The organism is Pseudonocardia lacus, from assembly GCF_018531445.1.
Classification (GTDB): Bacteria; Actinomycetota; Actinomycetes; order Mycobacteriales; family Pseudonocardiaceae; genus Pseudonocardia; species Pseudonocardia lacus.
This window is the reverse complement of record NZ_JAHDTH010000005.1, coordinates 1-56,151: the sequence shown is the minus strand read 5'-3', so window position 1 is coordinate 56,151 and position 56,151 is coordinate 1. Positions and strand designations below refer to the sequence as shown.

Here is a 56,151-nt window from a genome sequence, read left to right as displayed (position 1 = left end):
CCGCAGAGGTGGCCGTCGCGGGAACTCCCGACCGCGGCCGGCGAGGGACGAGCACATCGTTGCGATAGACAACATGTTCATGCTATGAATCTGCAAGTCCATCTGATGGACATCGAAGGTCTCTCGGACGCAGTGCTGCTTCAGACTCCCTTCGACGACGGGAACAACGTGTCGACCGCTCGCTTCAAGCTCGTCATCAAGTGCACGTCGCTGATCGCCGTCGCCTGCCTCGTGCTGGCCGGCTGCGGGGCCGGAGGCGATACCGACCCCGGGGCCGAGCAGGGCGGCACCCTGGCCGTCGGATCGTTGGACACGCCGCTCAACCTCGATCCGGCGACCGGCCGGGCGGGTACCGAGTACTCCTACCTCAAGGCGATCTACGACACCCTCATCTCCTACGACCCCGCGACCCTGCTCCCCGCGCCCGGTCTCGCCGAGTCCTACGAGTTCCGCGGCCCGGACCAGCTGGAGTTCGTCATGAAGCTCCGCCAGGGCGTGAAGTTCCAGGACGGCACGACGCTGGACGCCGCGGCGGTCAAGGCGAGCCTGGAGTACTACAAGGGCGCGGGCGTGCGGAAGGACCTCGACCCGGTCACCGCCATCACGGTGGAGGACCCGAGCACCGTCGTGCTGACCCTGAAGAGCGCCTACTCGACGCTGCCGGCACTGCTCGCCGACCGCGCCGGAATGATCATCTCGCCGGCGGCGATCGAGAAGTTCGGGGACACGATCGCCGACAACCCCGTCGGTGCCGGCGCCTACGGGGTGAAGAGCTGGACCAAGAAGGTCAGCCTGGAGTTCGCGGCCAACCAGGAGTACTGGCGCGGTGAGCCCGGCTACGACACCATCGACGTGCGGTTCTTCGAGGACGAGGGCGCGATGATCAGCGCCCTGACCTCCGGTCAGGTCCAGTACGCCTACCCGGTCAGCGCCGAGCAGCTGCCGGTGATCGAGGCGATGCCGAACCTGGACGTGACGACCCAGCAGACGCTGGCCTTCCGCTTCCTGCGGGTCAACCAGGACAAGCCCCCGCTCGACGACAAGCGGGTGCGCCAGGCGCTCAACCTGGCCATCGACCGCCAGTCGCTCGGGAAGGCCGCGCTCGGCGACCTGGACGTCGTCGAGGCCACGGTGCCGGTGCCGCCCGACTACTACGCCTACGGCACGGGCACCTACGGCTACCCGCACGACCCGGCACGCGCCAAGGAGTTGCTCGCCGAGGCGGGGCACGCCGGCGGGCTGTCCATCCAGGTGTGCCCGTCGAGCTCGACCCCGGAGAACCTCAAGGAGATCCAGATCCTGAGCGAGCAGGTGGCCCGGGTGGGGATCACCCTCGACGTCACCCAGGTGCCCGGCCAGGGCTGCATCGACCAGTTCTACAAGGGTGACTGGTCGCTCATGCTGACCGGCCACACCGGTCGGGTCGACCCGTGGTTCACCTACTCCGAGGCCTGGTCCGGCGGCGGGGCCAACAACATGAACGGCGGCCGGCCGATCAGCCCGGTCATCGACGAGCGGCTCACCGAGATCCTGTCGATCTCCGACGCCGAGCAGCAGAAGGCGAAGTACACCGAGATCAACGAGGCGTTCCTGGAGGAGGCGCCGATGGTCGGGCTCTACTTCAGCCCGACCATCACGGTCAAGGACGCGCGCGTCGACGGCCAGGTGATCGACCTGCAGGGCAAGGTCATCCTGGCCGGGCTGAAGCCGGCAGCGGCGAAGGCGCCGTAGATGCTGCGGATCATCGGCCGCCGCCTCGCCCAGCTCGTGCCGACGGCGCTGCTGGCCACGATCGTGACCTTCGCCCTGCTGCAGCTCACCCCGGGCGGCCCGGCCACCACGATCGCCGGGCCGGACGCCTCGCCGGAGTCGATCGCGCAGATCGAGTCCGAACTCGGGCTCGACGAGCCGATCGCGCTGCAGTACTGGACCTGGCTCACGAACGCGGTCACCGGCGACCTCGGCACGTCCTTCATCGACCGCGCCCCCGTCACCGAGACGCTCGCCCGCGCCGCCCCGGTGACGCTGGAGATCGCCGGGCTCGCGCTGGTGATCGCCACGGTGGTCGGTGTGCCGCTGGGCGTCGTGTCCGCCGTGCGGCGGCGCTCGGTCCTCGACGAGTCGATCCGCAACGCCTCCGGGCTCGGGATCGCGGTGCCGGAGTTCTGGTTGGCGATGATCGCGATCTACCTCTTCGCCCTGCAGCTGGGCTGGTTGCCCTCCGGCGGCTTCGAGCCGCTGTCCGACGGTCTCGGCGCCAACCTGGAGAGCGTGATCATGCCGGCCGCGGTGCTGGCGACCTCCGGCGCCGCGATCCTCACCCGCCAGGCGCGCAGCGGGATGATCCGGGCGCTGGACTCCACGTACGTGCTCGCGGCCCGCGCCGCCGGCGTCCGGCCCGGCGACATCTACCTGAAGCTGGCGGTGCGCAACTCGCTGATCCCGGTCGTCACGGTCATGGGGCTCGTCGCCGGCACCCTCATCGGGGGGAGTGTGCTGGTCGAGAGGGTCTTCGTGCTGCCGGGCATGGGCAGCCTGCTGATCGACAGCGCGCTGTCCAAGGACTACCCGGTGACCCAGGGGGTCATGGTCGTGCTGATCGGCCTGATCCTGGTCATCACCCTGCTCGTCGACGTCTCCTACGGCCTGCTCGACCCGAGGACGCGGCGCTCGTGAGCGTGGGACCGGCCGCGGGGGGCGTCGACCGCCTGCTGGCGCCGCGCGGCACCAGGGCGGGCAGGACCGGTCGGCGCCGGAGCGTCGGGCTGGCGCTGGCGATCGGGTTCCTCGCCCTCCTCGTCGTGGTGGCCGTGGCCGCGACCTGGATCGCACCCTTCGTGCCCAGCGCGCAGGACCTCGAAGACCGGCTCAGCGGACCGACGATCGAGCACCTGCTCGGCACCGACTACCTCGGACGCGACGTGCTCAGCCGGCTGCTGCACGGCGCGCGCCCTGCCCTGATCGGAGCCGTGGTCGCGGTCGTCGTGAGCTGCGCGCTCGGCGTGCCGTGGGGACTGCTCGCCGGCTACTACGGGGGCTGGCTCGACTCCGCCCTCATGCGGCTCGCCGACACGGTGCTCGTGTTCCCGTCGCTCGTCTTCGCGATCGCGATCACCGGGTCGATCGGCGCCGGCATCGTCACCTCGATGGCGGCGTTCGGGCTCGCCATCTCCCCGAGCATCGCCCGGCTGGTGCGCGCCGGCGTGATCGGCGAGCTGCACAAGGACTACGTGCAGATCACCAGGATGTACGGCTGCTCGTCGGGGAGTCGCCTGGTGCGCCACATCCTGCCCAACTCGTTGGAACCACTCGCCGTGCAGGTGACGATCTACGCCGGCATCGCCGTACTCGCCCAGGCCGGGCTGGACTTCCTCGGCCTCGGCGTGCAGATCCCCGAGCCCAGCTGGGGCGCCGATCTCTCGCAGGCGTTCACCTACATCCTCGTCGATCCCGCCGCCACCCTGGCGCCGGGCGTCACGATCATGCTCACCGTGCTGGCCGTCTACCGCGTCGGCGACGCGATCAGGGACCGGCTTTGAGCGGCGCAACCCACCACCTGGACCGAAGCGACCCACTGAAGAGGGCTGACGAACAGATGACCGACCGTTCCGGTACTGCTGACTACACCCAGATCGTGCTCGAGCGGGTCGACAAGGTGGCCATCATCAGGATGAACCGGCCGCAGTACCGCAACGCCCAGTCCAGGATCCTGCGCGAGGAGCTCGACGACGCCTTCGCCCGCTGCCAGGACGACGACTCGGTGAGCGTCGTCGTGTTCACCGGCGTGGGCGACCACTTCTCCGCGGGCCACGACCTGGGTACTCCCGAGGAGCTGCGCGACCGCGAACTGCGTGGGTTCCCCACCGATGCGCGCGGACGGCTCCGGCGCATGCACGAGTTCAACGTGGCCAACACCATGCGCTGGCGGGACTTCCGCAAGCCGACCATCGCGGCGGTGCACGGGTACACCATCTTCGCCGGGTGGCTGGTCGCCTCGGCCATGGACGTCATCGTGGCCGCCGACGACACCACGTTCCTGCCGGAGTTCGTCCAGTACTTCTCGATGCCGTGGGACGTCAACACACGCAAGGTCAAGGAGATCCTCTTCGAGGGCCGGTTCGTCAGCGCCCAGGAAGCGCACGAGATCGGCTTCGTCAACCGGGTCGTGCCCAGGGCGGAGCTGGAGGACCACGTGCTGGAGCTGGCCCACCGCTTCGCCGAGACCGACCTGCTGCGCCTGGAGATGACCAAGGAGGCGATCAACGCGGTCGACGACGTCCGCGGCTTCCGGTCGAGCATCGAGACCTCCTTCCTGCGCTGGTCCATGCTGTCGGAGGCCGAGCGGGCCCAGGTCGGCGAGGACGGCATGACCAGCGACGCGACCGGTCGACCGCGGCGCCCGCGGGCCCAACGCGCGTTCGACCGGCTGAAGGGTCGGCGGTGAAGGACGCCTTCAGCGGGCTCTCGGTGGTCGACGCGACGGGCTCGATCGCCGGGAACTACTGCGCCAAGCTCCTGGGGTCGCACGGCGCGGACGTCACGATGGTCGAGCCCGTCGGCGGCTCGCCGGTACGGCGGTGGGGCCCGCCCGGCGGGCGCGCGGATGGGCCGGAAGATGCGGCGTCGCCGCTGTTCCGCCACCTGAACGCGGGGAAGCGGTCGGTGCCGGTCGATGTCGCGACCGACACCGGCCGGCGCGCGGCGCGCGGGATCGTCGAGGCCGCGGACGTCGTCCTGTACGACCAGCGGGCCGAGGATTGGCTCGACCCGGGTCCGCTCGCCGAGCGCGCGGTCGTGTGCCGGATCACCGACTTCCCCACGGCGGGCCGGTGGGCGGGCTGGTCGGGCAGCGAGATGATCCACCAGGCGCTCAGCGGCGTCATGTACGTCACCGGCTCGCCGGACCGCCAGCCCCTCTACGGCGTGGGGCACCGGGCGTACTTCGCGGCCGGGGTCTCCGCGTACATCACGGTGACCAGCGCGCTGCTGGAGCGGGGGAGGAGCGGTCGGGGGCAGCGGACCCGCACGACGGTGCTGGAGTCGTCCGCGGCGATGGCGCAGAACTTCGTCACCCAGTACGCCTACAACCGGACGTTCACCACCCGCCGGCGCTACCCGGGCATGCTCTCCATCCTGAAGTGCCGCGACGCCTGGGTCATCCTGTTCGCGCTGCGGCACTTCGACGGGCTCTGCGAGACGTTCGACGTGCCCGAGCTGCTGACCGACCCGCGGTTCGTCGACCCGGTCGTGCGCGGCGCCAACTGGCACCTGGCCAGCGACATCCTCGCCGCCGCCGCTGCCCGGTTCACCGCCGACGAGCTCGTCGACCGCGGCCAGCGGCGCAAGGTGAGCATCGAGAAGGTCCACTCCATGGCCGACCTGCTGCGCTCCGAGCAGGTGCGGGTGCGGGGGATGGTGGTGCACGACAACGGGCGCACATCGCTCGGTCCGGTCTTCCGCTCGGTCGTGGCGTCATGAGCGAGCTCGCGAGCGGATCCCCGACACCGCAGGACATCGCCGGCCCGCTCGCCGGCGTCCAGGTCGTCGACTTCACCTCGGCGTGGGCCGGGCCGATGACCACCAGGTCGCTGGCCTTCCTCGGCGCGACGGTCATCAAGATCGAGTCGCCGGTCACGATGGACTCCTGGCGCGGCTCGGTGCACGGCGCCGCGCCCGAACGCTTCCCGGACCTGGTCCCGGGGGAGCGGCCCTACAACCGCAACAGCTACTTCAACACCCAGAACCACGACAAGCTGTCGGTGGCGCTGAACCTCAAGAAGCCCGGCGCGACGGACGTCGTGTACGCGCTGGCCGAGACGTCCGACGTCGTGATCGCCAACTTCTCGCCCGGCGTGCTCGACCGGCTGGGCCTGGGCCACGACCGGCTGTCGGCGATCAACCCGCGCATCATCACCGTGGAGATGCCGGCGTTCGGCTCCGGCGGCCCGATGACCCACCACGTCGGGATGGGCATGACCATGGAAGCGGCCTGCGGCATGACCGGACTCATGGGCTACGGCGACGGGAAGCCGGTGCCCACGGGCACGGCCTACATGGACCCGATCGGTGGCCTGCACGGGGCGGCCGCCGTGCTCACCGCGCTGGTGGACCGGGAGCGCACCGGCGTCGGACAGCGCATCGAGGTCGCCCAGACCGAGGCGGCGATGCACTGGATCGGCGACGAGCTCATCGCCGCCGCCGAGGGCGGCGAACCGTGGGAGCCGCGCGGCAACCGGGTCCGGGACGCGGCACCGCACGACGCCTACCCGTGCGCCGGAACCGACGAGTGGGTCGCGATCGCGGTGTTCGACGACGACCAGTGGCGGGGCCTGTGCGCGGAGATCGGCCGCGACGGGCTCGTCGACGACCCCCGCTTCGCCACGTCCGACGTCCGCTGGCAGAACCAGGACGACCTGGCCGACGTGATCGGCGCGTGGACGTCCGGGCAGGACAAGTCGGCCGTCGCGCAGCGCCTGCAGCGCGCCGGTGTGCCGGCGGCACCGGTGCAGAACGGTGCCGACATCTGGGGCTGCCCCGGCCTGCGCGAGATCGGGTTCCTGGCCACCCTCGACCACCCCGAGGCGGGCACGCACGACTACCCGGGTCTCGCCTACCGGCTCGAGCGCACACCCGGCGCCGTGCGCCGCGCGGCGCCGCGCTTCGGGGAGCACAACGACCACGTGCTGCGCGAAGTACTGGGGTTCGGCGCCGAGCGGGTCGCGGAACTGCGGGCGTCGGGTGCGGTGGCCGACCGGCCGGCGAGCTAGGTGTGACCGGGGCATGGTGCGGGAGGGTGGGCGATCGATGAAGACCGGATCGACCGGCGAGCCGGTGCTCGAGGTCCGGGACCTCCGCGTCTTCGTGAAGCGGGATCCGGGCGTCGTGCTGGTCGACCGGGTGTCGCTGAGCGTCAGCGCCGGCGAGTCCGTCGGCATCATCGGCGAGACAGGCAGCGGCAAGTCCCTGACCGCGCTGGCCGTCGCGGGGCTGCTGTCGCCCGAACTCGGCGTCGAGGGCAGCGTCGAGTTCGGCGGGCTGGATCTCCTGCAGCTCCCCGAGCGCGACCTGCGGGCCATCCGGGGGGCGCGGATCGGGATGGTGTTCCAGGACCCCAACGAGTCGCTGAACCCGGTGTTCCCCATCGGGAAGCAGCTCGGGTACGCGATCCGCGCGCACGCCGGCGGCCTGTCCGCCGCGGCGGTCCGCAGCCGGGCGCGCGAGCTGCTCGACCTGGTCGGCATCCCCCAGCCGGCCGAGCGCCTCGGCCAGTACCCCTACCAGCTCTCCGGCGGCATGCGGCAACGGGTCATGATCGCCATGGCCCTGGCGTCGGATCCGGAGCTGCTCATCGCCGACGAGCCCACCACCTCGCTGGACGTCAGCGTGCAGGCCGGCATCCTGGAGCTCATCGAAGGGCTGGCCCGGGACATGCGGCTCGCGACCCTGCTCATCACCCACGACCTCGGCGTCGTCGCCGGCCAGTGCGATCGGGTGCTCGCGATGTACGCCGGCCAGGTCGTCGAGTCCCGCCGGACCCGGGACTTCACCGCCGCCCCGGCGCACCCCTACTGCCAGGGCCTGCTGCGCTGCGTGCCCGACCCGTCCGAGCTCGGGGTGGTCCGACCCGGCATCCCCGGGACCCCACCGGCTCCGGGTTCGACCGACCAGGGCTGCCGGTTCCGCGAGCGCTGCGGGTACGCCACCGACGGCTGCGAGGCACCCCAGCAGCTCCTCGACGTCATCGACGGCGACACGGCGGGACTGGTGCGGTGCTGGCGCGCCGGGGGACTGCCGGGACCGACGATCGCCGCGACGTCGACGGGGGCGAGCGCATGAACCGCCGGACGCGATCGGAGACCCCGGTGCCGCACGAGATCGGCGACGGCGACGTCCTCCTCGAACTCCGCGACGTCAGCGTCAGCTACGGCGCGGGTGCCCGGGCCGTGCGCGCTGTCGACCGCGTCAGCCTCGCCGTTGCCGCCGGGGCGACGATGGCCATCATCGGGGAGAGCGGGTGCGGCAAGTCGTCCCTGGCCAAGGCCATCTGCGGGCTCGTGCCGATCGAGGCGGGCGAGATGACCTTCGCCGGTCAGGCCATCGGCACCGGTAGGGATCCGGCCGAGCTGGCCGGCCGCCTCGGCATCCAGATCGTGCTCCAGGACCCGACCGCGGGCCTCGACCCGCGGTGGCCGATCTGGCGCAGCGTCGCGGAGTCCCGCCGCCGGTTCTCCGAGTCGCGTCACGGGGCCCGCAGCCGAGCCCTGGAGGCGCTGTCGGAGGTGGGCATCGACGCGCACATGGCCGACCGGCGGCCCGCGCAGCTGTCCGGGGGCCAGCGCCAGCGGGTGACGATCGCCCGCGCGATCGCCGCGGAACCGCGGCTCATCGTGCTCGACGAGGCCGTCTCCGCGCTCGACGTCTCGGTGCGCAACGAGATCCTGGTGCTGCTGCAGGGGCTCAAGCAGCGGCACGGGCTGACGTTCGTGTTCATCACCCACGACATCTCGGTGGTCACCCAGTGCGCGACCGACGCCACGGTCCTCTACCTCGGGCGGGCGGTGGAGACGGGCACCGCGGCCGAGGTGCTGCGGGGCCGGTCGCACCCGTACACGAGGGCGCTGCTGTCGGCCGTGCCGACCCTGACCGGCGACCTCCGCGATCGCGTGCGGATGACCGGCGAACTGCCCAGCCTCGCGGCTCCACCCTCCGGCTGCCGCTTCCACACGCGGTGCCCGTTCGCCCAGCCGGTGTGCTCCGACGTCGAGCCGGACCTCGTCATCCGCGCCGGCGGCCATCCGGCGGCCTGCCACTTCGTGGGCGAGCTGCGCCCGGCGGCATCGGACGCGGTGGCGGAACCGAGCGCGGCCGGCTGAGCCTCAGGAGGCCGTGAGGCTGTCGCCGTCCGGCGCGTCGGGCGACCCGAGCCCCGACGCGACGCGGGCGAGCATGTCGTTGGTGCGGGTGGTGACGTCGAGGCACACCTCCCGGAAGGCGGCCAGCCGCTCCGGGGAGTAGCGGAAGGCCGGCGCGGACACCGACAGCACACCGATCAGGGCGCCGTTCGACAGCACCGGCGACGCCACCCCCCACGACTCCTTGCCCACCGACTCGACCACGCCGTCGCGCAGGGCCCGTTCGCAGTCGGCGATCAGGTCGGCGACCGGACGTGGTCCGCCCGAGCGCGTTTCGTAGTTGCCGTCGGCGTCGGTGATCGAGGGCAGGGTCTTCTTCAGCAGCCCGTGGGCGAGCAACATGATCCCCGAGGCCCCCTGGTGCAGGGGGAAGCGGCCGCCGACCGGCACCACGCGCCGGATCTGGTCCTTCGTCTCACCGACGGCGAGGCACTCGCGCATGCCGTTGCTCTCGACCATGAACAGCGAGGTCTCACCCGTCCGCTCGTTGAGCTCGGCCACCGCCGACTTGATCAGGCGCCAGACGAGGCTGTCGGGCTCCAGCGCGAGGAACATCCGGATGATCGCGGGCCCGGGGCCGTAGCCGTCGGCCCCACGGGAGACGAAGCCCTCACTTTCCAGTGAGTTGAGCAGCCGCACCGCTGTGGGCCCCGGCACATCGGCCGCCTTCTGCAGTTGCCCGGTCGACCGCACCCCTTCGCCCACGGCCTTGAGAAGCTTCAACGCCCGGACGACCGACCGCACAGGGGACGGTTCGGACCTGCGCGGCTGGTCCACGTGGTGGGCCCCTTCTTCCATCTGGTGACGACGACGAATATACCGGGGCGTAGGGGCGCGACGATGACGCTCCGCGACGACCGTTGGACGGAGGCGGAGTTCCGGCGACCAGTTCATCAGCTCCTGGTGCAGGCGTTCGCTGAGCCCGAACTCGGCCCCGGGGGTCGGACACCCCACCTCGTCCTACGATCCGCGCGTGGATCTTCTCCGACGGGTCGCGGAGGGTGGGGGTGAGCTCCTGCTCTTCGCGGTGACGCCGCCCCGACGTGAGGTCACCGCCGAGCGGGCCCAGCAGATCGCCGATGTCACGTTGGAGCGCCTGCGCCCGCTGGGTCTCGACGGCCTGGTGCTCTACGACATCGACGACGAGAGCGACCGGACCTCGGCCGAGCGGCCGTTCCCGTTCCTGCCGACCATGGACCCGGCGGACTACCTCGCCCGGCACCTGGCGGCGCTGGACGTTCCGGCCGTCGTCTACCGGGCGGTGGGCAAGTACTCCGAACGGGGCCTGCGGTCCTGGTTGGGCGCCCAGGACCCGGAGCGGGTGGCGTCGGTGTTCGTCGGGGCGTCCTCACAGGACAAGCCGGTGGCCACGTCGCTGGTGCGGGCTCAGCAACTGCGGGCCGAGACCCGGCCGGGGCTGGTTCTCGGTGGGGTCGCGATCCCGGAGCGCCACTCCCGTGGCGGCGACGAGCACCTGCGGATGCTCGCCAAGCAGGGCGCCGGCTGCTCCTTCTTCGTCACCCAGGTCGTCTACGACGTCAACGCGGCGAAGGACCTGGTCTCGGACTACCGCTTCGAGTGCGCGGCGCGCGGCGTCGCCCCGGCGCCGATCGTGTTCACCTTCTCGGTGGTCGGCTCGACGAAGACCCTGGAGTTCCTGGGTTGGCTCGGGGTCGACGTGCCGAGGTGGATCCAGAACGACCTGCGGCACGCGGAGGACCCGCTCTGGGCCTCCTACGAGCAGGCGCTGGCGATGGCCCGCGACCTGATCGCGTACTGCCGGCGGGTGGGGGTGCCGTTCGGGATCAACGTGGAGAGCGTCTCGATCCGGCAGGTCGAGATCGAGCAGTCGGTACGGTTGGCCGCGCGACTCGGGCAGGAGCTCCGCCGGCTGGGCTGACCGAGCGGGCCGCCCACCGGGTGCCCACCCCGGCGGCCGCCTCACCGCACGTCGAGATGACTGTTGACCGCACGACCCCCGCCGGCGGAGCCTCGGTCCCGAGCGGGGAGGGGTCCGGATGAAGATCACCGAGCTGGTGCCGTGGTTGGTGGGTTCCGCGGGCACCGGGTGGGGCGAGTACCTGTTCGTGGAGGTGCGCACGGACGAGGGGATCAGCGGCTGGGGCGAGGTCACCACCACGACGCCGACGGCGAACCGGGGCGTCGCGGCGCTGGTGCGCCAGGCGAACGACCTGCTCGTCGGCTGCGACCCGGCACGGATCGAGGACACCTGGCACAAGGTCTTCCGGGCCTTCACCTACATGGGTAGCCGTGGGGCGGGCACGAACGTCGTGAGCGCGGTCGACATCGCGCTGTGGGACATCCGCGGCAAGGTCCTCGGCCTTGCGGTGTGCGAGCTGCTCGGCGGCCGTGTCCGGGACGACCTGCTGATCTACACGCACCCCGACCAGCGCCGCTTCGACACCCCCGAGGGGGTCGTCGAGGAGATCCGCGGGATCGTCGGGTCCGGCCACACCGGGATCAAGTTCGACCCGTTCCCGCACCGGCCCGGGGTGTCGCCGTTCGAGGACCGGTACCTCGACGGCGCGCTGAGCCGGGCCGACGAGCGGCGGGCGATGGAGCTGACGGCGCTGGTCCGGGGGACCGCCGGCCCCGATGTCGAGCTGCTCATCGACGCGCACGGCCGGTTCGACGTGCCGACCGCCATCCGGCTCGGCCAGGCGCTGGACGAGCTCGGTGACATCCACTGGTACGAGGAACCGGTGCCGCCGGAGAGCTACCCGGCGCTCGCGCAGGTGCGCGAGCGCGTGCGCGTTCCGATCTCGGTCGGCGAGCGGTTGCACACCCGGTGGGACTTCGTCCCGGTGCTGGAGAACCGGCTGGCCGACTTCGTGATGCCGGACGTGACCTGGACCGGTGGGATCTCCGAGCTGAAGAAGATCGCCACCATGGCCGAGGCCTACTACGTCCCGATCTCGCCGCACGACGCCGCCGGCCCGGTCAACCTGGTCGCCGGCGGGCACGTGATGGCCACGGTGCCGAACTTCTACCGGATCGAGTCCAGCCGCCACGACCTGAGCAGCTACAACCAGTTCCTCACCACTCCGCTGGACAACACCGGGGGCAGGCTGCGGCTGCCCCCGGGACCCGGTCTGGGACTGGACTTCGACCTGGAGTACCTGCGCGGCAACGCCCGCGACGGGTTCCACGGCTGACCGCGCGGGAGCGCCGCGTCCGAACGGCACCATCCCCGTCGCCGACGCATCGGCGTCGACTCGCCCCCGGCATCGTCCGGGGCGGACGATGCCGAAGGAGATGGACGGTCCCTAGCGTGTGCACCACGGGCGGTCGGGTCGGGGACGCCTACACCGGCACGCGAACCGAGCTCATCCACACCGACCCGTCCCACAGCCGGAGGCGGTGCGCGCGCGGACTTCAGCGAGGAGCAGCCGGCCCACTCGGGAGGGGTGGGTCCGTCATGGCAGTCCAACCCCGCGGCCCCCGTCCGGGGCGCGGGCCGTTCGTACGGGAGAACCGATGGCAGGAGAGTTTCGCGGTCAGATCGAACCGGACGTGGCCCGGTGACCGACAGCCGTCCGGTGACGCCGACCGTCGCCGCCGCGCCGGCGCGGCCATGGGCCGCGGCGGCACTGGTCGACGTCTTCGTCTACGTGGTCGTGCTCAACCTGTTCATCGAGTACCTCCCGCAGGTGGTCAGCGAGACCTTCACCCTCTCCCTGCTCACGGCCGTCCTGCTCAAGGGCGTGCTCGAAGTCGTTCTCATCGCCAAGAAGCTCGTGGTGGCGCGCTTCCGCCGGGCGTCGCGGCCACTCGGCCGGATCGTGGCCGCGGTCCTGGTGTGGGCGGTGGCGTTCGGGAGCAAGTTCCTCGTCCTGGAGGTCGTGGACGCCGTCTTCGGCGACCGCGTCCGCATCGGCGGGTTCTTCGCGGTGACCCTGCTGGTCATCACGCTGCTGCTGTGCAGGGCGGTCGTCCGGCGGGTGATCGAGGGCTCGCACGAGCGGACGGAGCACGAGGACGCCCGGTAGGTCGGCATCCCACCGATCCCGCGCTCAGGTGTTGTGCCGGATGATCGCGGGGGTGCCGGGTACCGGCTGCCGGCTCAGCGCCTCGGCCTCGGCGGCGTCGAGCGCTCCGATCTCGCCGAGCAGCGCGACCGATCTGCGCCAGAAGGCCCGCGCCCGGTCGTGGTCGCCCAGCGCGTGGTGGGCGTCGCCCAGGCCCCACAGGGCCTCGGCGTCCTGGTAGCTGTCGCCGACGCGCTGGGCGATGGCGCGGCCCTCGTGGAAGTGGGCCAGCGCGGCGTCGTGGTCGCCGGCCCGGTGCCTGGTCCAGCCGAGGTTCGCCAGGGCGACGGCCTCACCGCTGGGGTCCTCGATCTCCCGGTTGATCTGCGCGGCGCGGGTGTGGCACCGGATGGCCTCGGGGAACCGGGACAGGCGCTGGTGGATGAGCCCGAGGTGGTTCAGGGTCGCGGCTTGGCCGTAGCGGTGCCCGATCTCGATGCAGATGGTGTAGGCGGAGGTGAGGCAGTCGACGGCCTCGGGGAGCCGGTCGAGCTGCCGCAGTGCGTAACCGAGGATGTTGAGGCACGCCTGCTCGCTGCGCCGGTCGCCGGTCTCCCGCCACACGGCGAGAGCGCGTCGGGTGGCGGCCATCGCACGGTCGGCCGCGCCCAGCCGGACGCAGGTCCAGCCGATGTCGGTCTCGGCGAACGCCGCCTCGACCGCATCGCCGAGTCGGTGCGCGGCCGCCGCGGCGAGCTCCCGCACCACGACGATGTCGCTCCAGTGCCCGATGAGGTCGAACGGGCGGTTCAGCGCGGCCGTGAGCCGGACGGCCAGCCGAGCGGTGTCGTCGGGACCGTCGAGCGCCTGGCGGGCGAGCGCGATGAGGTTCTCGCGCTCCGCGGCGACCCAGGCCCACGCCTCGGCGTGCGACGCGAGGACGAAGCGCCCCGCCAGCTCCTTGTCCGAAGGCTCGGGTTGGTGCCGGCTGATCGGGTTGATCAGGAGGTTGGCCTGGCCCGCGGCGTCGAGGTAGCAGTGCAGCAGCCGGCTCAGCGCGTCGTCTCCGCCGTCTCCGTTGTCGCCGCCGTCTCCGTCGGTCCGGGCGAGCTCGCGCGCGTACAGGCGCAGGAGGTCGTGCGTGTCGTAGCGGCCCGGCCGGGGCGAGTCCACCATCCGGTCGTCGACGAGACGTTCGAGCGCGTCGGTGGCGTCGTCCTGGTGGGCGTCGAGCAGCGCGGCGGCCGCGGGGACGCTCAGGTCGACCCAGTCCACCGCGCCGAGGAGCCGGAACATCCGCGCCGCGGCGCGGTCGACGTCGTCCCCGGCGACGAGGGCCCGGTAGCTGACCGCGAAGCCCGCGCGGACCGCCCGGTCGCCCACGGCGAGCTCGCCGAGGCGGCGGTCCTCGTCGGCGAGGCGGTCGGCCAGCGCGGCGACGGTCCAGCTCGGGCGCGCGGCCAGCCGGGCGCCGGCCAGGCGCAGCGCCAGCGGCAGCCGGGCGCACATGTCGACGACCGCTGCCGCCGCCGCGGGCTCGACCTCGGCCCGGTCGCTTCCGACGGGCTCGGCGAACAGGGCGTGCGCCTCCTCCACCGTGAGCACGTCGAGGCGGACGTGCGCCACGTCGTCCAGTGCGGTGAGCTCCCGCCGGCTGGTGATCAGTACCGTGCTCCCGGAGCCGCCGGGCAGCAGCCGGCGCACCTGGTCCTCGGAGCGGGCGTCGTCCAGGACGACCAGCACCCGCTTCCCGGCCAGCGCCGAGCGGTACCGGGCGGCGAGCTCCCGCTCGTCCGCCGGGATGCGATCGGGCGGTGACCCGAGACCGCGCAGCAGCTGACCGAGCGCCTCGGGGGTGGAGATCGGCGGCGCCGACGCGTGTCCCCGCAGTTCGAGGTAGAGCTGCCCGTCCGGGAACCGGTCGGCGACCTGGTGCGCGAAGTGGACCACCAGTGCCGTCTTCCCCACCCCGGCCGTCCCGTTCACCGCGACCACGACCGGCCTCCCGGGCGCCGCACCGCTGCGGTGCAGGTCGTGCAGCCGGGCGAGCTGCCGGGCGCGGCCGGTGAAGGTGCGCACGTCCGCCGGGAGCTGCCGGGGGACGTCGACGGGACCGTCGCGGTCCGAGGTGCCCTCCTCCTCGCCGAGGATGCGCCGGTGCAGCCGCTCCAGCTCGGCGCCCGGCTCCAGCCCCAGCTCCGCGCGCAGGGCATCCCGGGTGGACCGGTACGCCTGCAGCGCCTCCGCCTCCCGCCCGGCCCGGTGCAGCGCGAGGACGAGCCGACCCGCGACGCGCTCGTCCAGCGGGTGCTCCGCGGCGTCGGCCCGGAGCTCGGCGAGGACGTCCACGTGCCGCGGCGTACCCGGCCCGGCGCCACGCGCGCGCGGTACCCCGCGCAGGGCGGTGCGCTCGGCGTCGGTCAGGTCGAGGACGTCGGCGAGCCGCCGCAGCGTCGCCCCCTGCGGCCGCACGCCGGGCCCGTTCTCCAGCCTGCGGATGGTGCGGGCACTCACGCCCGCGCGCTCGGCGAGCTCCTCCTGCGTGAGCAGCGCCCGTTCCCGCCACGCGCGCAGCAGGGTCGACGGATCCGCGCCGCCCGGTGGTTCCGACTGCATCGCCCTCCCCCCGAAGGTGTGCTGCCGATGACACTATCCGTGCGCGGCGACAGCGTGGCGGGGCGTGGATCGCCCGGTCGCCGGGGGCCGACGACGTGCCGGGCCGCCGCTGTGCGGCAGGAACCGGGCGGTTCATGGCCGTATCCGGGCTCCCGGTGGTCCCGGGAGGAGACACCGGATCAGTTCGACCCGATGGGGCCGCCTGAGGTTCCGGATCGCGCGGTGGGGTCGGACGAGGCGGGAACGCCGGCCGGATCGTCATGAGCCGACGAGGTGGGGCTCGGCGTCGACGCCGTGGCCGCCGGTCGGGTCCGGCACCGCGGCCAGGAACCGGCGCCGGTAGTCGCGCGGCGATTCCCCGGCGATCTGGATGAACTGCCGGCGCAGGTTGCTCGCGCTGCCCAGGCCGCTGAGCCTGGCGATGCGGTCGATCGAGTGCCCGGTCGTCTCCAGCAGTTCCTGGGCGAGCCGGATGCGCTGGGTGAGCAGCCAGCGCGCCGGGCTGGTCCCCAGGGCGGCGTGGAACCGGCGGGCCAGCGTCCGCGAGCTCACGTTGGCGGCCCGGGCCAGCTCGGCGAGCGACAGCGGCTGGTCGAGCCGCTCGGTCGCCCACACCAGCAGCTCACCGAGCCCCTTGCTGGCGGCGGCGAACGGTCGGCTGTTCTGCGGGACCCCACCCGCCCGGTGCGGTGCGGCCAGGACCCTGCGGGCGAGGTCACCGGCGACGGTGGCGCCGTGGTCCTGCCGGACCAGGTCGAGGCACAGGTCGAGGGTCGCGGCGGCGCCGGCCGCGGTGATCACCCGGCCGGACTGGGCGTAGAGCGCGGACGCGTCGAGCCGCAGGTCCCGGTGGCGGCGGTCCTGCGCCACCGCCCAGTGGGTGGTGGCGCCGCGGACCGGGAGGAGCCCGGCGACATCGAGCACGACGACGCCCGAGCCCAACGCGACGATCCGCCCGCCGCGGCCGTGGACCCGGTGCAGCGCGTCCCGCAGGGCCTGCACCCACCCGTCCGTGAGCTGGACGCCGTTCGGGATGACGACGGTGTCGGCCTCGGCCAGTCCGTCGAGCCCGTGGGAGGCGGTCACCGAGAATCCCGACCGGAGCGCCACGGTGCCGGGTCCCGCCGCGCACACCCGCAGCTCGTACCGCCGGCCGGCGTCGCCGCTGCGGGGTGCGACCGAGTGGTCCGGGCCGAACACCGAGGCCACGATCGCCAGTTCGAGCTCGGAGGCCGACTCCGCGGCGACCAGTCCGACGATCCGCTGGACGGGGCCGCATCGGGCGTCCGACCGGTGAGCCGTGTCGTTCACGACCCTGAGCCTGTCCAGAGCCCCGGTGCGCGGCCAGGCAACCGACCGGACATCCACCGGACATCCCGGGTGAACCGCTGGGTGGTTGATGACGAGCACGCCGTCGCCGTACGTGCCGTCGAGCATGACTTCGGCTGCTCGCGGGAATGATTCCCGGCGCCGTTCCCCGGCGCGTCGCGATCACGCTACGAAGGAGCCGGTTCGCCGGTCTCGCACAGAAGCGACAGCGAATTCCTCGCATTCCGAGGTTTCTGGGCCCACGCAGCTGATGCCACCGCCGTCGCCCCGGAGCCACCTGATCGTCGTCGTGGCCACCGGCGGCTCCGGCGGCGGGCATCACCCGATGGGCGTCACGTCATCCAGTAGATGTAGCCGTCCCACTTGCCGTCGCTGTACCGGAGGCAGTTCCACCCGTCGGCGTGCTCGCGGGACATCGCGTTCGCCCCCTGCTGGTCGCAGGTGGCGAGGGTCGGGTAGTCGCGGCCGAACCACTTCGTGATGATGCCGGCCTCCGCGGCGGTCGCCGGCGCGGTCACCACGGCGGTGAGCGCCAGGCCGAGCGCGGCCGTGGCGCCGGCCCGCGCCGCGAACCGACGTGTCGATGTCCTCAATCCGATACTCATTCGCTCCTCCTCATGGCGGGTGTCCCCGAAAGCCCGCCGTTCGGCCAGTCAACACTCCGGAACGCACTGGCCGCGAGGGCCGACAACGCCAATTCCGCGCGATTCTTGCCATTCGCTCGTTTCCGCGGACGGCCACCCGCGCCGCGCACTACCGTTCGCCGCGTGAGCTACCCACTGCAGGCGGGACACCCGTGTGGCGGGTGCTGCCGTCCGTGGGGGAGCGGTACGTCGGAGCCGAGCGGGGGGCGGATCGATGAGTGGGACCACATCGCGTGGTGAGGGGCGCGGGGCGCTGCGGAGCCTGGGGGTGCTGCTCCTGGTGGGCGGCCTGTTCTTCCTGGTGGGGACGTTCCTCACCGGCGACCCGACGAACATCGAGTGCGACGGCCAACGGATGGGTCCCGGCGACGTCTGCATCAGCACCGACGCGAGCTCCAGCGGGTCGTACGAGAAGCTGGTGGCCGAGCAGGTCGAGTCGGAGCGGGCCAAGCCGGGGCAGCGGCCGTACCTGGTGCTGGCGGTGGTCGCGGGGGCGGGGCTCGTGGTCGGGACGACGGTCGCGGGCGCGCGGGCGCGTCGACGTTCCGGCGGGTGAGCGGCGGGGGGAACCGCGAGGCTGCGAGAGCTACGGCTGGACCAGCGCTGTCGTTCGTCAGGCGCCCAGGTGCGACCTCGCGCTCAACGAACCGAGCAGGGCCAGGGACTCGCTGCTCGGGGAACCCGGCTCGGCGTGGTAGACGACGAGTTCCTGGCCGGGGCTCGACCGGACGTCGAAGGTCTGCATGGTCAGGGTCAACGGCCCGACCTCGCGGTGGCGGAGGCGCTTGCGCTCCATGGCCTTGCTGCGGGCGTCGTGGGCGGCCCACAGCCGGGCGAACTCCGGGCTGGCGGCGAGCAGTTCCGCCAGTACCTGCTGGGTCCGTGGGTCGTCGGGAGCCTGGCCGTGGGCGAGCCGGAACCCGGCGACCGAGTTGCGCGCGACGTCGTGCCAGTCCTGGTAGAAGCTGCGGGCAGCGGGGTCGGTGAAGACCACGTGCATGAGGTTCCGCGAGTGCGACCAGGAATGGAAGAGCGCGTCCGCGATGGGGTTGGACGCCAGCACGTCGTAGGCCCGGTTGTAGACGACGGCCGGGTTGCTCGGCCAGGCGTCCATGAGCTGCAGCAGGTTCGGATCGACGTGCTCGCTGACGGCGGCGGTCCGCGACCGCGGGCTCTGCCCGGCCAGGCGGAACAGGTGCTGGCGGCTGTCCTCGTCGAGCCGCAGCGCGACGCCGAGCGCGTCGACCACCTGCGCCGACGGGAACCGCTCCCGGCCCTGTTCCAGGCGCGTGTAGTAGTCGACGCTGATACCGGCCAGCATCGCGACCTCTTCGCGGCGCAGGCCCGCCACCCGGCGGCGACCGGAGCTGGGCAGGTTGACGTCGGCGGGTCTCACCTGTGCGCGGCGGGCGCTGATGTAGGCGCCCAGTTCCGACGGAGGCATGGGTCCAGGTTAGAGAGCGCCGAGGCCGTGAAGGTGGGTGCAGCGCTCCCCGGAACGCAGCGGCCTGCCACGTGCACGCCGCCGCGACGAGCATCCCGGTCATGCAGCCGAACCAGCCGAACCAGACGAGCCAGACGAGCCAGAACGATCCGGTCGACCGCAAGGTGGTGCTCGTGACCGGTGCCAGCAGCGGGATCGGCGAGGGCATCGCCACCCGGCTGGTCGCAGAGGGCCACCACGTGGTCGCCGGCGCACGCCGCACCGGTCACCTGCGGGCCCTCGCCGACCGCACGGCCGGAGCGGCGACCCGGTCGGGCGGCAGCCTGCATCCCCTCGAACTCGACGTGACCGAGCGGGCGAGTGTCGCGGCGTTCGTGGACGGCGCCCGCCGACGGTTCGGGAGGGTCGACGTGTTCGTCAACAACGCCGGGGTCATGCCCCTGTCGCGGCTGGACTCGCTCCTGGTCGACGAGTGGGACCGGATGATCGACGTGAACGTCCGGGGCCTGTTGCACGGGATAGCGGCCGCCCTCCCGGTCTTCGCCGACCAGGGATCCGGTCACTTCGTGACGATCGCGAGCATCGGCGCCCACCAGGTCGTGCCGACCTCGGCGGTGTACTCGGCCTCCAAGTACGCCGCCTGGGCGATCACCGAGGGCCTGCGCCAGGAGTCCGATCCGTCGATCCGGGTCACCACCGTCAGCCCCGGGGTCGTCGACTCCGAGCTCGCCGACAGCATCACCGACCCGGGTGCGGCCGCGGCGATGCGCACCTACCGCGCGAACGCGATCGCTCCGGACGCCATCGCCCGGGCCGTCGGCTTCGCGATCGACCAACCGGCCGACGTCGACGTCAACGAGGTCATCGTCCGACCGACCCGGCAGCGCTGAACCGCGACGGTGGGCCTCGGGCTCGTCTTCCCGGCTCACGGGGTGGGTTCGGGGCGCAGCGCGTCGAGGTGGTCCTCGACCGGCCCGGCGGACAGCATCCCGGTCCCGGCGCCCGCCAGCTCACCGGCGGCGGGGCCGAGTGCGAGTGCGGCACGGGCGACGACCTCCCGATCCCCGACGGCCAGGCCCGCTCGTCCGGCGAGGCACCACAGGACCTCGATCAGGTGGCCGGGCGGGGGGTCGGGGAGCGCCCGCACGGCCGCCCTGGCCCGTGCCCGCTCCCCGGCGGCGAGCATCACGTGCGGGACGATCCACGGCTCGTACGGTCCGAGCGGTCCGAGGGAGCCGAGCCGGTCCGCCGGTTCCCCTCGCCGCAGGCGACGCGCGACCAGCGTCAGCGCGAGGAGCCCGTCGGCCAGGCCGGGCATCCCGGCGTCGCCGAGCAGGCGCGCGGCGTCGCGGTAGCGGGTCTCGGCGTGCGGATCGTCGCGGAGGTCGGCGCGCAGCGCGTGGAACCAGGTGACGAAGACCCGGATCAGCGGGCGTTCGTGCTGCCGGTCCAGTTCGATCAGTGCGTGCGCGTGCTGCTCGGCACCGGCGAGGTCGTCCAGCGCGCAGCGCGCCTGCAGTCGGATCAGGTGCCCGAGCGCGATCGAGGTGGTCGACTCGTGCCGCACCCCCAGGGCGAGGATCTCGGCGCCGATGCCGTCGCGGTGGGCGGCGAGCCCTGCCCGGTCGAAGCAGTGCAGGAATCGGCCGTTCAGCGCGGTCGCCACCAGCGCCGGGTCGCCGTGGGAGCGGGCGAGGCCCTCGGCCTGCGCCGCCGCCTCGCTGCCCCGCGGGTCGGTGCTCCCGCGGCTCTCCCGGGCGATCGTGGTGAGCAGGCGGACCCGGGTCGGGACCGGGGCATCGTCGCCGAGCCGGCGCAGGGTGCGCTCCGCGGCCGCGAGCACCTGCGCGGAGGCGGTCGGGTCGTCGGGCCGGGTCCAGACGCTGGGCACGTCGAACCCGGTGATCACCCGAGCGGTGAGGTGCGGATCGTCGAGTTCCTCGGCCGCGGCCACGGTCGCGGCGTGCCGGACGGTCGCCTCCGCCGGCCCGCCCCCGTGCACGGCGAGGCCGGCGAGCAGCGCGGTCGTCGAGGTCAGCGTGGCGCGGGGGCCGATGCCCGGGCCCCACGCCGCGGCGGCGCGGGTGAGGGCGTCGTGCACGCCCTGTGCCGGCCCCTCGGGAGGCGGGTCGAGGTGGGGTGCCCGGCGCAGGATGTCGACCTCCAGCGCGGCCAGTCGCGGGCCGGGGTCGGTGCCGAGGTGCTCGACGAGCTCGCGGCGGGCCCGGCGCAGGGCGGCGAGCGCGTCCCCGGCGCGGTCGCCGCGGTAGAGGGCGAGCGCGAGCAGTCGCCATCCCTCCTCGCGCCAGGGATGGTCGGTGACGTGGGCGTCGAGGTCCGGGACGGCCTCGGCGGGACGGCCGGCGGCGAGCAGCGCCTCGCCGAGCCGTTCGACGGCCGACAGCCGGAGCTGGCCGAGGCGGGCGCGCTCGGCGCGCGCCCAGGACGCGTCGGGGAAGTCGGCGTACGCCTGGCCCCGCCACAGGGCCAGCGCCGCACGCAGCGTCGTGACCGCACGCTCCGCGGGATCACCTTCACCGGCCGGGGCTGCGACGGCTGACTCGAACCGGGCGCTGTCGAGGAGTTCCGGCGCGGCGTGGAACGCGTAGCCAGGACCCTCGGTGACGATCAGCCGCGGCGGTGTTCCGGGCGGGCGGCCCGGTTCGAGGTCGGCGCGCAGCGCCGAGACGAAGGTGCGCACGGAGCCGACGGGGTCGCGGGGCAGCGGCGCGTCCTCCCAGAGGTCGTCCACCAGCTGGGCGACCGACACGACCCGACCCCGGGCCACGATCAACCGGGCCAGCACGGCCGTGTGCCGAGGTCCCCGCAGGTCGATCTCCGCCCCCGCACCGTCCCGCGCGGTGACCGGCCCGAGCACGGTGATCCCGGCGACGGCCGTTGTCCGCCGCGTCACCGGTACTGACCGGGTACTGATCGGGCCGGGTGAGGCTGGGACCCGGCCGAACGAGAGGAACAGCCATGCCCCCCGAGATCCCCGGCTTCCGCACCGAACGCGTTCCCACTGCTGACGGGACGATGCTGAACGTGGCGACCGCGGGTTCCGGCCCGGCGGTCGTGCTGCTGCACGGCTTCCCCCAGACCCACCTGATGTGGCGGCACGTGGCCGCCGCACTCGCTGTCGACCACCACGTCATCTGCCCGGACCTGCGCGGGTACGGAGCCAGTGACAAGCCGGAGGCGGCCACCCCCGACGTCTACGCGAAGCGCACGATGGCCGCGGACGTCGTGGCCGTCGCCGGTCGCCTCGGCGCCCGGCGGTTCGCCCTGGTCGGTCACGACCGCGGCGCCCTGGTCGCCGTGCGGGCCGGTCTCGACCACCCAGAGACGATCACTCACCTCGGCATCCTCGACGTCCTGCCGACCCTCGACATGTGGGACATCCTGCACGGAGCCGACGCGGCGGTCGCGTTCCACCTCTACCTGATGGCGCAGCCGCCCGGCCTGCCGGAGGAGATGATCTCCCGCAGCGCCGACGCCTTCTTCGCGTACTTCCTCGACGCCTGGAGCACCGACCCGGCGGCGATCCCGCCCGACGTGCGGGCGGAGTACCTGCGCGCCTCCCGGGACGCCGTCGCCTCGATCGTGGCCGACTACCGCGCCTCGGCCGGGATCGACGTCGAGCACGACCGGGTCGACCGCGACGCCGGGCGACGGCTGCCCATGCCGGTCACCGTCGTCCAGCAGGACTGGGGGGCGGCGCTCGGGTACGACGCCGTCGCCCTGTGGCGGCGGTGGGCCGACGACCTGGACCACCGCACCCGGGCCTGGGGGCACTTCATGGCCGAGCAGGCGCCGGACGAGGTCACCGCGATGATCCGGGAACTGCTGGCCCGCGCGCCCCGCAGGGAGGCAGCCGCCTCGGCCCGGGCGAGCAGGCGTTCGACTGCCCCGATCTCGACGTGCCGGCCGGGGCATTGACGGAACGGGCAAAGATCAAGTGCGTCCAGCGTGACGCCCGACGGAGCCAGATCGTCCGAGAGGCGGCAAGGACCACCTGCTTGTCGATGCCGCAGCGCTGCGGTCCGGGGTCCAGCCCCGGGTCACGATTGGGCCGGGGTGGCGACGGTCCGCCCGCCGACCGTGGTGTCGTCCCCGCCACCCGCCTTCTCCCGCCGGATCGCCAGCGCGAGCGCGAAGACCAGGCCCACCCCGACGGCCGCCGCGGCGGCGAGGGCGTAGTAGGGCGCGACGAGGCTGCCGGTCGCCTCCTCGATGAGGCCGTAGGCGACCGGGCCGACGAAGCCGCCGGTGATGCCCAGCATGTTGATGAAGGCCAGGCCGGCCGCGGCGAGCAGGCCCGACATCCGCGACATGGCGACCGACCAGAACAGCGGCAGCGTGCCGAGTGCGAAGAAGCTGGAAAGGAAGATGAGCCCGACGCTCCAGGTCGGGCTGGACACGGCCGGGAACGCGAGCACGATGACCAGGCCGGATCCCGCGCACAGCCCGATCAGCGCGATCTCGCGGTCGAATCGGCGCTGCAGCCACGGGAAGAACAGCACGCCGGCCAGCCCGGCGATGCCGCTGCCGCCGGCCACCACCCCGATGAGGAAGGGGCTGGACAGACCCAACGACTGGATCAGCGCCGGGAAGTTGAAGCCGATGCCGGAGCTGATCGCCTGGTTGATGAAGTAGATGGTGGCCAGGATCAGCACCGTGGGCCGGCCGAACGCGAGCCGCAGGTTTCCGCGCATCCGGGTGGCCGACGGGGCGTCCTGACCGACGGCCCGCTCGGTGAGCACCGCGGCCTCCTCCTCGGTCAGCCACTTCGCGTCGGCGGGGCGGTTGGGCAGCGTGAACCAGACGAGCACGCCGACGAGGATCGTGACCAGCCCCTCGACGAGGAACATCCACTGCCAACCGTGCAGGCCGGCCGCGCCGTCGAGCTCCATCAGCGCGCCACCGGCCGGGGAGCCGAGGATGATCGCCACGCAGGGCGCGGTGTAGATCAGGCCCACCACGGTGACCCGGTGCTTCTGCGAGAACCACTGGGTGACCATGTACATCAGTGCCGGGAACAGGCCGGCCTCGGTCGCGCCGAGCAGCACCCGCAGCGCGTAGAACGACAGCTCGTCCTGGACGAACATCATGGCCGCGCTGACCGCGCCCCAGGTCACCGCGATCCTGGTGATCCACAGCCGGGCGCCGATCCGGTAGAGGACCAGGTTGCTCGGCACCTCCAGCAGGGCGTAGCTGAGGAAGAACAGCCCCGCGCCCAGGCCGTAGGCCGCCGCGCCGATGCCGATGTCGGCCTCCAGCGCCGTCTTGGCCAGGGCGATGTTGGTCCGGTCCACGTAGGACATGAAGTAGGCGATGCCGAGCACCGGCAGCAGCCGGGTCATGGCCTTGCGGGTGGCTCGCTCGTGCAGGAGGTCTCGTGCGTTCGTCATCGGACGCTCCTCGGGGTCGGCGGTGCGGTGCCCGCCATCGGCCGTGCACAGGTCGGTGCCGGTAGACGGGCTTTGTAGGCCTCCTACCAGCAATACTACTGAGTATCACGCTACGAGGAGGGCCGCGGTAGTGTCAACCGGTGGCCGAACGGGCGAGGAGGAGCAGCCGATGAGCGCGAGCCCGGAGGTCCAGACGGAGGTGCGCGGCAGGATCCTGGACGCCGCCGCCGACGCGTTCATGCGCACCGGCTACGCCGCCACCACGATCGACGACATCGCGCGGGCCGTGGGGGCGACCAAGGGCCTGCTCTACTACCACTTCCGGGCCAAGTTCGACCTCTTCCTCGCGGTCTACGAGGAGGGGATGCGCCGGGTCCGGGAGCGCGTCGAGCCGCACGCCCACGCCGGGGGGACCGGCCGCGAGCGCCTGGTCGCGATGGCGATCGCGCACGAGCTCAATCTGATGGAGGACCTCGCCTACCACCACGTGGTGCACCAGGCGGTGCGGGGCGAGGTCGCCGGCGGCCTGAAGGTCCGCCAGCGCGACGCCCTGCAGACGCTGAACGGGCTGCGCCACGAGTACGAGCGCATGTTCCGCCGGGTGCTGGTCGACGGGATCGAGGACGGCTCGCTGCGTCGGGTCGACCCGTCGCTGGCCACCAGGACCCTGCTCAGCAACCTCAACGCGGTGGACGTCTGGTACCGCCGGATCGACGGCCAGACCTCCGCGGAGGTGGACGAGTTGGCCAGGCAGATCGTCGACCTGCTGATCGGTGGTCTCGCCGCCTGAACAGCCCCGGCCGAGCCTTGACCTCTCCGGGGACCTCGGTGACTATGCGCTCAGTCACAAGACCGCCGACGACGACGTACGGAACGAGGTCGGATGATGCAGCCGGGACAGGGCACGCGGGAGCTGCGGGCCGTGCTGGAGGGCTACTCCTTCCTGGAGTGCCCGCGCTGGCACGACGGCAGGCTGTGGGTGTCGGACTTCTACACCGAGCGGGTCGTCGCGACCGACGGCCGAGGCAGCGCCGATGCGACGGTCGAGGTGATGGCCGAGGTGCCCGGGCAGCCGTCCGGGCTGGGCTTCCTCCCCGACGGGCGCGCGCTCGTGGTGTCGATGCGCGACCACCGCATCCTCCGGCGAGAGGACTCCGGCGCGCTGGTGGAGCACGCCGACCTGTCCGGGGCGGTCTCCGGGGTGCTCAACGACATGCTGGTGGACGGGCGGGGCCGGGCCTACGTGGGCAACTTCGGGTTCGACCTGATGGGCGGCGAGCCGATCCGGTACACCACGCTGAGCCGGGTCGACCCGGACGGCACGGTGACCACCGTCGCCGACGACCTCGGTTTCCCCAACGGCATGGTCCTGCTGCCCGGCGGGGTGCTGGTCGTCGCCGAGACGTTCGCCGGCCGGTTGTCCGCGTTCGACGTCGGCGAGGACGGCGCGCTGGGCAACCGCCGGGTGTGGGCGCAGTTCGGCGACACGCCGCGGACCGACGACGTCGGTGCGGCCCTGCAGTCGCTCGCCGTGGCTCCCGACGGCATCTGCGCGGACGCCGAGGGCGCGATCTGGGTGGCCGACGCGCTGAACGCCCGCGTGATCCGGGTGCGTGAAGGCGGGGAGATCGTCGAGGAGATCCCCACCGGGCTCGGCGTCTTCGCCTGCATGCTCGGCGGCGACGACGGCCGGACGCTGTTCCTGTGCGCGGCCCCGTCCTTCGCCGAGCACGAGCGGCGGGCCGCCCGCGAGGCGCAGCTGCTGGCGGCCCGCGTCGACGTCCCGCACGCCGGGCTGCCCTGACCGCCACCCCGACCACCTGTCGATCCGAGCGAAGAAGGAGGGGCACATGGACGTGTCCTGCGCTTTCCCGACCGCACTCGACTCCCCGGACAACATCGTCGTCGCCGAGCAGCTGGGGTACGCCCGGGCGTGGGTCTACGACACCCCGCAGCAGAGCCCGGACGTGTGGATGACGCTCGCGCTGGCCGCCGAGCGGACCGAGCGGATCGGCCTCGGCCCCGGCGTGCTCGTCCCCAGCCTGCGCCACCCCATGGTCAACGCCGCGGCGACCGCCACGCTGGCCGCGCTGGCTCCCGACCGCGTCGCGGTCTCCTTCGGCACCGGGTTCACCGGCCGGCGCGCCATGGGCTACCGCGCCATCACCTGGTCCTACATGCGGTCCTACATCCGCGCGTACCGCGGGCTGCTGCGCGGCGAGCTCGTGGAGTGGGAAGGCGCGAAGATGCGGATGCTGCACCCCGACGGGCACGCCCCGGCCCGCCCGGTCGAGGTGCCCATCCTGGTCGGGGCGCTGGGGCCCGTGGGCCACGAGGTGGCCACCGAGCTCGGCGACGGCGTCTACGTGACCCTGCAGCTGCCCGAGTTCATCCGCGAGTACTCCTGGGTGCCCTACCTCGTGTGGGGCACCGTGCTGGACGAGGACGAGCCGGTGGACGGCGAGCACGCGCGGGTGGCGGGCGGGCCGGGGTGGGCGCTGGCCTACCACGGTGCCTACGAGTTCGGCGGCCCGGACGCTGTCCGCGCCCTCCCGGGCGGTGCCGAGTGGATGGAGGTCGTCGAGCGGGACCCGCAGGACCAGCGGCACCTGGCCGTGCACTCCGGGCACTGCGTCGAGCTGAGCGAGGCGGACCGGGCGGCGTGGCGGGCGGGTGGTCACGTGATGCTGCGGGACGTGACGATGAGCGGCACGCGGGACGAGGTCCGCCGCCGGCTCGACGAGGTCGCCGAGCGCGGCGTCACCGAGGTCGTGTTCCAGCCCTGCGGGCCCGATCCGCGCCGTGAGCTGGAGCGGTTCCTCGACGCCGCGACGTCCTGACCCCTCCGGCCACGCGGATACCATCGCGCCGGCAGCGGGGGAGGTGACGTCGGCATGGCCAAGCGGCAGGCGCGATTCACCCCGCAGGAGGTGACGCGGGATCCGCGCCTGCTCGACCACTCGCCGGAGCTGTGGCGCGACGAGTTCGGCGAGGTCGCGTGCGGTCTGCTCGTCTCGGCCGTGCGCTGCTTCGCCGCCAACGGGTTCCACGCCACCACCACCCGCGACATCTGCTCCGCGGTCGGCCTGAGCCCGGCCGCGCTCTACGTGCACTTCCCGTCCAAGGAGCTGGTGCTGCACGCGATCGCGCGGATCGGTCACGAGCGCGCGCTCGCCGAGGTGTGCGCGGCGCGCGATGGCCCGGCCGACGACGCCGCCGTCCGGGTGCGCGCGGTCGTGTCGCGGTTCACCGCGTGGCACGCCCGCCACCACGTCGCGGCGCGCGTCTGCCAGTACGAGCTGACCGGGCTCACCCCGCAGCACTTCGAGGAGATCCGGGAGTTGCGCAGGCGGACGACCGAGGTGTTCCGGGACGTCGTGCGCCGTGGCGTCGACGACGGTTCGTTCCCACCCACCGACGTCGACCGCGTCGTGCGCAGCATGCTGTCGCTCGGCATCGACCTGGTCCGCTGGTACCGGCTGGACGGCGCCGACGCGCCCGAGCAGATCGGCGAGTACTACGCCGATCTCGCCATTCGCATGCTGACCCCACCGTCCGCGCCGCGGCCCCCGGGTGGCTGATACCGGTCGATCTCCTGGGTGAGGAATCACCGCGGTCGTGCGCCACTACCCCGACGACCCTGGCTACCATCGCGTGAACTGACGTTCATGACAGGGAGGTGGGGGCCGTGTCGCCCGCCCGACGCTCCGCGGACGCCACCTCCGCGCTGCGGGAGGCCCTGGTCGGCCACGCGCTGCGCATCGTGCGCCGCGACGGAGCCGCCGCGCTGACGATGCGCGCGCTCGCCGCGGAGGCCGACTGCTCCGTCGGGCTGCCCTACAAGGTGTTCGGCGGTCGCGACGAGCTGGTCGCCGCGGTGCTCACCGAGCAGTTCCGCGAGCTGGGCGAGGCGCTCGAGGAGGTCGTGGCTGCGGCCGGCACGGGCACCGTCGGCGACAACCTGGTCCGCTTCGCCGACGTGCTGCTCGGCTCGGGCACCGAAGTGATCAAGCTGGCCGAGGTGCACCGCGACCCGGAACTGGTCGGGCACATGCGCGAGTCCGCGCTGGTCAGCGGGTTCGTCGGGCGGCTGACCACGGCGGTGGACCGGTACCTGACCGCCGAGCGGGGCCGGGGGCGGGTGTCCGCGCGGGTCGACCCGGCGGCGGTAGGGTTCGTGGTCACCGGGGCCGTGCACAACCTGCTCGTGTCCGGCGATGCCTACCCGCGCCCGCCGCGCGCCGAGGTCGACGCCCACCTGCGCGCCGTGGCCGCGCTGCTGGTCGCGGACGGGTAGCGGCTGGGGGCCGCCCCGCCGGCCGGCGGGGCGGCCCCCAGCCCGGTCACGCCGCGACAGGGCGCTGGAAGCCGGCCAGCCGGTCGGCGACCACGCTGACCCGGGCCCCGGCCTCGGCGTTGACCCGCAACGCTTCGGCGAGCACCGGCCCCGGTGCGCCGTAGACGGTCACCCGGACCGGAGGGGCCAGCGCGACGGCCCGTCCGATGCGCTCGCGGGCCAGGCGCAGGTGCCGGTCCATGGCGTCGGCGCTCGGCTGCACCTGCACGTAGGTCAGCTCGTGGCGGTCCTCGTCGAGGAACACGTGCAGGCCGGCCGACCACGGTTCCTCTTCCCGCGCTGAGGCGACGAACTGCGCGCTGAGTTCGCGCAGCTCGGGCAGCGTGTCGGCGGGGACGGCGTGGGTGGAGATGAAGATCAGGGCGTCGGTCATTCGGGGCTCCTCGGACGGAATGGGTTGTGAACTCGCGTTCACGACGCTAGCGTGAACACCCGTTCACGGTCAATTGACCGCCCACCCCTCACCTGCAAGGAGGCCGCCATGGGCGCCGCCCCGATCCGATCCCGACCCGACGAGCCCGACCGTGCGTCCCGCCGCGGACTCGCGCTCGTGCTGCTCTGCGTCGCCGAGTTCGTGCTCGTGCTCGACGTGTCGGCGGCCAACGTCGCGCTGCCGAGCATCGCCGCCGACCTGGCCATGGGCCGCGCTGGCGCGACCTGGGTCCTGACCGCTTACGTGCTGGCGTTCGGCGGGCTCATGCTGCTGGGCGGGCGGCTGGCCGACGCGCTGGGCAGGCGCCGGGTACTGGTCACCGGCCTGACGGTGTTCGCGCTCGGCTCGCTGGCCTGCGGGCTGGCCCCCACCGGCGCCGTGCTGCTCGCCGGGCGCGTGCTGCAGGGAGTGGGGGCGGCGCTGGCCTCGCCTGCGGCGCTGTCGAGCATCAGCACGGCGTTCACCGGCCCCGAGCGCGACCGCGCTCTGGGTGCCTGGGCGACCATCGGCGGCGTCGGGTTCGTGGCCGGCATCCTGCTCAGCGGGCTGCTCACCACCGGGCCGGGCTGGCGGTGGATCTTCCTGCTGAACGTGCCCGTCGGCGCGGTGCTGCTGGTCGCGCTGCCGCTGGTGCTGCCGGGCGACCCGGCGCGGCGACGGATCCCGGTCGACGCGGCCGGCGCGGTGCTGGTCACCGCGACCACCGCGCTGGTGGTGCTGGGGCTGACCGCCGCCGGGGACGCCGGCTGGACGTCGCCGGCCACCCTGCTGCCACTGGCCGGTGCCCTCGTGGCCGGGGCGGGCTTCGTCGCCGTCGAGCGGCGGGCCGCCGACCCGCTGGTCCCGCCCGGCCTGCTGGTCCGCCGGCCGGTGCTGACCGGCACCGCGACCATGCTCGCGGCCAGCGCGCTGATGCTGTCGGTGTTCTTCCTCGCCTCGCTGCGGCTGCAGCACCTGCAGGGCTACGACGCACTGGGCACCGGCCTGGCCTTCCTGCCCGCCGCGCTCGCCGTCACCGCAGGCGCGCACGCCGGCGCCCGGCTGCTGGGCAGGTTCGGGGCGCGCCCGGTCGCCGCGGCCGCGTTCGGGCTGGCCGCGCTCGGCGCGGCCCTGCTGGCGCTGGCCCCGGCCGGGGCGGGCGCGTGGACCGGCGTCGTCCCGGGGCTGGCGCTGACCGCGCTGGGCCTCGGCCCGGCATTCGTCGTCGCCACCTCCACCGCCCTGTCCCACGTCGCCGACCGCGAGGCCGGGCTGGCCTCCGGCGCGGTGAACACCGGCCACGAGCTGGGCGGGGCGCTCGGCGTCGCGCTGGTCTCGTCGATCGCGGCGAGCAGCCTCGCCGGCGCGGTCGCGACCCCGGGCGGGTTCACCGCCGGGTTCACCGTGATGGCGGGCGTGGCGGCGGTCGCCGCGGTGGCCGGGCCGGCGCTGCTGCCCGCGGGACGGCCCAGCGTCGTCGGGCACGGCCACGGCCACTGAGGCGGCGGACCGCCCCGCGGGGAAGCGTTCGGTCGCGGTCGTCGATCGCGGCGGCGGTGATCGCGGCACCGACCGGCGCCACGGCCGCGCTGAGCGGCCCCACCGCGCCGCCCAGCCGGGGGGCGGATCGGGCGAAAGGCGGTTTCGTTCGACCGGATCGGGGACCATCATCGCCGGATGACCGGAAGGAACGAGTCCCTCTCCCGCCGGTGACCGCCCCCGCGGGAGCCCTGTTCGAGCACGCGTTGCGGCTGCACCGGCAGGTCCCGGACGGTCCGTTGCCACGCGACGGCGAGCCCTACCCCGACGACGCGACCCACCGCGAACGGCAGCGGTCGCGCACGAACCGGCAGCGGCGGGGCGCCGCCGTCGCCGAGGTCCTGGACGCGCACTTCGCCCGGCCCGACGCGCACCCGGTCGACCTCGGCGCCGCCTGCCGCGACCTCGCCGTGCCCATCCACCCTGACGACAGCATCACCGCCGCCGCGCTCCGCGCCGACGCCGTCCGGGTCCGCTCGACCGGGCGGTGGCTGGTGCGGCACAGCCCCGATCGCTGCTCGGCCCTCGTCGGGCTGGCCCTGCTCGCCACCGGCGCGAACACCGCCGACGTCCCGCTGATCCAGACGATCGGACTGCTGTCGAACTCGTTCGGCGCGCTGGCCGCCGACGCCCTCGGCCGCCGTCGGGACGCGGCCGCGTTGCTGTGGCTCGCCCGGCGCAGCGCCGGGTGGGGGCGGGTGTACGTCGTCGAGGCACTGTGCCGGCTCGGGGCGCCGCAGTCGCGCGACTGGCTGCTCCGCGGGGCCTGCGACGGCGACCTCCTCAGCGGCTACTACGCCGGGCGGGTCGCCACCGCGTCCCGGCTGCACGAGGCGATCACCCGCGCCGACGCCGACGACGACCTGGTCGACCACACCGGGCGGCTGCTGCGGGTCATGGCCGCTGCGACGGCATGGGCGCGACGCTGCGGCACTACCCGCCGGCGCACCCCGTCCTGGCCGCGCACGCCGCCCACCTCGAACGGCAGGCGCCCACCGCCGCCCGCTACGTCGAGACGGCCCGGCTCGCCGCCGGGCTGGCCGAGCGGGCCCCGGAGGAGGTCGGTCTCACCCGGACCGAGCGCGACCGGCTCGTGCGCCGCCACCTCGCGCTGCTCGACCGGGAGGACTGGTGCGCTGCCGGCCGCAGTGGTGTCGACGTCGGCAGCGACTTCGGCGCCTGGTTCGTCCGGGAGGTGGCCGGGTCGCTCGGCCTGCGCGCGTTCACCGCCGGCCCGTCGCGAAGCGGTGGCGAGGTCGGCGCCCAGGCGCTCAGTCCCGGTCGTCGATCGCGGCGGCGGTGATCGCGGCGCCGACCGCGGCCGCGGCCGCGCTGAGCGGCCCGACCGCGCCGCCCAGCCGGGGGGTGGTCAGCGGGGCCAGGATGCCCAGCGACGCGACCACGCCCTTCGCCCCCTCACCGGCATGGCCAGCGAGGACACCCCGGGCCGGTGCTCCTGGGCGCTGCGGCCAAGCCCGGAGCGCCGGATCACCTCCAGCTGGCGGCGCAGGCGGTCCGGGTCGGTGGTCGTCCACGGGGTGTAGCGGCGCAGGTCGGCCTCGACCGTGGCGAGCAGCTCCGGCGGGGCGTGGGCGAGGAGGACCTTGCCGACGGCCGTGCAGTGCAGCGGGAGCCGCCCGCCCGGGCTGTGCCTGGTCGGCTGGGTCCGCGAGCCGGCCAGCCGCTCGACGACCAGCGCGGACGTGCCGTCGAGGACGGCGAGGTGCACGGTGTGCCCGGTGGCCAGCACCAGGTCCTGCAGGTGCGGCAGGGCGGTCTCGCGCAGCAGGGTGGGCGCGGCCAGCAGCCCGAGCCGCCACATCCGCGCACCCACCTCGTAGGCGCCGTCGGGGCGGCGCAGCAGCAGGCGGGCCGCGCACAGCTCGGCGACGAGCCGGTGCGCGGTGGCCACCGGCAGCCCGGCGCGCCGGGAGATCTGCGACAGCGTCAGCGCGTGGTGCCCCGCGTCGAACGCGTCGAGCACCGACAGCGCCCGCGAGGTCGCGGAGCGGCCCGGGGCGGTGCGCGCCGGCGGGCGGTTGGCGCTGCGCACGACGTCAGCGTAGGGCGGATTTCCATTCGATGGAAAGCCGCGCTGACACGGTGATCGGATTCGCGGACCGTGCTCTCCACAGCCGGGGCGAGAGGACGCGACGTGGCGGACCGGTACGACGCGGTGGTGCTGGGCGGCGGCCACCACTCCACGATCATCGCCTGCTACCTGGCGCGGGCCGGGCTCTCGGTGGGGGTCTTCGAGCGCTCCGGCCGCCTCGGTGGCGCCGCGCTGAGCGGCCCGGGCCCCCTGCGCGGCTACACCATGAACCACTACTCGCACTGGACCCGCTTCTACGCGCACCCGGCCTACCGCGACTTCGACCTGCGCGCCGAGGGCCTGCGGTACGTGTTCCCCGAGGGCAACGAGGCCATGGTCTTCGACGACGGCAGCGCCTTCGTCGGCTGGTCGGCCTACCGGGTGGTCGACGAGGTCGGCGGGCAGGCCGCCTGGGCGGAGGGCATGGCCCGCACCGAGGCCGCGATCCGCGAGTTCTCCAGCGTGGACGCCGACACGTACCTGCGCGTGCGCGACGGCTACGACGCCGAGTGGAAGCAGGCGTTCGGCCGCCACCGCTACACGGTCCCCCCGCCGTGGGGCACGCCCGACCCGCTCGAGGCGCTGATGCGCGAAGGCGGGTTGATCGAGCCGGTCCACCAGTTCATGAGCGTGCGCCAGTTGGCCTACGACTTCTTCGCCGGCGACGAGCTGCGCACCCTGTTCATGCGCGCGGCCACCACCTCGGCCGGTGCCTACCCCGACGACGTGCTCGGCCTGCAGGGACTGGTGCACGTGCTGGCGCTGACCCTGTCGCTGGAGCCGGCCGCGATCGCCGTCGGCGGCACCGGGGCGATCACCGACGCATTGGTGCGGGCCGGGCGGCGCCGCGGGGTGGAGTACCACACGCACGCCCCGGTGGCCCGGATCCTCGGCGCGGACGGCCGGGCGAGCGGCATCGTCCTGGGCGACGGCACGCGGGTGGGAGCCGATCTGGTCGTCTCGGGGCTGGGGATGCCCAGACGGTGCTGGAGCTCATGGCGGACGTGCCGCGCAGCCCGCGCATCGACCACCGGCTGCGCAACATCCACTTCGACCGCGGCCAGCTGATCTGGGCGAACGTCGCGGTGCACGAGCTGCCCGACTACGCCGCGAAGACCGGCAACCCCGTCGTCGGGGCGCAGCCGCGGCTGTACTGGGGTCCGAAGGACCCCGACTACCTGGCCACCCGCTACCAGGCCGAGATCATGACCCAGGGCTACGCCAGCCGCGCGTTCGCCCTGACCAGCGCCGACACCATCTGGGACCCGGGCCGCGCGCCCGCGGGGGAGCACCTGGTCGGCTACGAGGAGTTCACCGCGCCGCTGCGGCTGTTCGACCGCGACGGCTGGCGGCGGATCGAGGCGACGGCGCGCCGGCACATGGTCGAGCAGTGGCAGCGCTACGCGCCGAACATGACCGAGGACAACATCGCCGGCGTCCGGCTGATCACCCCGCGCGACGTGCTGGCCACCCACCCCGACATGGTCGAAGGCGGCTACAGCCAGGGCGCCACGATCGCCAGCCAGCAGGGCCGGTTCCGGCCGATCCCGGAGCTGTCGGGCTACCGGACGCTGCTGCCCAACGTCTACACCTGTTCGTCGAGCACCCACTCCGGCTCGGGCATCGGCCGCGGCAACAGCCTGAACTGCTGGCGGGTGATCGCCGCCGACCTGGGCCTCGACCCGGACGCGACGGTCCGGGCCCCGGCAGCGGAGGTGCCCGCGTGACCGACGCGGGGCTGGCGGACAAGCGGGTCCTGGTCACCGGTGCGGCCCGCGGACTGGGCCGGGCGATCGCGGTCGAGCTGGCGAGCCTGGGCGTGCGGGTGCTCGCCGTCGACGTCGACTCCGACGGCCTGGCCGCCACCCGCGAGCGCAGCGCAGGCGAGGTCCGCACCGGACTCTGCGACGTCTCCGACGAGGCCGCCGTGGCCGCCGTCGCGGATCGGGCCGCCGACCTGCTGGGCGGCCTGGACGGCGTGGTCAACAACGCCGCGCTCGTCGACGTCACCCGGGCGCCTGCCGGGCAGATCCCGGTCGCCGAGTTCGACCGGGTCATGGCGGTGAACGTGCGCGGTCCGTGGCTGGTCTACCGGGCGACCGCCCCGCTGCTGGTCGCCGCGGGCGGGGGCAGCGTGGTGAACCTGTCCAGCGAGGCCGCGTTCAGCGGCTCCCGGCACCTGTCGCACTACGTCGCCAGCAAGGGCGCGGTCGTCGGGCTGACCCGTGCGCTCGCCCGGGAGGGCGGCCCGGCCGGGATCAGGGTCAACGCGGTCGCCCCCGGCTTCACCGACACCGAAGGCGCCCGGGGCATCGGCGACCCGGACGCCTACGACACCGGCGCCACTCCGCTGGGCCGGGTCGGTGGTCCTCGATCAGCCGTGCTCGCTCGTAGCGGCGACTGTGCGCGGGGCCAGCGAGATGACCAGACCGCAGAGGAGGGCGGCCACGACCACGTAGACGGCGATCGCCGCGGAGGAGCCGAACTCGGCGAGCAGCAGGGTCGCCACGATCGGCACGGGCGCCGCGGTGACCGCCCCGCCCAGGTGGTAGGCCAGCGACGAGCCGGTGTAGCGGGCCCGCGGCGGGAACAGCTCCGCGGTGAAGCCCGCGACCGCGCCGTAGACCAGTGCGTGCAGCACGGGGAGGGCGAGCAGGTAGGCGGCCACGACGCCGGCGACGGTGCCGGTGTCGAAGAGCGCGAACACCGGGAACGCGCCCAGGGCGACCGCGCCGCACCCGAGCACCAGGAAGTTCCGCGGGCCCGTCCGGTCGGCCAGGATCGCGAGCAGCGGGAGGGTCACCACCTGCAGCGCCGCGGCCACCAGCAGCGCCGCCAGCACCAGGCCCCGGCTCAGCCCCAGGTGGACCGGGCCGTAGCTGAGGAAGAACGTGCTGGCCAGGTAGAAGATCGTGTTCGGGGCGAGCATGCAGAGCATCCCGACCACCAGCGCCCGCTTGGAGGAGCGCAGGACCTCCATCGCCGGGGCCTCGACGACCTCGCCGCGCTCCTGCAGCGCGAGGAACTCCGGCGACTCGCTCACCCGCAGCCGGATGTAGAGCCCCACCACGACCAGCAGCGCCGAGCACAGGAACGGCACCCGCCACCCCCAGCTCAGCAGCTGCTCCTCGGGCATCAGGGTGACCAGGAAGAACGCCCCGCTGGACAGGAACGTGCCGGCGGGTACCCCGGCCTGCGGGAAGCTGGCGTAGAACGCGCGGCGGTGCGGGGGCGCGTGCTCCAGGGACATGACCACCGCCCCGCCCCACTCGCCACCGACGGCGAACCCCTGGACGAACCGCAGCACGACCAGCAGCACCGGGGCCCAGATCCCGATCGTGGCGTAGGTCGGCAGCAGCCCGACCGCGACCGTGCCCAGCCCCATCAGCACCACCGAGAGCACCAGCATCCGCTTGCGCCCGACCCGGTCGCCGAAGTGGCCGAACACCAGCCCGCCCAGCGGCCGGGCGAGGAAGGCGACCGCGAGCGTCGCGAACCCGGCCAGCGACCCGGCCACCGGGTCGAGGGTGGGGAAGAACAGCGGGTTGAACACCAGCACGGTGGCCGCCCCGAAGACGAGGTAGTCGTACCACTCGATGGTGGTGCCGATGAAGCTGGCCACCGCGACCTTCGCGGGCGAGGGCGCCCGCTGGTCGGCCGGCACGGAATGCGTCGTCGTCATCTCGTGGCTCCCTGGATCGGTGGGTCCTACTGGATGCTGCGGCCGCCGTCGACGTCCAGGCAGACGCCGGTGAGGAAGCCGGCCTGGTCGGAGGCGAGGTAGGCGATGCTGTGCGCGACGTCGCGGGCGGTGGCGGTGCGCGCCATGGGGATGCCGGCCACCCAGTCGGCCCGCACGTCGTCGGGCAGGGCGGCCGCACCGGTGAGGCTCTTGACGAAGCCGGTCTCGGCGATCACCGGGTTGACCGCGTTGACCCGCACGACCGGGGCGACCTCGGCGGCCAGCCCGCGGGTGAGCGTGATGACCGCGCCCTTGGTGGCGTTGTAGACGGTCAGCCCGGGCCGTGGGCGCTTCGCCGCGATCGAGGCGACGTTGACGACCACTCCGCCGCCGCGCCGGCGCAGCGCGGGCACGGCGTACTTGCAGCCGAGGAACACGCTGCGCACGTTGACGGCGAGCTGGCGGTCGACCGTCTCGACGTCGAGGTCGACCAGGGCGCCCGCCCGGTGGGGCACCCCCGCGTTGTTCACCATGACGTCCAGGCCGCCGAACGCCGACTCGGCGGTCTCGACCAGCCCGCGCACGGCGTCCGGGTCGGTCACGTCGGTGGTGACCGCGATCGCCGAGGGCAGCTCGGCGGCGACCCGCTCGGCGCCGGCGGCGTCGATGTCGGACACGACGACGTGCGCCCCGGCCTCGGCGAACGTCCGCGCGGTCGCCGACCCGAACCCGCCCGCGGCGCCGGTCACGACGACGACCTTGTTCTCGAACGACAGCTCCATGGCAGCTCCCTGCTGGCTCGGTCTCAGCGGTGGGTCGGGTGGGGTTCGGTCATCCGCCGCGGGTCGAGCAGCTCGCGCAGCTCGTCGTCGGGCAGGTCCGTGCGCTCGCGGGCGACCTCGCGGATCGTGCGCCCGCTGCGGCGGGCTTCGGCGGCGATGGCGGCCGCCTCGTCGTAGCCCAGGCGCGGGGTCAGCGCCGTGGCCGCCATGAGGCTGCGCTCGACCGCGGCCGGCCCGGCGTCGGTGGCCCGGATCCCGTCGACGCACCGCTCGGCGAACACGCCCGCCGCGCCGGCCAGCAGCTCGATCGACTCCAGCAGGCAGTAGGCCACGACCGGGGTCATCACGGTGAGCTCGAAGTTGCCCCGGCCGCCGGCCAGCGCGATGGTGGCGTCGTTGCCGCTGACCTTGGCCGCGACCTGGCAGACCGCCTCGGCGACGACCGGGTTGGTCTTGCCGGGCATGATCGACGAGCCCATCGACAGGCTCGGCACCTCGATCTCGGCCAGGCCGGTGCGCGGCCCGCTGCTCATCCAGCGCACGTCGTCGGCGATCTTGAGCAGGCTCACCGCGGCCGTGCGCAGCGCGCCGGAGGCGAACACCACCGCGTCGAGGTTGTTCTGCGCCTGGAAGTGGTTCTCGGTCTCGCGCAGCTCCACCGCGAACTCTTCGGCCAGCGCCGCGACGACCCGGCCGGCGAACCCGGGGTGGGTGTTGAGCCCGGTCCCGACCGCGGTGCCGCCCAACGCCACCTCGGCGAGGCCGTGCTGGGCGGCGCGGATCCGCTGCAGGCTGCGCTCGACCTGGCCGGCGTGGCCCAGGAACTCCTGCCCGAGCCGGATCGGCACCGCGTCCTGCAGGTGGGTGCGCCCGGTCTTGACCACCCCGTCGGTGGCCCGGGCGACCACCCGCAGGGACCGCGCGAGGCGGGCGAAGGCGGGCACCAGCCGGTGGGTGATCGCCTCCTGCGCGGCGAGGTGCACGACGGTGGGGGTGACGTCGTTGGACGACTGCCCGCGGTTGACGTGGTCGTTGGGGTGGACCGGGTGCTTGGCGCCCAGCGGCGCGCCGAGCAGCTGGTTCGCCCGGTTGGCGATCACCTCGTTGGCGTTCATGTTGGTGTTGGTGCCGCTGCCGGTCTGGAACACGTCGACCCGGAAGTGGCCGTCGAGCGTCCCGTCGGCGACCTCGCCCGCGGCGGTCGCGATGACCTCGGCGAGCGCCGGGTCGAGCAGTCCGAGCTCGGCGTTGGCCCGGGCGGCGGCCCGCTTGAGCGCCCCGAGTCCGCGCAGGTAGCCGCGCGGCAGGCGCAGGTCGCTGATGGTGAACGCCTCGATCGCGCGTTGGGTCTGCGCCCCCCACAGCGCGCCGTCGGGGACGGCCACCGTCCCACCGAAGTCGACCTCCTGCCGGTGGCCCGCCGGCCGCAGGGCCATCGGCTCCGCGCTCACCGGTCGATGTCCACGGCGACGTACTTGACCTCGAGGTACTCCTCGATGCCGGCGCTGCCGCCCTCCCGGCCCAGACCCGAGCGCTTCATCCCGCCGAACGGGGCGGCCGGGTTGGACACGAAGCCGCGGTTGAGCCCGACCATGCCGGTCTCCAGGCCCTCCGCCAGCCGGACCGCCCGGCCGATGTCGCGGGTGTAGACGTAGCTCACCAGCCCGGAGTCGGTGTCGTTGGCCCGGCGCAGCACCTCCTGCTCGTCGGTGAACGTGGAGATCGGCGCGACCGGGCCGAAGATCTCCTCGCGGGCCATGCGCGCGGAGGCCGGGACGTCGGTCAACACGGTGGGCGGGTAGAAGTAGCCCGGTCCCGGCGGCACCGCTCCGCCGGTGCGGACGCGGGCGCCGCGGTCGACGGCGTCCTCGACGAGCGCGGCGACCTTGTCACGCTGGACGGCATCGATGAGCGGACCGACGTCGACGCCGTCGTCGATCCCGGGGCCGACCACGAGCGCGCCCATCCGCGCGGTGAGCCCCGCGGTGAACTCCTCGGCCACGTCGGCGTGCACGTGGAACCGGTTGGCCGCGATGCACGCCTCGCCGACGTTGCGCATCTTGGCGACCACCGCGCCCTCCACCGCCGCCTCGACGTCGGCGTCCGCGCACACGATGAACGGCGCGTTGCCGCCCAGCTCCATCGACGTGCGCAGCACCTGGTCGGCGGAGCCGGCGATCAGCATGCGGCCGACCTCGGTCGAGCCGGTGAACGACAGCTTGCGCAGCCGGCCGTCGTGGATCAGCGGCTCGGCGACCGCCGCGGGCGAGGAGGTGGTCACCACGTTGAGCACGCCGTCGGGCAGGCCCGCCTCGGCCAGCACCGAGGCCAGCGCCAGCGCCGTGAGCGGGGTCTGCTCGGCCGGCTTGAGGATCATCGTGCAGCCGGCCGCGACCGCCGGCCCGATCTTGCGGGCGGGCATGGCCAGCGGCACGTTCCACGGCGTGATCAGCAGGCTCGGCCCCACCGGCTGGCGCATCAGCAGGATCCGCCCGGAGCCGGCGGGGTCGGCGGTCCAGTCGCCGCGGATGCGCACGGCCTCCTCGGCGAACCAGCGGAGGAACTCCGCGCCGTAGGCCACCTCGGCCCGCGACTCGGCCAGCGACTTGCCCATCTCCAGGGTGATCAGCAGCGCGATCTCCTCGGTGCGCGCCACCAGGATCTCGTAGGCGCGGCGCAGGACCTCGCCCCGCTCGCGCGGCGGCGTCGCCGCCCACGCGCCCTGCGCCGCCGACGCCGCGGCGAGGGCGTCCAGGGCGTCCTCGGCGGTGCCGTCGGCGACCTCGCCGAGCGGGGTGCCGGTCGCCGGGTCCTCCACGGCGAACGTGCGCCCGCCGGTCGCCTCGCGGAACCGGCCGCCGACGAACAGACCCTTCTCGACCCGGTCGAGCACCGCGGCCGCGGTTGCGGTGGCGGGAATGGTGGTGGTCATCGTGTCGAAACCTCACTTCCGGTGTCCGGCTTGGACGTGGGAATCATTCGTATTCACGAACGGGAGTCGGGTGGTCAATTCCGGAACGGGCCCGGCGTAGGATGCCGCCGTGCTGCCCGCGTCCGTGTCGATCGCCGCGGAACTGATCCCCCGACTCGCCCTGCTGCACGCGATGACCGAGCACGGCCACCTGAGCGCGGCCGCGGAGTCGGTCGGGGTGCCCCAGCCCACCGCGACGCGCTGGCTCGACGCACTCAACAAGTCGGTCGGGGTGGCGCTGACCGAACGGGTCGGGCGCCGCGTCGAGCTCACCCCGGCCGGCCACGCGCTGGCCGAGGCCGCCGGCGCGGTCCACCGCGAACTGGCGATGGGCGTGGCCCGCGCGATCGAGGCCGCCGACCCCGGGCGCGGCCAGATCGTGTTCGGCTTCCTGCGCACGCAGGGCTCCACCCGGGCGCCCGAACTGCTGCGCGGGTACCGCGCGGTCCGCCCCCGGGTCCGGTTCTCGCTGGTCCAGGCCGGGCACGAGGAGCTGATCGAGAAGCTGCACGCCGGCACGATCGACATCGCGCTGAGCGCGCTGCGCCCCACGGACGCCGACGTCGAGGCCCTCGAGCTGTTCCGGGAGCCGTTCGTGCTGGTGGCCCCGGTCGAGCACCGGCTGGCCCGGCGACCGATGGTGCACCTGCGCGACGTCCGGGACGAGACCTTCGTCGGGCTCAGCGCCGGGATCGCGTTGCGCCGCCCGGTCGACGAGATGTTCCGCGCCGCCGGGATCAGGCCGCGCTACGGCTTCGAGACCGAGGAGGTGGAGACCGTGCGCGGCCTGGTCGCCGCCGGGGTCGGGTTGGGGGTCCTGCCGCAGCGCCAGGGCGGCCCGGTCGCCGGCTCGATCGAGATCCCGATCGCACCGACGCGCTACCGGACGATCGGCCTGATCGTCTCCTCGCGCCGGCGCCCGACACCGGCGGCGGAGAGCTTCCGCCTCTGGGCCGCGAGCCGACCGCGCCCGGTGCGGACGGGCTGAGCGTCAGTAGGTGATGACGGCCTTGAAGCGCACCTCGCCGGCGGCGGCACTGGCGTGCGCCTCCTCGGCCCGCTCCTTGGGGAAGGTCTCGACCAGCGTCCGGACCTCGCCCCTGGCCACGAAGTCGAGGGCCTCGACGAGGTGCTCGATGGTGTTGTGGGCCGAGCCGATGACCTGGTAGCTGTTCGAGGTCAGGGCGAGCGCCGGGAGCGCGAGCTCGTCGGTGCCGATGCCCATCAGCACGACCTTCCCCCACGGCTTGAGGCCGTTCATCGCGTCGGCGACGGCGGCGTGCGAGCTGTTGGTGTGCAGCAGCACGTCGGCCCCGCCGGCCGCGCGCAGCGACGCACCGTCGGACACGACCTCGTCCGCACCGAGTTCCAGGGCGATGTCCTTCTTGTCGGGGCTGTGGGTCAGCGCGGTGACGTGGAAGCCCGCGGCCTTGGCGTACTGGACGGCCAGGTGGCCCAGCCCGCCGATGCCCGAGACCGCCACCCGCGCGCCCGGCTTGGGCTCGGCCCGGCGCAGGCCCGCCCACACGGTGTAGCCGGCGCAGATGATGGGCGCGGCCTGCTCGTAGGACACCGCGTCGGGCAGCAGCACCGTCCCGCCGGCGTCGACCGCGACGTACTCGGCGTGCCCGCCGTCGACGGTGACCCCGGTCAGCGTGGGGTTGGCGCAGTTCGCGGCGGTCACGAAGCTGTTCGGGTGCTCCTCGTGGCAGAAGTCGCAGACCCCGCACATCTTCTGCGTCATGAACACCCCGACGCGGTCGCCGACCTTGCGCCTCGTCACGCCCTCGCCGACGGCGACGACCTCACCGGCGGCCTCGTGACCGGGGACGATGGGGAACTCGCGGAACGACAGCACCCCGTCGGAGAGCCACAGGTCGGTCCCGCAGATCGCACAGGCGTGGACCCGCACCAGCACGTCGTCCGGCCCGACCTGCGGCACCGGCCGGTCCTGCAGTTCCCACCGCCCCTTCGCCTGGTCGACGACAACGGACTTCATCTGCGCGGTCATGGTCGGACTCCTCTTCCCGGCGGCACGTGCATGTGGGCATGCGGAACCGAGCACGGTGGTGTTTCGGGGAACTGGAACACGGCCCGGATCGGCGCTCCGCAACGGATCCGATTCTGCGGCACCGCGAACCCCAGGCGCATCTGAATGCCTGTCGCCGGGCCTTGCGCGGGCGCCCGAGGCGATTCTCCGACCGGCCGCCATCTGGGCCTATTCACCGATGGCGGTCACCTATCCACCTTTGTGGCGGGGCGGGTGGGCGCGTGCCCCCATCGACGGCGATCCTGCACCAGCGCGCGGTGTTCACCGGCGGCGTCACCCTGCGCCCGCTCGCGGTCGGCGACACGGCCCAGCTCACCGAACTGGTGCGGGTGGTCGCCGCGCACCGGTTGTGCCGTGAGAGGTTCCTGCTCCGGGGGCATCTCCGCCGCCACCGGTGCCGCCGTCGGCTGAGCGACGTGGCTCCGTGGAACGAGGCGACAGGCGGCTGACAGCGAACCGGCACGGCTGTGACAGCGGCGGTGCGCATGGTCGCGGTTGCGCGAAAGCCGCGCACCTGTCCCGGGAGGTAATCATGACCGCTGTCCAGCCCGTCCGGTCCGAGGTTCGGCGCGCCGCCGTGCAGGACCGGTCCGCCATCGCCGCAGTGTTGGCTGCGGCCTTCCACGCGGACCCCGTGTTCGAGTGGGTACTGCCCGACCCGGCTCGCAGGGCAGCCGTGCTGCCGCGGTTCTTCGCGCTCACCGTCGATGCGCTGGCCCACCACGACGACACCTGGACGACCGGTCGGCCCGTCCTGGGCGCCGCGCTGTGGGTGCCGTCGGGTCAGCCCGCCGTGCCCGAGGACGAAGCGGCCGGGTTCGGTGCGGCGCTGGTCGAGGTCGCCGGCCGGGACGGCGAGCGGATGCTCGAGGTGGTTGCGCTGCTCGACGAGCACCACCCCGCCGATCCTCACGAGTACCTGTGGTTCCTCGGAGTCACGCCGCAGGCTCAGGGTCGTGGGATCGGCAGCGCGCTCATGGGACCGGTGTTCGACCGCGCGGATCCCGCTGGTGAGCCGGCCTACCTGGAGGCGACCAGCGCTCGCAGCAAGGCCCTCTACGAGCGGCACGGATTCGTGGCACAGGCGCCGATCTCGGTCCCCGGCGGACCGCCGATCTGGCCGATGTGGCGCCGCTCGGTCTCCTAGTTCTCGGCCGAGACCCCGCACAACCCGACCCGATCGGCGCGGTGCCGGTGGCTTGGCGGTGGCTGGCGGGGTTACCCGCCACGGGTCCGGATCGACGGTACCGACGACGAGGTGGTCGCACGTGTCATCAGAGGAGACGGGCAGGCAACAGGAACTGCCGACAAGGACCACAACCTGATCTGGTTCACCGAGGCGAGCACCGCACGGCGGCGGCGGTGCCACGGCACCGCCGCCCGCCCTCGAAGTCCTGGACAGATCTCGCAGCCCTGGGCGTGTTCTCGCAGCGCGCCGGCGGGCTGCGAGAACACCCCTGACCCTGCGCGGACGCCAGCACCGCCACGCCGCGGCTCAGCCGAGGAAGGCGCCCAGGGCGGCGTTCACCTCGTCGCCGTGGGTCCACAGCAGCCCGTGCGGGGCGCCCTCGATCTCCACGTACTGCGCGTCGGGCAGGGCCTGGCGGAAGCGACGGGCGGTGGCGTCGATGGGCAGGATCCGGTCGGCGGTGCCGTGCAGAATGAGGACCGGCTTGCCGCTGGTGCGGACGGCCTCGACGTCGGCGCGGAAGTCCTCGATCCACGAGGAGACGACCGCGTGGGCCGCGACGGGGGCGCTGGAGACGGCGACGTTCCAGCTGTCGGTGACCGCTTCCTGGCTGATCCGGACGCCGAGGTTGTCGTCGAGGTTGTAGAAGTCGGCGAAGAACTGCGAGTACCAGGCGAGGCGGTCCTGCGTCGCCGCGGCCCCGATACCGTCGAAGACCTCCCGCGGCACGCCCTCGGGGTTGTCGTCGGCGGCGACGAGGAAGGGTTCGAGCGCGGCGAGGAATGCGGAACCGAGCACGGTGGTGTTTCGGGGAACTGGAACACGGCCCGGATCGGCGCTCCGCAACGGATCCGATTCTGCGGCACCGCGAACCCCAGGCGCATCTGAATGCCTGTCGCCGGGCCTTGCGCGGGCGCCCGAGGCGATTCTCCGACCGGCTGCCATCTGGGCCTATTCACCGATGGCGGTCACCTATCCACCTTTGTAGCCCGGCCGCGGTGAGTTGCCGGCCGGTGTCGGCGTCACCGCTCGCGGTCGGCGGCCAGGGCGCGCAGTCGGGTGCCGCTCTGCGGGTCGGCGGGCAGGAACGTCTCGACGGCCAGATCGGCGGCGGTGACGTCGAGGGGAGCGCCCAGGGTGGCGATGACGGTGAACAACCGGACCGGGCCGAGGCGGGTGGTGAGCTCGAAGGTGGCCATGACGCCGTCCCCGGTCCATGCCGGTTCCCGCCCCGTGCGTTCGGCGGCGATGAGGTGCTGCTCGGCTTCGGTCACGAGGTCGAGCAGGGCGTCGTCGGTCTCCTCGTGGGCCTGGCGGCGCAGCCGGTCGATCAGCGGGCGGCTGCAGACCGGGGTGGCGGTGGAGATGCGGGGGAGGCCGTCGGGGTGGGTGAACAGGCGCAGCAGGTTGACCGGTGGGGTGAGCAGGTCGGGGTGCACGCCGTCGAACAGCAGGTCGGCCGCGGTGTTCGCGGCGACGAGTTCCCAGTGGGCGTTGACGATGAGCGCGGGGTTGGGCTCGTGTGCGGTCAGCAGGGCGGTGAGGGCCTGCCGCAGGGGCTGCATGGCCCGGTCCTGGAAGGGGCGTTCGCGGTGCGGCGGGGCGAACCCGCCGGCGAGCAGCAGCCGGTTGCGCTCGCGCAGCGGCACCGCCAGGGCGTCGGCGAGGTGCACGAGCAGCTGCCGGCTCGGCCGGGCCTTGCCGGTCTCGACGAAGCTGAGGTGCTTCGTCGACACCTCGGCGGCCACCGCGAGGTCGAGCTGGCTCATCCGGCGCCGCTGCCGCCAGAACCGCAGCAGCTCGCCCGCCGAGGTGGGCTGGGCGACGGCGCGGGGGGTGGCCACGACAAGAGCTTGCCCGGTGGGCGGCGGCAGGGCCATTACCTGCCGGGTGCAGTCGACTGCACCCGGCAGGTAATGGCCGCGTGCCACCGTCCGCGCCGAGGCTGTGGGCATGCAGAGCTATCGGTTGAGCGGTTCCGGCGCGGGCCTGGCGGGCCTGCGCACGATCAGCGGTGAGGTTCCCGCACCCGGGCCGGGGGAGGTGCTGGTCGCGGTCCGGGCCGCCGCGTTGAACTATCGCGACCTGCTCATCCTGGACGGCGGCTACGTGCTCCCGGTCCGCGCGGACGGTGTCCCGCTCGCCGAGGGCGTCGGCGTCGTCCGCGACGTGGGTCCGGGCACCGGCGGATCCGCGGTGGGCAGCCGCGTCGTGCCGGCGGTGTTCCCCCGCTGGCAGGACGGTCCGTTCACCCCGGCGGTGGCCGATCAGCTCGGCGGGTCGCTGGACGGGCTGCTCACCGAGTACGCGGTGCTTCCCGCGGCGGCGTGCGTCGAGGTGCCGGAGTTCCTGACCGACGCCGAGGCCGCGACGCTGACCTGCGCCGGGGTGACGGCGTGGAACGCGCTGACGGGAGGCCGCGCGGTGCGAGCCGGTGAGACCGTGCTGACGCTGGGCACCGGCGGGGTGTCGCTGTGGGCGGTGCAGTTGGCCACGGCGATGGGGGCCACGGTGATCGCCACGACCGGCGACGACGCGAAGGCCGGCGTGCTGACCCGGCTCGGCGCGTCCGCCGTGGTCAACTACCGCACCGCGCCCGACTGGCCCGCCGCCGTCCGCGAGCTGACCGGGGGCCGCGGCGTCGATCACGTCGTCGAGGTGGCCGGGACGCTACCGGCCTCGGTGGCCGCCACGGCCTTCGGCGGCCAGGTCGGCATCGTCGGCTTCCTGGGGGCCGCGGCTCCGATCGACCCGTACGCGGTGTTCACCGGCGGCGTCACCCTGCGCCCGCTCGCGGTCGGCAGCACGGCCCAGCTCGCCGAGCTGGTGCGGGTGGTCGCCGCGCACCGGCTGCGTCCGGTCGTGGACCGGACGTTCGCCTTCGACCGGGCGCCGGAGGCCTTCGCGCACTACCGCGCGGGCGAGGCCGTGGGCAAGGTCGTCATCTCCGTCTCCTCGACCGAGGGCCGGTGACCGGGGTGGCGCCACGTGTAGGCAGCGCCGAGTGGACCGGCACGCTCCAGGAGGGGACCGGCCGCGTGCGCGTCGGTCCCGGGCGGTGGGAGGCGGACTACAGCTTCCGATCGCGCTTCACCGATCCCGCTACCGATCCCGCTACCGGGCACGCGTCCGGTGGCACCAACCCCGAGGAACTGCTCGCCGCGGCGCACAGCAGTTGCTTCGCGATGGCCCTGACCCACGTGCTGACCGAAGCCGGCCGGCCGCCCCGGGCGGTGCGCACCCGCGCGCGGGTGCGGCTGCGGCCCGTCGGCGGCACGCCGACCATCGACCTCGTCGAGCTGGAGGCCGGCGCCGACGTCGAGGGCCTCGATGAGGAGGCCTTCCGCCGACACGCCGAATCGGCGATGGCGGGGTGCGCGCTCACCCGGGCCCTCGCCGGGGTCGCCGAGATCCGACTCACCGTGGCACCGGGTCGCTGACCGACCGGGCTGCTCGACGCCGGCTGCGCGGACGCCGCCACCTCACTGCGCTCGATCCAGCGGCAGGTGAGTGCGATCAGCGAGGTGCGGCGTCCGGCTTGCGTGCGAGACCGCCGACGGTCTGCTCCAGGGGCTCCGGATCGGCCTGGCCGATCCGCGGGACTCCGGCCGGGCGATCCGGGCGCCAGAGGGTGATCGAGACGAGTCCCGGGTCGACCAGCTCCAGACCGTCGAAGAAGCTCGCGATTTCCTCGCGCGGCCGGTAGTTGTACGGCACGGCGCCCGTCTCGCCGTACTCCTCGGCGGCTTCGAGAGATGCCTCATCGCCCTCGACCAGGATGCTGTCGCAGAGCAGCAGGTAGCTGCCGGGAGCCGCGGCGCCCATCAACGTGCGGATGACTTCCCGAGCGTCCTCCACATTCCTGAGATGTCCGAGCACCCCCATGAAGAGGATGGCGACCGGCTCCTCGAAGTCGAGGAGTTCGCTGGCCTCGGCCAGCATCGGGGCGGGATCGCGCATGTCGGCGTGGATGTAGCGGGTGGCGCCCTCGTCGGTGCTGGTCATCAGGGCGCGGGCGTGCGCGAGGATGAGCGGGTCGTTGTCCACGTAGACGATCCGGGCGTCCGGCGCGACCTGTTGGGCGACCTCGTGGGTGTTCTCGGCCGTCGGCAGCCCGGTGCCCACGTCGAGGAACTGGCGGATGCCGGCCTCACCGGCCAGGTAGCGCACCGTGCGCTTGAGAAACGCGCGCTGTTCGCGGACGATCCGCAGGATCGAGGGATCGATCGCGACCCAGGCGTCGCCGGCCTCGCGGTCGACCGGGTAGTGGTCCTTTCCGCCCATCCAATAGTTGAAGATGCGGGCGGAATGCGGGACCGTCGTGTCGATTCCGGTAGCTCGGTCGTCATCCTCGGAGGGCATGGTCGCAGGGTAGCGGTCGCGATGCAATCCGTCGGCCATCGCCCGCTTCCTCCCGACCGAGGTGCGATCGGAACTGCAGCGATAGCCCATTCGGTGCCAGCAGCTACTGCGGTTACCCCGCCCGGTTCGACCCCACAATGCGGGCGGAGCAGGAGTGAACCGGCTCGGTCCGTCCGGAGACTACGACCGCCGGATGCGGTACCGCAGGTGCACGACGCGCTGCGCGGGCTCCACCTCGTCGCCGGTGACCAGACGGCGGACCAGGTCGAGCTCGACGGGTTCGGCCGCCGGGTCGTCGAACAGGCGCCGCCCCTGCCCGAGCAACACCGGGACGACGTGCAGTTCGAGCTCGTCGAGCTCCCGCACCCGCAGCAGCGCCTGCGCGGCTCCGGCCCCGTGCACCATGACGTCGGCGTCCCCGGCCGCGGCACGGGCCTGCGCGGCGGCGTCCCGGGGGTCGGTGACGAACCGGACGCTGCCCGGCGGCGGGTCGGCCGGGACGTCGTGGGTGAGGACGAGGACGGGTACGCCGTCGTGGTGATCGCCCTGCCACCCGTCGGCGTGCTCGTAGGTGCGGCGGCCCGAGATGAGCGCGCGGGTGGCCATGGCCTCGGCGTGGACCTGGCCGCTGGGCCCCGGTGCGTCGCGCCGGTCGAGCCAGTTGAACAGGCGGAACCCGTCGACGCCCATGGGTGCGTCCACACCGTCGCGGGGACCTGCCACGTAGCCGTCCAGGGACATGGCCATGTAGAGGCGGATCGCCATCGTTCAGCCCTCCGATCGCACGCGGAAGCGCAGGTGCTGCACGTCCCGCCCGTCCAGGGCCCGGACGAGGTCGAGCTCGACGTGCCCGGGCGGCAGGTGGTCGAACAGCCGACGGCCCCGCCCCATCAGCACCGGCACCAGCTGGAGCTCCATCTCGTCGAGCAGGCCGGCGCGCAGGCACTCCTGGGCCGTCGCCGCGCCGTGCAGCAAGATGTCGCGCCCACCCGCGGCGGCCTTGGCCTGGGCCACGCACGAGGCGATCCCCTCGGTGGCGTAGTGGGCCGATCCCGGCGCCGGTTCGGCGGGCGCGGTGCGGGTCAGCACGAATATCGGGACGCCGTCGTGGTGGTCACCCGCCCAGCCGTCCGCGAACTCGAAGGTCCGCCGCCCGGTGATGACCGCCCCGGTGGCCATCACCTCGTCGAAGACCGTCGCGCCGGCGTCGTCGGTCGGCCGGTACGAGGCCGGGTCCACGCCACCGTGCGCCAGCCAGGCGTGCAGGCGCTCGCCGCCGACGCCCAGTCCGCGTCCCGGGGCGTCGTCCGGGCCGGCGATGAACCCGTCCACCGACATCGACATGTACAGCACGACTCTGCTCATGGCCCCACCCTGGATGGCCGCGGCGTGCGGCGGCATCCCAGAATCGTGGGATGGTGCCGGGCGCGGCGTATGGTCGTCGGGTGGTCACCGCGGAGCACGCCCGCACCCGCGACGAGATCGTGCGGTTGGCCCACCGGGGCCTGTCGGTGCCGGAGTTCGCGCGGGCTGTCGGCAGCGCGCTGCTGCGCGCGGTGCCCGCCGAGGGCTCCTGCCTGATGACGCTCGATCCGGCGACCATGCTGCCCACCGCGGAGTTCGTCGAGAACGGCCTGCCCGCCGCCGAGATGCTCCGGCTCGTCGAGATCGAGGTGCGCGAGCCGGACTTCACCAAGTGGACCCAGCTCGCCCGCGCCGAGCACCCGGCGGCCAGCCTCAGCGACGCCACGGCCGGTGATCTCGACCGCAGCCTGCGGCAGCGCGAGATCCGGCGCCCCGCGGGTTTCGCCGACGAGCTGCGGGCCGTACTCGCGGGCGGCACCGGGGTGTGGGGCGCGCTCACCGTCTTCCGGGAGGCGAAGCGGCCGCACTTCACCCCGGCCGAGGTGCAGTTCGTGTCCTCGACGGCCGGGCTGATCGCCGACGGTCTGCGCCGGGGCCTGCTGCTCGACGCCGCGCGGAGCGGTCTCGACGACGTCGGCCTGCTGGTCCTCGACGCCGACAACGGGGTGAGCATGTCCAACCCGGCCGCGGACCGGTGGCTCGACGAGCTGGGCGCGGGCGACCGGCCGGGTGCCCGGATGCCGCTGGTGGTCCCCGCCGTCGCCCACCAGGCACGGGCGATCCACGGCCCGGCCCCGGCCCCGGCCAGGGCACGGGCGCGTACCCGGACCGGGCGGTGGTTGACGGTGCGGGGATCGCTGATGGGCGACGGACCGCACGCCCCGGTCGCGATCATGTTCGAGGTGGCGCGGCCGGCGGAGATGGCGCCCCTGGTGGCCGGTGCCTACGGTCTCACCGACAGCGAGTGCCGGGTCACCGAACTGGTGGCGCGGGGCCTGTCCACGAAGCAGATCGCCGGTCGGCTCCACGTGTCGGCGTACACCGTCCAGGACCACCTGAAGTCGATCTTCGCCAAGTCCGGCGCCCGCTCCCGCGGCGATCTGATCGCCACGCTGTTCTTCGACCACTACGCCACCTCGCTCACCTGAGGTGGGGGGTCGTCGCCGCTCCCGGGTCGCCCTCCGACACGGCGGCGTGCGCCCGACGTCCGGCGGCGAGGCCGGCGCGACATCCGACCGGTCCGGGACGCGACGCAACGACGACGGCGGCGCCACCCCGACGTGGGCAGGATCGGCGGAGGCGCCCAGCGGGGCGTCGGCCGGTGGAGGGAGCGCGGTGGACCACTCGCGGTTGTCGATGTCGCTCGGCGAGGCCGTCTTCACCCAGCGGTCGATCCGGCGGTTCCGGCCCGACCCCGTCCCGCTCGCCGACGTCGAGCTGGTGCTGGCGGCCGCGACGAAGGCCCCCAGCGGGGGGAACAGCCAAATCGCCCGGTTCCTGGTGGTCGACGACCCCGCGCTGGTGAGCGCGTTCGGGGCGCTCTACCGCGAGGCCTGGTGGGCCAAGCGGCGCGACGCGGCGGGCTGGACCGGGCCCGGGGACCTCACCCCGCAGGACCGCGAGCAGTGGGGGCCCTCGATGCGCCTGGCCGAGGAGATGGGCCGCGCCCCGTGCGTGGTCCTGGTGCTGTCGGTGCCTCCGCACGCGGAGGGATCGGTCCTGCCCGCGACCCAGAACCTCATGCTGGCGGCGCGGGCGCTGGGTATCGGTTCGGTGCCGACCACCCTGCACGCATCGGTCGAGGGCCGGTTGCGGGAGATGTTCGCGATCCCGGACGACGTCGCGTTCCACTTCGCCATCCCGCTCGGCTACCCCGCTGGTGCCTTCGGGCCGACGCGGCGCCGGCCCACGTGGGAGGTCGGCCACCACAACCGGTGGGAGGGCCCGGTGCCGTGGGCGCCGGCGGGTGCGCAGGCCGACGACCGCTGACGGTCCGGTCGGCGCGGATCGGCGGCTCGCACGGATCGCCAGCAAAACCGGCGCGGATCGTGGAGTCCCGCGCGCGCCGGGTCAGCACGGTGGGGCGATGGGGTCGATGGAGGGCAAGGCGGGACTGGTCACCGGCGCGGCCAGCGGCATCGGCCGGGCCACCGCGGTGCGCGCGGCCGCCGAGGGCGCGTCCGTGCTGGTGTCGGACCTGGAGTCGGCTGCAGCCGAGGGCGGGCGGACGGTCGAGCTGTGCCGGGCGGCCGGCGGTGTCGCCGAGTTCCAGGTCTGCGACGTCGCGCGGCCCGCCGACCACGACGCGCTGGTCGCCGGGGTGCTCGACCGCTGGGGCAAGCTCGACTTCGCGCACAACAACGCGGGGGTGGGCGGCGGCGGCAAGCTGCTCGCCGACATCGAGGACGAGGACTTCGACCGGGTCATCGCGATCAACCTGCGTGGCGTCTTCCTGGGGATGAAGCGCCAGATCCGGGCGATGCTCGCCGGCGGGGGCGGGTCCATCGTGAACACCGCGTCCAACGCCGGTCTGCGGGGGGTGAAGCGGCTGGCGCCCTACACCGCGGCCAAGCACGGGCTGGTGGGGCTGACCAAGAACGCCGCCGTCGAGTACGCCGAGGACCTGATCCGGGTCAACGCCGTCGCCCCGGGGACGATCATGACCGGGTTCGCCCGGGGCGCCACCCCCGAGCGGCTCGCCGAGATCATGCGCCCGCAGGCCCTGCAGCGGATCGGCGAGCCGGAGGAGGTCGCCGCGGCCGTCGTGTGGCTGATGTCCGACGACGCCTCGTTCGTCACCGGGGTGACGCTGCCGGTCGACGCGGGGTCGGTCGCCGGCTGGTAGCCCCCGACGCGCGCCTGTCGGCCTCTGCGCAGAGTCCCCATGGTCTTCGCAGGTGCTACGGCGCCTGCGAAGACCTCACCGCCCCTGCGAAGAAGCCCCGACCCCGGTGGGGGCGTCCTCGCAGTGCTGGCTGGGACGTCGCAGGGCTGGCTGGGGACGTCGCAGGGCTGGCGGGGTTGTCGCAGCGCGCCGGCGGGCTGCGACCACACACCCAGCGCTGCGAGCACACCGCGAGGGCTGCAAGCCCCCGCCGGCGAGGCGGCGCGCAGCGCCTCCGGATCAGGCCGGCGCCTTCCACACCCCCGCCCAGAAGATCTCGCTGGACAGGTACCGCGACACCCCCTTGACCGTCGGCCGGGCGATCGCCGCCTTGGCCGCCCGGGTCAGCCAGAGCACCGGGAGGTCCTGGCTGATCAGCACCTGGGCCCGCTGGTAGGCCGCCGCCTGCGCGGCCGGGTCCGCGGTCGCGCTGGCCTCGGCGAGCGCGGCGTCGACGTCCGGGTTGCTGTACTTGCCGTAGTTGTTGATGCCGACGGTGCTGAACTGGTTGACCATGAACGGGTACGGGCTCTCGTAGGGCCCGGTGATCCAGGTCGCGGTGCCGAACCGGGTGCCGCGCACGATCGGGCCGATGAACGTCGAGATGTCGTCGAACTGCAGGTTCGCCGTCACACCGATCGCCGCCCACTGCGCCTGCAGGAACTGGGCCAGCTGGTGGTCGTCGGGGGAGTTGCCGGTGTTGTAGGTGAACGTGGGATCGCCCCCGGACGCCCGGTAGTCGGCCACGAGCTGCTTCGCGCGCTCCACGTCGTAGCCGGGGTAGGCGTCCGCGGCCTGCTGGCTGAAGTACGGGCTGTCCTCGGCGAACGGGGTCGTGGCGAGCTGGCCCCGGCCGCGGAACTGGGTGGCGTTGAGCGCGACGGGGTCGACGGCCCGGATGAGCGCCTCGCGCATGCGCCGGTCGTCGAACGGGGCCTGGGTCAGGTTGAAGTACAGGTACTGCCCGTCGCCGCCGGGGCCCCAGTAGGTCTGCAGGGTGTCGTCGGCCGAGGCGCGTTCCAGCTCGCTGAAGAAGCCGCCGATGTTCAGGTCGATGTCGCCGTTGACGATCGAGGCGTAGCGCGAGTCGGTGTCGGGCAGCGGACGGAACTCGATGCCGTCGAGGTAGGGCTTGCCCTCGTCCCAGTACCGGTCGAACCGCTCGACGACCGTCTTGTTGTCCTGGGCCCAGCTGACGAACCGGAACGGCCCGGCGCCCACCGGGTTGCGCGTGTAGGCATCGCCACTGGCCTGCACGGCGGTGGGCGAGGCGATGGTGCCCAGGTTGCCCGAGGAGAACGGCAGCGCGAACGACATCGGGAACGTGCTGGTCGCGCGCTTGAGCGTGAAGGTGACGGTGAGCGGGTCGGTGGCGGTCATCGCGGCGATCGGTTCGGTGTAGAGGTGCCCCAGCGCCGTGGGGTTGTCCAGCTGGCGGCGCACGTTGAAGACCACGGCGTCGGCGTCGAGCGGGGTGCCGTCGTGGAAGGTCACGCCGGGGCGGAGGGTGAGCGTCCAGGTGGTGCCGCCGTCGGGGCTGGTCATCGACTCGGCGAGCTGCGGCTGCGGGCGCCCGTCCCGGTCCATCTTCAGCAGCGAGTCGTAGATGGCCGAGGCCATCAGGCTGTTTCCGACGGTCGGGTCCAGCCCGCGGGACTCGGTGTACATCCCGACGACGAGCGTGCCGCCGCGCACCGGCGTGCCCTCCTGGGCCGGGTCGCCGCCCCAGGGCTGCGAGGAGTCGAGCGCGCCCACCGACTCCGGCTCGTCGCCGCCGAACGCCGGGCCCGGCGCGGACCCGCAGCCGGCCAGGACCAGGCAGAGCGCGACCAGCAGGGCGGCCGCGGCGCTCGGGCGCCCGCGGCCCGGGGTGCGGGCGCGGGGGAGACCGGCCATGGGGTCCACGCGGTTCATCAGCACCATCCCGTCGCAGCACCGGACGTCGTCGTACGGCCCTCCCGGGGGCGCGGTGCCCGTTGCGGCACGTGGCCCGACGTGGAGGTGGGCGCAGAGTAGGCACAGCGCGGGTGCCCGTTCGGGGCTCCGGGGACGAAATGCGCGCGGGCTCCGGGAACCGTGCGCGCAACGCCAACTGCGCGTCAGCCGCCCGCCCGCGGCAGCCGGGCGGGCGGGTCGGTCTCGCGCACGAGCGGGTCGTCGTCGGTGCCCAGCGCGCGCCAGTCGGCGCCCGGTTCCAGGATCTTCTCCGCCGACCGGATGCCGCGGTAGTCCAGGTCGCCGTCGACGGCGGGCGGCGGCGCGCCGTCGGCCAGGCCGCGGGCGGCGCCGAGCAGCAGCCGGCGCATCCGGATGATCGCCTTGTCCGAGGTGCCCAGCCGCTCCTGGCTGCGGTCGTAGATCGGGCCCATCGACTCGGTGACCATGAAGTCCTGGCTGACGAACTCGGCGACCCCGGAGTAGGTCACGGTGCGCTGCACGTCGCGGTCGATGCCGTAGTCGTTCTCGGCGGTGTACACGCGGGGCAGCACGCCGGTGCCCTGCTCGTTGCGGGCGTGGGTGAACGGGGTCCGCTCGAACAGCCCCGGCCCGCCGATCCCGTGCGGGTTCTCCACGTCGCGGGTGACGAACGTGAACCGCGCGGTGTTGTGGTCGTCGATCGGGACGAACACGCCGTGGCGGGTGCTGAACGGCAGCGCGGCCACGACGGTGAAGAAGGGGTAGCAGTACGCGGTCACGCGCACGTGCGTGTGGCCGTTGGGGGTGGTGCGGATCCCGGCGTACTTGAACCCGTACCAGGTGTCCTCGATCTCCAGCCGCGGCGCGCGGTCGTGGCGCCAGAACTTCCACGACATGGCGTTGGTCGGGTAGCCGGGCTTGTCGCTGCCGTCGTCGGGGATCTGCTCGACGCCCTCCCACTGGTGCAGCCAGGAGATGTGGCTGGTGTCGAGGTTGCCCTCCATGGCCTGCACCCAGTTGCACGGGGTGTGGATCTTCGTGGCGGCGGCGTTCGCCGGCCGCAGGGTCTCGGTGCCGAAGTCGCGGAACGGGGTCATGTGCTCCGCGGGACCCATGTAGGTCCAGACGATCCCGCCCGACTCGTGCACCGGGTAGGCCTTGGCCCGCACCCGGTCCTTGAACGTGCTGGTCGGCGGCTCGGAAGGCATGTCGATGCACGCGCCGTCGGCGTCGAACTGCCAGCCGTGGTACGGGCAGCGCAGTCCGCAGGTGCCGTCGGGGCCGGCCTCGTTGCGGCCGAAGTACAGCGACGCGCCGCGGTGCGGGCAGTTCTCCTGGATCAGCCCGACCCGGCCCCTGGCGTCGCGGAACGCCACCAGGTCCTCGCCGAACAGCCGGACCCGCACGGGGGCGCACTCGGGCGTCGGGACCTCGCTGACCAGCAGCGCGGGCGTCCAGTAGCGGCGCAGCAGCTCGCCCATGGGAGTGCCCGGCCCGACGCGGGTGAGCAGTGCGTTGTCTCTCTCGGAGAGCATCGTCGTCCTCCTCGGGCGGCGGCGGGTCGAGCGTCCCTCCCACCGGACGGTAGTTCCGGGTGCGTCGATCGACAACAGATCGTTCACAGGCTCATTAGCAAAATTGTTAACGATTCGCGGCGCCGGGGTTAGGCTGGCGGCTCCGGTCGGGCACCCAGAGTCGGGAGGCTCCATGACCAGCGACACGACGGCCGCCACGCCATGGTCGACGGCCGGCGCAACTAGGGGGTCGGGTGCGCGCCGGCGCCGGTGACCAGCACCTTCACCGAGGTGTCCGGGTCGTTCTGGGTGCGGAACGCCTCGGCGATCCCGGCCAGCGGCAGCCGGTGGCTGATCAGCGGCTCGACCTGGGCGCGACCGGTGGCCAGCAGGTCGAGCGCGTCGCGGAAGTCCCGCGGGGTGACGTTGGCGCTGCCGCGCACGGTGACCTCCCGCTGCACCGCCAGCATCGCGTCGAACGGGACCGTGCGGTGGTAGAGCGCGACCAGCACGACGGTGCCGCCCGGGGCGGTCGCGGCCACGGCGCGCTCGACCAGCGCGGGCGCCCCGCTGGCCTCGACGACCGCGTCGACGCCGGCCGGGAGGTCGGCGGCGTCGGCCACCGGGACCAGCCCGAGCCGCTCGGCGACCGCGAGGCGCGCCGGCGAGCGGTCCAGCCCGAACACCGGG

General features: G+C 73.5%; 55 protein-coding genes and 1 pseudogene. 32 read left to right on the top strand and 24 right to left on the bottom strand.

Annotation, left to right across the window (positions count from 1 at the left end; all coding sequences use genetic code 11):
• Positions 1-132: 132 nt before the first annotated feature.
• Genes KIK08_RS02375 through KIK08_RS02340 form a run of 8 tightly spaced genes read left to right on the top strand, consistent with a single transcriptional unit; the run spans position 133 to position 8,873 of the window.
• Entirely contained in the window at positions 133-1,731 is a 1,599-nt protein-coding gene (locus tag KIK08_RS02375) for an ABC transporter substrate-binding protein (protein ID WP_214401281.1), read from the top strand.
• Positions 1,732-2,676 carry an ABC transporter permease gene (locus KIK08_RS02370; RefSeq protein ID WP_214401280.1) on the top strand — a complete coding sequence of 315 codons (945 nt, stop codon included), beginning with the start codon at positions 1,732-1,734 and terminating at the stop codon, positions 2,674-2,676.
• The gene (locus KIK08_RS39460; RefSeq protein ID WP_214401279.1) at positions 2,673-3,539 is read left to right on the top strand and encodes an ABC transporter permease; all 867 of its coding nucleotides are present in this window, start codon (positions 2,673-2,675) and stop codon (positions 3,537-3,539) included. The genes KIK08_RS02370 and KIK08_RS39460 overlap by 4 nt, the downstream gene beginning before the upstream one ends.
• A gap of 56 nt (positions 3,540-3,595) precedes the next feature.
• Complete coding sequence (locus KIK08_RS02360) at positions 3,596-4,444, top strand: enoyl-CoA hydratase-related protein (RefSeq protein ID WP_214401278.1); 849 nt, start codon at positions 3,596-3,598, stop codon at positions 4,442-4,444.
• Positions 4,441-5,478: a CoA transferase gene (locus KIK08_RS02355; RefSeq protein WP_214401277.1), complete on the top strand. Its 1,038-nt coding sequence runs from the start codon at positions 4,441-4,443 to the stop codon at positions 5,476-5,478. Before KIK08_RS02360 ends, KIK08_RS02355 begins: the two co-directional genes overlap by 4 nt.
• Complete coding sequence (locus KIK08_RS02350) at positions 5,475-6,767, top strand: CaiB/BaiF CoA transferase family protein (protein ID WP_214401276.1); 1,293 nt, start codon at positions 5,475-5,477, stop codon at positions 6,765-6,767. The genes KIK08_RS02355 and KIK08_RS02350 overlap by 4 nt, the downstream gene beginning before the upstream one ends.
• A gap of 37 nt (positions 6,768-6,804) precedes the next feature.
• Complete coding sequence (locus tag KIK08_RS02345; RefSeq protein WP_214401275.1) at positions 6,805-7,836, top strand: ABC transporter ATP-binding protein; 1,032 nt, start codon at positions 6,805-6,807, stop codon at positions 7,834-7,836.
• A gap of 26 nt (positions 7,837-7,862) precedes the next feature.
• Positions 7,863-8,873, top strand: a complete 1,011-nt coding sequence (locus tag KIK08_RS02340; protein ID WP_214401274.1) for an ABC transporter ATP-binding protein — start codon at positions 7,863-7,865, stop codon at positions 8,871-8,873.
• 3 nt (positions 8,874-8,876) lie between these two features.
• On the opposite strand, the gene KIK08_RS02335 is transcribed toward KIK08_RS02340, so the two are convergent.
• Positions 8,877-9,710: an IclR family transcriptional regulator gene (locus KIK08_RS02335; RefSeq protein ID WP_256446077.1), complete on the bottom strand. Its 834-nt coding sequence runs from the start codon at positions 9,708-9,710 to the stop codon at positions 8,877-8,879.
• 175 nt (positions 9,711-9,885) lie between these two features.
• Between KIK08_RS02335 and KIK08_RS02330 the strand changes: the two genes are divergently transcribed.
• The 3 genes from KIK08_RS02330 (at position 9,886) to KIK08_RS02320 (ending at position 12,922) form a co-directional block, all read left to right on the top strand.
• Positions 9,886-10,812 carry a methylenetetrahydrofolate reductase gene (locus KIK08_RS02330; RefSeq protein ID WP_214401272.1) on the top strand — a complete coding sequence of 309 codons (927 nt, stop codon included), beginning with the start codon at positions 9,886-9,888 and terminating at the stop codon, positions 10,810-10,812.
• A 118-nt stretch (positions 10,813-10,930) separates the two neighbouring features.
• Positions 10,931-12,088 (top strand): mandelate racemase/muconate lactonizing enzyme family protein, encoded by a 1,158-nt coding sequence (locus tag KIK08_RS02325; RefSeq protein WP_214401271.1) that lies wholly within the window; start codon positions 10,931-10,933, stop codon positions 12,086-12,088.
• Positions 12,089-12,454: 366 nt separating this feature from the next.
• Complete coding sequence (locus KIK08_RS02320) at positions 12,455-12,922, top strand: hypothetical protein (protein ID WP_308257341.1); 468 nt, start codon at positions 12,455-12,457, stop codon at positions 12,920-12,922.
• Between the two features lie 24 nt (positions 12,923-12,946).
• Here KIK08_RS02320 and KIK08_RS02315 read toward each other — a convergent pair whose 3' ends face one another.
• From KIK08_RS02315 to KIK08_RS02305, 3 genes are all read right to left on the bottom strand, one after another.
• Positions 12,947-15,517: an ATP-binding protein gene (locus tag KIK08_RS02315; protein WP_214401270.1), complete on the bottom strand. Its 2,571-nt coding sequence runs from the start codon at positions 15,515-15,517 to the stop codon at positions 12,947-12,949.
• 258 nt (positions 15,518-15,775) lie between these two features.
• Entirely contained in the window at positions 15,776-16,828 is a 1,053-nt protein-coding gene (locus tag KIK08_RS02310) for a GlxA family transcriptional regulator (protein WP_308257340.1), read from the bottom strand.
• Between the two features lie 350 nt (positions 16,829-17,178).
• On the bottom strand, positions 17,179-17,451 hold the full coding sequence (locus KIK08_RS02305) for a hypothetical protein (RefSeq protein ID WP_214401268.1): 273 nt from the start codon (positions 17,449-17,451) through the stop codon (positions 17,179-17,181).
• Between the two features lie 307 nt (positions 17,452-17,758).
• On the opposite strand from KIK08_RS02305, the gene KIK08_RS02300 reads away from it, so the two are divergent.
• Positions 17,759-18,046, top strand: a complete 288-nt coding sequence (locus KIK08_RS02300; RefSeq protein ID WP_214401267.1) for a hypothetical protein — start codon at positions 17,759-17,761, stop codon at positions 18,044-18,046.
• Positions 18,047-18,103: 57 nt separating this feature from the next.
• On the opposite strand, the gene KIK08_RS02295 is transcribed toward KIK08_RS02300, so the two are convergent.
• Positions 18,104-18,934: a helix-turn-helix transcriptional regulator gene (locus KIK08_RS02295; protein ID WP_214401266.1), complete on the bottom strand. Its 831-nt coding sequence runs from the start codon at positions 18,932-18,934 to the stop codon at positions 18,104-18,106.
• A 101-nt stretch (positions 18,935-19,035) separates the two neighbouring features.
• On the opposite strand from KIK08_RS02295, the gene KIK08_RS02290 reads away from it, so the two are divergent.
• A complete protein-coding gene (locus KIK08_RS02290) occupies positions 19,036-19,824 on the top strand; it encodes an SDR family oxidoreductase (RefSeq protein ID WP_214401265.1) in 789 nt (262 codons plus the stop codon).
• 35 nt (positions 19,825-19,859) lie between these two features.
• On the opposite strand, the gene KIK08_RS02285 is transcribed toward KIK08_RS02290, so the two are convergent.
• On the bottom strand, positions 19,860-21,848 hold the full coding sequence (locus KIK08_RS02285; RefSeq protein WP_308257339.1) for an AfsR/SARP family transcriptional regulator: 1,989 nt from the start codon (positions 21,846-21,848) through the stop codon (positions 19,860-19,862).
• Positions 21,849-21,913: 65 nt separating this feature from the next.
• Here KIK08_RS02285 and KIK08_RS02280 point away from each other — a divergent pair, with 65 nt between their 5' ends.
• The gene (locus KIK08_RS02280) at positions 21,914-22,873 is read left to right on the top strand and encodes an alpha/beta fold hydrolase (protein WP_214401264.1); all 960 of its coding nucleotides are present in this window, start codon (positions 21,914-21,916) and stop codon (positions 22,871-22,873) included.
• Positions 22,874-22,995: 122 nt separating this feature from the next.
• On the opposite strand, the gene KIK08_RS02275 is transcribed toward KIK08_RS02280, so the two are convergent.
• The gene (locus KIK08_RS02275; protein ID WP_214401263.1) at positions 22,996-24,345 is read right to left on the bottom strand and encodes an MFS transporter; all 1,350 of its coding nucleotides are present in this window, start codon (positions 24,343-24,345) and stop codon (positions 22,996-22,998) included.
• 169 nt (positions 24,346-24,514) lie between these two features.
• Here KIK08_RS02275 and KIK08_RS02270 point away from each other — a divergent pair, with 169 nt between their 5' ends.
• The 5 genes from KIK08_RS02270 to KIK08_RS02250 all read left to right on the top strand — a co-directional run bounded on the left by KIK08_RS02270 (position 24,515) and on the right by KIK08_RS02250 (position 28,642).
• Positions 24,515-25,135, top strand: coding sequence for a TetR/AcrR family transcriptional regulator (locus tag KIK08_RS02270; RefSeq protein WP_214401262.1), 621 nt, complete (start codon positions 24,515-24,517; stop codon positions 25,133-25,135).
• Positions 25,136-25,228: 93 nt separating this feature from the next.
• The gene (locus KIK08_RS02265) at positions 25,229-26,149 is read left to right on the top strand and encodes an SMP-30/gluconolactonase/LRE family protein (protein ID WP_250556141.1); all 921 of its coding nucleotides are present in this window, start codon (positions 25,229-25,231) and stop codon (positions 26,147-26,149) included.
• Positions 26,150-26,195: 46 nt separating this feature from the next.
• Positions 26,196-27,185 (top strand): LLM class flavin-dependent oxidoreductase, encoded by a 990-nt coding sequence (locus KIK08_RS02260; protein ID WP_214401261.1) that lies wholly within the window; start codon positions 26,196-26,198, stop codon positions 27,183-27,185.
• Positions 27,186-27,239: 54 nt separating this feature from the next.
• A complete protein-coding gene (locus tag KIK08_RS02255) occupies positions 27,240-27,926 on the top strand; it encodes a TetR/AcrR family transcriptional regulator (RefSeq protein ID WP_214401260.1) in 687 nt (228 codons plus the stop codon).
• A 107-nt stretch (positions 27,927-28,033) separates the two neighbouring features.
• Positions 28,034-28,642: a TetR/AcrR family transcriptional regulator gene (locus KIK08_RS02250; protein ID WP_214401259.1), complete on the top strand. Its 609-nt coding sequence runs from the start codon at positions 28,034-28,036 to the stop codon at positions 28,640-28,642.
• Positions 28,643-28,688: 46 nt separating this feature from the next.
• On the opposite strand, the gene KIK08_RS02245 is transcribed toward KIK08_RS02250, so the two are convergent.
• Entirely contained in the window at positions 28,689-29,075 is a 387-nt protein-coding gene (locus KIK08_RS02245; protein WP_214401258.1) for a hypothetical protein, read from the bottom strand.
• A 108-nt stretch (positions 29,076-29,183) separates the two neighbouring features.
• Between KIK08_RS02245 and KIK08_RS02240 the strand changes: the two genes are divergently transcribed.
• On the top strand, positions 29,184-30,614 hold the full coding sequence (locus tag KIK08_RS02240; RefSeq protein WP_214401257.1) for an MFS transporter: 1,431 nt from the start codon (positions 29,184-29,186) through the stop codon (positions 30,612-30,614).
• A 167-nt stretch (positions 30,615-30,781) separates the two neighbouring features.
• Here the strand turns inward: KIK08_RS02240 and KIK08_RS02235 are convergent, their stop codons facing one another.
• Positions 30,782-31,528 carry a hypothetical protein gene (locus tag KIK08_RS02235; protein ID WP_214401256.1) on the bottom strand — a complete coding sequence of 249 codons (747 nt, stop codon included), beginning with the start codon at positions 31,526-31,528 and terminating at the stop codon, positions 30,782-30,784.
• Positions 31,529-31,566: 38 nt separating this feature from the next.
• Between KIK08_RS02235 and KIK08_RS02230 the strand changes: the two genes are divergently transcribed.
• On the top strand, positions 31,567-31,956 hold the full coding sequence (locus KIK08_RS02230; protein WP_214401255.1) for a hypothetical protein: 390 nt from the start codon (positions 31,567-31,569) through the stop codon (positions 31,954-31,956).
• Here the strand turns inward: KIK08_RS02230 and KIK08_RS40815 are convergent.
• Both KIK08_RS40815 and KIK08_RS02225 read right to left on the bottom strand, forming a co-directional pair.
• Entirely contained in the window at positions 31,925-32,056 is a 132-nt protein-coding gene (locus tag KIK08_RS40815; RefSeq protein ID WP_256446065.1) for a hypothetical protein, read from the bottom strand. The genes KIK08_RS02230 and KIK08_RS40815 overlap by 32 nt on opposite strands.
• Entirely contained in the window at positions 32,023-32,706 is a 684-nt protein-coding gene (locus KIK08_RS02225; RefSeq protein WP_214401254.1) for an IclR family transcriptional regulator, read from the bottom strand. The genes KIK08_RS40815 and KIK08_RS02225 overlap by 34 nt, the downstream gene beginning before the upstream one ends.
• Positions 32,707-32,808: 102 nt before the next feature.
• Between KIK08_RS02225 and KIK08_RS02220 the strand changes: the two genes are divergently transcribed.
• From KIK08_RS02220 to KIK08_RS42155, 3 genes and pseudogenes are all read left to right on the top strand, one after another.
• Entirely contained in the window at positions 32,809-33,813 is a 1,005-nt protein-coding gene (locus KIK08_RS02220; protein WP_214401253.1) for a phytoene desaturase family protein, read from the top strand.
• On the top strand, positions 33,741-34,472 hold the full coding sequence (locus KIK08_RS39455) for a phytoene desaturase family protein (RefSeq protein WP_250556140.1): 732 nt from the start codon (positions 33,741-33,743) through the stop codon (positions 34,470-34,472). The genes KIK08_RS02220 and KIK08_RS39455 overlap by 73 nt, the downstream gene beginning before the upstream one ends.
• A pseudogene (locus tag KIK08_RS42155) lies at positions 34,469-35,104 on the top strand (SDR family NAD(P)-dependent oxidoreductase); the annotation flags it as partial. The gene KIK08_RS39455 and the pseudogene KIK08_RS42155, both read left to right, overlap by 4 nt.
• Positions 35,105-35,119: 15 nt before the next feature.
• On the opposite strand, the gene KIK08_RS02210 reads toward KIK08_RS42155, so the two are convergent.
• The 4 genes from KIK08_RS02210 to KIK08_RS02195 are packed head-to-tail and all read right to left on the bottom strand — an operon-like array spanning position 35,120 to position 40,141.
• On the bottom strand, positions 35,120-36,427 hold the full coding sequence (locus KIK08_RS02210) for an MFS transporter (RefSeq protein WP_214401252.1): 1,308 nt from the start codon (positions 36,425-36,427) through the stop codon (positions 35,120-35,122).
• A 26-nt stretch (positions 36,428-36,453) separates the two neighbouring features.
• A complete protein-coding gene (locus KIK08_RS02205; RefSeq protein ID WP_214401251.1) occupies positions 36,454-37,209 on the bottom strand; it encodes an SDR family oxidoreductase in 756 nt (251 codons plus the stop codon).
• A gap of 23 nt (positions 37,210-37,232) precedes the next feature.
• Complete coding sequence (locus KIK08_RS02200; protein WP_214401306.1) at positions 37,233-38,645, bottom strand: class II fumarate hydratase; 1,413 nt, start codon at positions 38,643-38,645, stop codon at positions 37,233-37,235.
• 11 nt (positions 38,646-38,656) lie between these two features.
• A complete protein-coding gene (locus KIK08_RS02195; RefSeq protein WP_214401250.1) occupies positions 38,657-40,141 on the bottom strand; it encodes an NAD-dependent succinate-semialdehyde dehydrogenase in 1,485 nt (494 codons plus the stop codon).
• A gap of 109 nt (positions 40,142-40,250) precedes the next feature.
• On the opposite strand from KIK08_RS02195, the gene KIK08_RS02190 reads away from it, so the two are divergent.
• Positions 40,251-41,168 (top strand): LysR family transcriptional regulator, encoded by a 918-nt coding sequence (locus KIK08_RS02190; protein WP_214401249.1) that lies wholly within the window; start codon positions 40,251-40,253, stop codon positions 41,166-41,168.
• A 3-nt stretch (positions 41,169-41,171) separates the two neighbouring features.
• Here the strand turns inward: KIK08_RS02190 and KIK08_RS02185 are convergent, their stop codons facing one another.
• A complete protein-coding gene (locus KIK08_RS02185) occupies positions 41,172-42,191 on the bottom strand; it encodes an alcohol dehydrogenase catalytic domain-containing protein (protein ID WP_214401248.1) in 1,020 nt (339 codons plus the stop codon).
• A gap of 260 nt (positions 42,192-42,451) precedes the next feature.
• Between KIK08_RS02185 and KIK08_RS02180 the strand changes: the two genes are divergently transcribed.
• Together KIK08_RS02180 and KIK08_RS40810 are read left to right on the top strand one after the other, a co-directional pair.
• A complete protein-coding gene (locus tag KIK08_RS02180) occupies positions 42,452-42,679 on the top strand; it encodes a hypothetical protein (protein WP_214401247.1) in 228 nt (75 codons plus the stop codon).
• The gene (locus KIK08_RS40810) at positions 42,655-43,377 is read left to right on the top strand and encodes a GNAT family N-acetyltransferase (protein ID WP_214401246.1); all 723 of its coding nucleotides are present in this window, start codon (positions 42,655-42,657) and stop codon (positions 43,375-43,377) included. The genes KIK08_RS02180 and KIK08_RS40810 overlap by 25 nt, the downstream gene beginning before the upstream one ends.
• Before the next feature lie 348 nt (positions 43,378-43,725).
• Here KIK08_RS40810 and KIK08_RS02170 read toward each other — a convergent pair whose 3' ends face one another.
• Positions 43,726-44,217 (bottom strand): alpha/beta fold hydrolase, encoded by a 492-nt coding sequence (locus KIK08_RS02170; protein ID WP_214401245.1) that lies wholly within the window; start codon positions 44,215-44,217, stop codon positions 43,726-43,728.
• A gap of 224 nt (positions 44,218-44,441) precedes the next feature.
• Entirely contained in the window at positions 44,442-45,263 is an 822-nt protein-coding gene (locus KIK08_RS02165; RefSeq protein WP_214401244.1) for a helix-turn-helix domain-containing protein, read from the bottom strand.
• Positions 45,264-45,372: 109 nt separating this feature from the next.
• On the opposite strand from KIK08_RS02165, the gene KIK08_RS02160 reads away from it, so the two are divergent.
• Both KIK08_RS02160 and KIK08_RS02155 read left to right on the top strand, forming a co-directional pair.
• Positions 45,373-46,392 carry a zinc-dependent alcohol dehydrogenase family protein gene (locus KIK08_RS02160; RefSeq protein ID WP_214401243.1) on the top strand — a complete coding sequence of 340 codons (1,020 nt, stop codon included), beginning with the start codon at positions 45,373-45,375 and terminating at the stop codon, positions 46,390-46,392.
• Positions 46,389-46,859 carry an OsmC family peroxiredoxin gene (locus KIK08_RS02155; RefSeq protein ID WP_308257338.1) on the top strand — a complete coding sequence of 157 codons (471 nt, stop codon included), beginning with the start codon at positions 46,389-46,391 and terminating at the stop codon, positions 46,857-46,859. Before KIK08_RS02160 ends, KIK08_RS02155 begins: the two co-directional genes overlap by 4 nt.
• Before the next feature lie 76 nt (positions 46,860-46,935).
• Here KIK08_RS02155 and KIK08_RS02150 read toward each other — a convergent pair whose 3' ends face one another.
• From KIK08_RS02150 to KIK08_RS02140, 3 genes are all read right to left on the bottom strand, one after another.
• Positions 46,936-47,820, bottom strand: a complete 885-nt coding sequence (locus KIK08_RS02150; RefSeq protein ID WP_250556139.1) for an SAM-dependent methyltransferase — start codon at positions 47,818-47,820, stop codon at positions 46,936-46,938.
• Between the two features lie 141 nt (positions 47,821-47,961).
• A complete protein-coding gene (locus tag KIK08_RS02145; protein WP_214401241.1) occupies positions 47,962-48,546 on the bottom strand; it encodes a dihydrofolate reductase family protein in 585 nt (194 codons plus the stop codon).
• Positions 48,547-48,549: 3 nt separating this feature from the next.
• Positions 48,550-49,146 carry a dihydrofolate reductase family protein gene (locus KIK08_RS02140; protein ID WP_214401240.1) on the bottom strand — a complete coding sequence of 199 codons (597 nt, stop codon included), beginning with the start codon at positions 49,144-49,146 and terminating at the stop codon, positions 48,550-48,552.
• An 80-nt stretch (positions 49,147-49,226) separates the two neighbouring features.
• Here KIK08_RS02140 and KIK08_RS41455 point away from each other — a divergent pair, with 80 nt between their 5' ends.
• From KIK08_RS41455 to KIK08_RS02125, 3 genes are all read left to right on the top strand, one after another.
• The gene (locus tag KIK08_RS41455; RefSeq protein ID WP_214401239.1) at positions 49,227-50,294 is read left to right on the top strand and encodes a helix-turn-helix transcriptional regulator; all 1,068 of its coding nucleotides are present in this window, start codon (positions 49,227-49,229) and stop codon (positions 50,292-50,294) included.
• Between the two features lie 187 nt (positions 50,295-50,481).
• Positions 50,482-51,135 (top strand): nitroreductase family protein, encoded by a 654-nt coding sequence (locus KIK08_RS02130; protein WP_214401238.1) that lies wholly within the window; start codon positions 50,482-50,484, stop codon positions 51,133-51,135.
• A gap of 97 nt (positions 51,136-51,232) precedes the next feature.
• On the top strand, positions 51,233-51,991 hold the full coding sequence (locus tag KIK08_RS02125) for an SDR family NAD(P)-dependent oxidoreductase (RefSeq protein WP_214401237.1): 759 nt from the start codon (positions 51,233-51,235) through the stop codon (positions 51,989-51,991).
• Positions 51,992-52,270: 279 nt separating this feature from the next.
• On the opposite strand, the gene KIK08_RS02120 is transcribed toward KIK08_RS02125, so the two are convergent.
• The 3 genes from KIK08_RS02120 to KIK08_RS02110 form a co-directional block, all read right to left on the bottom strand.
• The gene (locus KIK08_RS02120; protein WP_250556138.1) at positions 52,271-53,944 is read right to left on the bottom strand and encodes an ABC transporter substrate-binding protein; all 1,674 of its coding nucleotides are present in this window, start codon (positions 53,942-53,944) and stop codon (positions 52,271-52,273) included.
• A 185-nt stretch (positions 53,945-54,129) separates the two neighbouring features.
• Positions 54,130-55,482 carry a Rieske 2Fe-2S domain-containing protein gene (locus KIK08_RS02115; protein ID WP_214401236.1) on the bottom strand — a complete coding sequence of 451 codons (1,353 nt, stop codon included), beginning with the start codon at positions 55,480-55,482 and terminating at the stop codon, positions 54,130-54,132.
• A gap of 221 nt (positions 55,483-55,703) precedes the next feature.
• Positions 55,704-56,151: zinc-binding dehydrogenase (locus KIK08_RS02110; RefSeq protein WP_214401235.1), on the bottom strand; the 448-nt coding region annotated here is incomplete at its 5' end.

Coding starts and splice junctions, on each gene's coding strand:
- KIK08_RS02140 (WP_214401240.1), bottom strand. CDS start 49,146: ATGAGCAGAGTCGTGCTGTACATGTCGATGTCGGTGGACGGGTTCATC.
- KIK08_RS02115 (WP_214401236.1), bottom strand. CDS start 55,482: ATGCTCTCCGAGAGAGACAACGCACTGCTCACCCGCGTCGGGCCGGGC.
- KIK08_RS02265 (WP_250556141.1), top strand. CDS start 25,229: ATGATGCAGCCGGGACAGGGCACGCGGGAGCTGCGGGCCGTGCTGGAG.
- KIK08_RS02275 (WP_214401263.1), bottom strand. CDS start 24,345: ATGACGAACGCACGAGACCTCCTGCACGAGCGAGCCACCCGCAAGGCC.
- KIK08_RS02160 (WP_214401243.1), top strand. CDS start 45,373: ATGCAGAGCTATCGGTTGAGCGGTTCCGGCGCGGGCCTGGCGGGCCTG.
- KIK08_RS02290 (WP_214401265.1), top strand. CDS start 19,036: ATGCAGCCGAACCAGCCGAACCAGACGAGCCAGACGAGCCAGAACGAT.
- KIK08_RS02185 (WP_214401248.1), bottom strand. CDS start 42,191: ATGACCGCGCAGATGAAGTCCGTTGTCGTCGACCAGGCGAAGGGGCGG.
- KIK08_RS02350 (WP_214401276.1), top strand. CDS start 5,475: ATGAGCGAGCTCGCGAGCGGATCCCCGACACCGCAGGACATCGCCGGC.
- KIK08_RS02345 (WP_214401275.1), top strand. CDS start 6,805: ATGAAGACCGGATCGACCGGCGAGCCGGTGCTCGAGGTCCGGGACCTC.
- KIK08_RS02260 (WP_214401261.1), top strand. CDS start 26,196: ATGGACGTGTCCTGCGCTTTCCCGACCGCACTCGACTCCCCGGACAAC.
- KIK08_RS02230 (WP_214401255.1), top strand. CDS start 31,567: ATGGGCGCGACGCTGCGGCACTACCCGCCGGCGCACCCCGTCCTGGCC.
- KIK08_RS39455 (WP_250556140.1), top strand. CDS start 33,741: ATGGCGGACGTGCCGCGCAGCCCGCGCATCGACCACCGGCTGCGCAAC.
- KIK08_RS02120 (WP_250556138.1), bottom strand. CDS start 53,944: ATGAACCGCGTGGACCCCATGGCCGGTCTCCCCCGCGCCCGCACCCCG.
- KIK08_RS02245 (WP_214401258.1), bottom strand. CDS start 29,075: ATGACCGACGCCCTGATCTTCATCTCCACCCACGCCGTCCCCGCCGAC.
- KIK08_RS02200 (WP_214401306.1), bottom strand. CDS start 38,645: ATGGCCCTGCGGCCGGCGGGCCACCGGCAGGAGGTCGACTTCGGTGGG.
- KIK08_RS02150 (WP_250556139.1), bottom strand. CDS start 47,820: ATGGCCGACGGATTGCATCGCGACCGCTACCCTGCGACCATGCCCTCC.
- KIK08_RS02325 (WP_214401271.1), top strand. CDS start 10,931: ATGAAGATCACCGAGCTGGTGCCGTGGTTGGTGGGTTCCGCGGGCACC.
- KIK08_RS02255 (WP_214401260.1), top strand. CDS start 27,240: ATGGCCAAGCGGCAGGCGCGATTCACCCCGCAGGAGGTGACGCGGGAT.
- KIK08_RS02280 (WP_214401264.1), top strand. CDS start 21,914: ATGCCCCCCGAGATCCCCGGCTTCCGCACCGAACGCGTTCCCACTGCT.
- KIK08_RS02315 (WP_214401270.1), bottom strand. CDS start 15,517: ATGCAGTCGGAACCACCGGGCGGCGCGGATCCGTCGACCCTGCTGCGC.
- KIK08_RS02360 (WP_214401278.1), top strand. CDS start 3,596: ATGACCGACCGTTCCGGTACTGCTGACTACACCCAGATCGTGCTCGAG.
- KIK08_RS02295 (WP_214401266.1), bottom strand. CDS start 18,934: ATGCCTCCGTCGGAACTGGGCGCCTACATCAGCGCCCGCCGCGCACAG.
- KIK08_RS02305 (WP_214401268.1), bottom strand. CDS start 17,451: ATGAGTATCGGATTGAGGACATCGACACGTCGGTTCGCGGCGCGGGCC.
- KIK08_RS02145 (WP_214401241.1), bottom strand. CDS start 48,546: ATGGCGATCCGCCTCTACATGGCCATGTCCCTGGACGGCTACGTGGCA.
- KIK08_RS02270 (WP_214401262.1), top strand. CDS start 24,515: ATGAGCGCGAGCCCGGAGGTCCAGACGGAGGTGCGCGGCAGGATCCTG.
- KIK08_RS02205 (WP_214401251.1), bottom strand. CDS start 37,209: ATGGAGCTGTCGTTCGAGAACAAGGTCGTCGTCGTGACCGGCGCCGCG.
- KIK08_RS02335 (WP_256446077.1), bottom strand. CDS start 9,710: ATGGAAGAAGGGGCCCACCACGTGGACCAGCCGCGCAGGTCCGAACCG.
- KIK08_RS02125 (WP_214401237.1), top strand. CDS start 51,233: ATGGGGTCGATGGAGGGCAAGGCGGGACTGGTCACCGGCGCGGCCAGC.
- KIK08_RS02240 (WP_214401257.1), top strand. CDS start 29,184: ATGGGCGCCGCCCCGATCCGATCCCGACCCGACGAGCCCGACCGTGCG.
- KIK08_RS02210 (WP_214401252.1), bottom strand. CDS start 36,427: ATGACGACGACGCATTCCGTGCCGGCCGACCAGCGGGCGCCCTCGCCC.
- KIK08_RS02195 (WP_214401250.1), bottom strand. CDS start 40,141: ATGACCACCACCATTCCCGCCACCGCAACCGCGGCCGCGGTGCTCGAC.
- KIK08_RS02370 (WP_214401280.1), top strand. CDS start 1,732: ATGCTGCGGATCATCGGCCGCCGCCTCGCCCAGCTCGTGCCGACGGCG.